This is a genomic window from Kitasatospora sp. NPDC085895, assembly GCF_040702125.1.
GTDB lineage: Bacteria > Actinomycetota > Actinomycetes > Streptomycetales > Streptomycetaceae > Kitasatospora > Kitasatospora arboriphila.
On record NZ_JBFBJY010000013.1, the window covers coordinates 57,672 to 115,128 of the forward strand.

Here is a 57,457-nt window from a genome sequence, read left to right on the forward strand (position 1 = left end):
ATGATCTGCGAGGGCTGGTGGAACTGGGACAACATGGCCATGATGCGCCAGCTCGGCCTCCTCCGGATGTGAGGCCGGCTGCCCGGGAGGAAGCACCCCCCGAGGGGCACCCCCAGGGGGCAGCACCCACACGCGCCCCTGGTGTCGCCGCTCCCCGTCAGTGCAGACGGCCCGTCAACTTGGGGCCGTGCTGGCGGTTGCTGATCGTCATCGTGCAGGTCGCGTCCCGCATGCCCTGCTTGTAGTACTGCAGGTACGGCCCCAGCGGGAAGCCGTAGTACGGCCCGCCGCCGCCCTGCCGCTGCTGCCGCTCGGCGAGCGGCGCCGCGCACAGCTCCCGCATCGCCCGCCCGATCTGCACGTCGCTGGTGAGCCCTTCGGGGAGCAGCACGTCGGCGATCGCCTCGCCGTCGTGCTGCTGCTCGCAGGGCCGCTCCTCGGCGCGCGTGATCACCTCGCTGAGCTGCGGGTGGTCGAAGCACGTCCCGGGGGTGAACCACGGGTACGGCAGGTTCTTCACGGGGCTCGGCGACGGGCCGGGCGGGGCGCTGCTCGGGGCCGGCGGGGGAGGGGCCACCCGGTGGCCGCCGTCCGGCCACAGCACGACGGCCAGCACGACCGCCAGCACCACTGCGGCGGCCACCGCCACGGCCGCCCGCCCGCGCCCCTGCTCCACCCCGACCCCCCTCGGCTCTCCGCCCATTCTGGCCCGCCGCCGGGCCGGCCGTCAGCGGATCACCGCTACTCGCCGCTGTGGTCCTCCATCGCCGCGAGGTACCGCTCCACGGTCTCGACCTTGGCGGTCAGCCCGCCGCTCACCCCGACCCGGTCGTCGATCTTGATCACGGTGCTGACCCGGTTGCTGTAGGCCTTCACCGCCTCGATCGCCGCCCGCACCACCGGCATCACCTCGTCCCACCCGCCCTCGACGCTGGTGAACATCGCGTCCGTCCGGTTGGGCAGCCCGCTGTCGCGGACCACCTTCACGGCCGCGGCCACCGCTTCGCCGACGTCCTCGCCCACGCCCAGCGGCGTGACGGAGAAGGCCACGATCATCCCGTCCTCGGTTCCCGGCCCGTGTCGGGCCCGTCGTCTGCTGCTCCGGCATCGGTCGCGGCCGGCCCGGCGGCGATGGGTACGCTGGGGGCGGCACGACCCGTACAAGGGGTCAACTTCTCATGCGAGTCGGAATCATCGGGCACGAACGCCTCTCGGACCTGACCGAGATGCTCGTCCGGGGCGAACTCTGGCAACTCGTCACCGCGCACGGCGCCTACGACCTGGTCGGCGTCGGCCGGCTGCGGCCCGGGCCGGACACCTGGTTCGCGCAGTCCGTCCTCGACCACGGCGGACGGATCGAGGTGGTGCTGTCCGCGGCGGAGGCCAGGGCGGGCGCCTTCACCGGGGCGGGCTGCCGCGACACCCGCCGCCGGCTGCTGAACGCGGCGAACGCCGTGCACCGGCTGGCCCCGGCCGAGTCCGGCGGGCCCGGCGAGGAGACCGGCCACGCCCTGGTCGGCATGGTGGACGAGCTGATCGCGGTCTGGGACGGCCACCCCGGCAGCGAGCCGGCCCGGGTGGTCGCGCAGGCCCGCCGGGCGGGCCTGGACGTCCGGGTGGTCTGGCCGGACGGCTGCGAGAGCCCCGGCACCGGCTGACCGCCCGCGGGCCGGCGCCCCGGAGGGACCGCCGGGCGACCACTCCTGACCACTCCCCGAACACCGATCACCGCGCCGGGCGGGAGCTGCGAGAATGGTCCGCATGTCCACCACTCCCGCAGCCCCCGGCAGCACCGCCCTGGACGCCGCCGTCGCCGCCCGGCTCAAGCGCACCGCCGACGGCCTGCTCCCCGCCATCGCGCAGCAGTACGACACCGGCGAGGTACTGATGCTGGGTTGGATGGACGACGAGGCGCTGCACCGCACCCTGACGACCGGCCGCTGCACCTACTGGAGCCGCAGCCGCAGCGAGTACTGGGTGAAGGGCGACACCTCCGGCCACGTCCAGCGGGTGGTCTCCGTCGCGCTGGACTGCGACGGCGACACCCTGCTGGTGAAGGTCGACCAGACCGGCGCGGCCTGCCACACGGGCGACCGCACCTGCTTCGACGCCGACGTCCTGCCCGTCGCCTAGCCCTTCCCGGCCCCGGGCGTTCCCGGCGCCCGCACGACCAGTCAGCAGCCCGCCCCTCCTCCTCCGAACGGTGCCCGCTCCCATGGATCTCGAGGTCTTCCGCAAGCTCGCCGCCGACACCCGGGTCATCCCCGTCACCCGCAGGCTCCTCGCGGACGGCCTCACCCCGATCGGGCTGTACCGCAGCCTCGCCGGCGAGCGGCCCGGCACCTTCCTGCTGGAGTCCGCCGAGCAGGGCCGGAGCTGGTCCCGGTACTCCTTCGTCGGCGTCCGCAGCGCCGCCACCCTCACCGCCGGCCCGGACGGCAACGCCCGCTGGCACGGCACCCCGCCGGTCGGCATCCCCACCGCCGGCGACCCGCTGGAGGTGCTGCGCGCCGCCCTCGCCGCCCTGCACACCCCGCGACACACCGACGACGGCCTGCCGCCGCTCACCGGCGGCATGGTCGGCTACCTGGGCTACGACGTCGTCCGCCGGCTGGAGAAGCTGCCGAACCTCACCCCGGACGACCTGGAGCTCCCCGAGCTCACCCTGCTGCTCGCCACCGACCTCGCCGTCCTCGACCACGTCGACGGCACCGTGCTGCTGATCGCGAACGCGGTCAACCACAACGACCTGGCGAGCGGCGTGGACGAGGCGTACGCCGACGCGGTCGCCCGCCTCGACGCCATGGAGGCCGACCTGCTGAAGCCGGTCGACCCGGGCCTGGCCACCTTCACCCCGACCGCCGCCGAGGCGCACTCGCCGTTCGGCGGCGCGCCGTACCGGGCGGCCGTCGAGACGATCAAGGAGCGGATCCGGGCCGGCGAGGCCTTCCAGGTGGTGCCCTCGCAGCGCTTCGAGGCGCCCTGCCCGGCCTCCGCGCTCGACGTGTACCGGGTGCTGCGCACCACCAACCCCAGCCCCTACATGTACCTCTTCCGCTTCCCCGGGCCGGACGGCACCGCCGAGGGAGGCTTCGACGTGGTCGGCTCCAGCCCGGAGGCACTGGTCAAGGTCAGCGGCGGCGAGGCGATGGTGCACCCGATCGCCGGCACCCGGCACCGCGGCGCCACCCCGCACGAGGACGCCGAGCTCGCCGCCGAGCTGCTCGCCGACCCCAAGGAGCGCGCCGAACACCTGATGCTGGTCGACCTCGGCCGCAACGACCTCGGCCGGGTCTGCGAGCCGGGCAGCGTCGAGGTCGTCGACTTCATGTCGGTCGAGCGCTACAGCCACGTCATGCACATCGTCTCCACCGTCACCGGCCGGGTCGCCGAGGGGCGGACGGCCTTCGACGTGCTCACCGCCTGCTTCCCCGCCGGCACCCTCTCCGGCGCCCCCAAGCCGCGCGCCATGCAGATCATCGAGGAGCTGGAGCCCACCCGCCGCGGTCTGTACGGCGGCTGCGTCGGCTACCTGGACTTCGCCGGCGACTCGGACACCGCGATCGCGATCCGCACCGCCGTGCTCCGCGACGGCACCGCCTACGTGCAGGCCGGCGCCGGCGTGGTCGCGGACTCCGACCCGCACTCCGAGGACACCGAGTGCCGCAACAAGGCGGCCGCCGTGCTGCGCGCCGTGGCCACCGCCAACACCCTGCGACCGCCGGTATCGTGAGGTGGTCGATCCCGCGGAGGGAGGCACCGCCATGACCGCCACCGCCACCGCCATGACCGTGCCCGCCGCGTCCGCGCCGGCCGGGCCGCGGACGGGGGGTCCGTCGTGAGCCCCCGCGGTGCGGCCCGCCGGGCGATCGTCCTCGACACCGCCCGGCAGGTCGAGGACCAGCTGGCGGGCCGCGGCCGCGCCGTCCCCGACGCGGCACTGGACCTCCCCGCCGCCCGCCCCGGCCGCGCCCCCGACCTGGTGGTGGTCGCCGACGGCGCGCGGCCCGACGGCCGCGGCCACTGGGCCTGGCCGGACCTCGAAGCGGTGCTGGAGGTCGTCCCGGCGGCGGGCCCGCACGGCGGCCTCGTCGAACGGCTGCGCCGGTACGCCGGGCACGGCGTCCCGGTGTACGTGGTGGTCGACCCGGCCGAGGGCGTCTGCACCGTGCACTCCGACCCGCAGGCCGCCGGCGCCTACCACCTGGCCGAGCGGGTGCCGTTCGGCGAGGACCTGCCCGTGCAGCTGCCCGGGCGGACACTGGTCGTCGCCACCGGCGGCTTCCCCCGCGAACCCGCGTAGGGCGTGCCCCCATGGCGCACCCGTAGGGGCGCGGGGAACTGCGCGATCCGGATGCGGGCCACCGTCCGGATCACGGCTTCCCGAGAACTGTCGTGACACCCGCCCCGGACTGCGCAGTCCCCCCGGCCTTCGGTCGGGAGGTACCCCGCGCCCCTTGTGGCGCAGGTGAGCCCCCGTACCGGGACCCGGGCGTCCGGCCCGTGCGGGCCGTCGGCGACACTGGTCGGGTGAGTTCTCCCGCACCGAAGACCGACCGCCGCTCGCTCGTCCTGATGCTGCTGCTGACCGCGGTCGGCGCCCTGCTCGTCCTGACCTCCGTCGGCCGGACCTGGGCCGAGGGCGTGGTCGCCGGGACGGCGGGCGGCCGGCTCGCGGTCAGCGCCACCGGCTCCCGGCTGACCGGTCTGCCCACCGGGCTCGCCCTGACCGGGCTGGCCGCGGCCGTCGCGGTCTTCGCCGTGCGCGGCGCCGCCCGGACGGCGGTCGGCGTGCTCGCCGTGCTGGCCGGTCTCGGCGTGGTCGCCGGTGCGGTGATCGGCGTCACCGACACCGCCGGGCTGGACGCCGAGGCCGCCGGGCGCCTCGCGCTGGCCGGCGCCCGGGCCGAGCAGATCAGCCGGACCCCCTGGCCCTGGGTGGCCGCCGCAGGCGGTGTGCTGCTGGCCGTCGCCGGGCTGCTGACCGTCCGCTCCGGCCGCGGCTGGCCGGCGATGGGCGCCCGCTACGAGGCCCCGACCGCGAAGGCGGCCGCCAGGCCGCGGCCCACCGACCGGTCCGCGGAGCTGTGGAAGGCCCTCGACCGTGGCGAAGATCCCACCGACTGACCCGGGGCCCGCCTTGGGGACGGGCGTGAGGGCCCGGCACAATGGAAGGGTCAACCCGTCGAGCGCCCCGAGGTGCCCGGCCGGGATCCGGAGAACAAGGAGCACCAGCAGATGTCGGCAGCAGCGCACGGCCACACTCCCGCCGCCTGGACCGGCGTGACCATCGCTTTCATCGGTTTCACGGTCAGCGGCGTCGCCATGATCATCCCCAACGTGCTGCTCGTCGTGGTCGGCCTGGTGATCGTGGTGGCCGCCGGCGTGGTCGGCAAGGCGATGTCGATGGCCGGCATGGGCAAGCAGCCCAGCACCAACTTCGCCCCCGCCGCCGCCCCGGCCGCCGAGGAGCGCACCCCCGTCAGCGCCGCCTGACACCTGCGCCACACCTGCGCCGCAGCGCCGCGCCCCCGGTCACCCGTCGTGACCGGGGGCGCGCGCACGTCCGGCACGCCACGGTCACCGCGCGGCCCTGCGCCGTACGCGGCGGCCGGGGGAGGAGAATCGGCGGCGTGAACGCTCCCGTCCTCCCCGTGCCGCTCGGCCGCCGGCTGTCCCGCCCGCTGGCTGCGCTGGTGGCCGTCGGGCTGCCCACCGCGTACGTCGCCGCCGTCGACCCCAATGCGCCGGGCCACTACCCGACCTGCCCGGTGCTGCAGGCCACCGGCTGGTTCTGCCCGGGCTGCGGCGGCCTGCGCTGCGTGCACGCGCTGACCCACGGCGACCTGAACGCGGCCGGCCACGACAACCTGCTGGTCATGGTGCTGGCCGTGGCCGCCGCGGTGTTCTGGCTCCGCTGGCTGTGGTCCGCCGTCACCGGCGGCGCACCGCCGAGGTTCGTCGTCACCCTTCCGCAGACGGTGCTGCTGGCCGTGGCACTGGTGGTCTTCACCGTGCTGCGCAACCTGCCCGCCGGCGCCGGCCTGGCACCGCCACTGGTCTGACCCGGCCGTCCCGTGGTGTCGGCGCCGTCCGGCCCGCCCGCCGTCAGGGGCCGCCCGCCCGCCGCCGTGCGGTCCGCTCCGCGAGACGCGCGCCGGGCGGATGCGCCCTGTGCCCCCGGCGCCCGATACCATCGAAGGGCCAACGGGGGCGCGTCTGCACACCATCCTCACCGGTTCGTGCGAAACGCCCCCGAGGTTTTGACCGCACAGCCAGGCCGGGCGGGTCCGGAGTCCTCCGCACCTCCCGGCACCCAGCCATAAGACGACATGGGGGCGCTCGCGTGAGTGTGCTCGACGAGATCATCGACGGGGTCCGTGAGGACCTCGCCGAGCGACAGGCCCAGGTGTCCCTGGACGAGCTCAAGGAGCTCGCCGCCAAGGCGCCGGTGGCCAAGGACGGCGTGGCCGCGCTGCGCGGCGACGGCGTCCGGGTGATCTGCGAGGTCAAGCGCTCCAGCCCCTCCAAGGGCGCACTGGCGGCCATCGCCGATCCCGCCGCCCTGGCGCTGGACTACGCGGCCGGCGGCGCGGCCGCGATCAGCGTGCTGACCGAGCAGCGCCGCTTCGGCGGCTCCCTCGCGGACCTCGACGCGGTCCGTGCCGCGGTCGACACCCCGGTGCTCCGCAAGGACTTCATCGTCACCGCGTACCAGCTGTGGGAGGCCCGCGCGCACGGCGCCGACCTCGCGCTGCTGATCGTCGCGGCCCTGGACCAGCCGGCCCTGGTCTCGCTCGTCGAGCGGGCCGAGTCGATCGGGCTCACCCCGCTGGTCGAGGTGCACGACGAGGAGGAGATCGCCCGTGCGGTGGACGCCGGCGCGAAGATCATCGGTGTGAACGCCCGCAACCTCAAGACCCTCGAGGTGGACCGCAACACCTTCGGCAACGTGGTCGACGCGATCCCGGCCGGGATCGTCAAGGTCGCCGAGTCCGGTGTCCGCGGCCCGCTCGACGTCATCCAGTACGCCAACCTCGGTGCCGACGCGGTGCTGGTCGGCGAGTCCCTGGTGACCGGCGGGGACCCGAAGGCCGCGGTGGCCGACCTGGTCGCCGCCGGCGCCCACCCGGCCCTCCGCCACAAGGGCTGACCGCTGCCGTGAAACTCGCCTCCCGCCTCGCCCCCGGCTGCCGCCCGCGCGGCTGCCGCGCGCCCGCACGCCGGGTGCTGGGGCGGCGGGTGCGCTACGTGATCGGCTGCGAGCCCGGCCAGGTGCCGGGCCGTCGATGGCGCAGGACGCACGGCCGCTGAGCGGCCGTCCCTCCTGTCATCCCATCGACCCAGAAGGACGCTTCACCATGTCCGAGAAGGACTACCTGCCGGGCGCCCACGTCCCGGACGCGCGCGGCTACTTCGGCGCCTACGGCGGCCGTTTCATCCCGGAGGCGCTGGTCGCCGCCGTCGAGCAGGTCGCCGAGGAGTACGAGAAGGCCAAGACCGACCCGGCCTTCGCCGCCGAGCTCGACGCGTTGCTCAAGGACTACACCGGCCGGCCCAGCCCGCTCACCGACGTCCGGCGGTTCTCCGCCGAGGCCGGCGGCGCGCGCATCCTGCTCAAGCGCGAGGACCTGAACCACACCGGCTCGCACAAGATCAACAACGTGCTGGGCCAGGCCCTGCTCACCCGGCGGATGGGCAAGACCCGGATCATCGCCGAGACCGGCGCCGGCCAGCACGGCGTGGCCACCGCCACCGCCTGCGCGCTGTTCGGCTTCGACTGCACCATCTACATGGGCGAGGTCGACACGCAGCGCCAGGCGCTGAACGTCGCCCGGATGCGGATGCTCGGCGCCGAGGTCGTCGCCGTGAAGTCCGGCAGCCGCACCCTCAAGGACGCCATCAACGAGGCGTTCCGCGACTGGGTCGCCAACGTCGACTCCACCCACTACCTGTTCGGCACCGTCGCCGGCCCGCACCCCTTCCCGATGATGGTCCGCGACTTCCACCGGGTGATCGGCGTCGAGGCCCGCGAGCAGGTCCTGGAGCGCACCGGCCGGCTGCCCGACGCGGTCGTCGCCTGCGTCGGCGGCGGCTCCAACGCGATGGGCATCTTCCACGAGTTCATCCCGGACTCCGGCGTCCGCCTGATCGGCTGCGAGGCGGCCGGCGAGGGCGCCGACACCCCGCGCCACGCCGCCACCCTCACCAAGGGCGACCCCGGCGTGCTGCACGGCTCGCGCACCTACGTCCTGCAGGACGAGGACGGCCAGACCATCGAGTCGCACTCCATCTCGGCCGGCCTGGACTACCCCGGCGTCGGGCCCGAGCACGCCTGGCTCAAGGACACCGGCCGCGCCGAGTACCGCCCGGTCACCGACGACGCCGCCATGCAGGCGCTGCGCCTGCTGTCCCGCACCGAGGGCATCATCCCGGCCATCGAGAGCGCCCACGCGCTGGCCGGCGCCCTGGAGCTCGGCCGCGAGCTCGGCCCGGAGGCGACGATCCTCGTCAGCCTCTCCGGCCGCGGCGACAAGGACATGCACACCGCAGCCGAGTACTTCGGCCTCTACGACCAGGCGACCACCGAGAGCGGCGAGGGCAACTGACCATGGCATCCAAGCTCAGCAGCGTCCTGGCCGCGGCCAAGGCGGAGAACCGCGCCGCCCTGATCGGCTACCTGCCGGCCGGCTTCCCGACCGTCGACGGCGGCATCGCCGCGGTCAACGCCCTGATCGAGGGCGGCTGCGACGTCGTCGAGATCGGCCTGCCGCACTCCGACCCGGTGCTGGACGGCCCGACCATCCAGACCGCCGACGACATCGCGCTGCGCGGCGGCGTCCGGATCAAGGACGTGCTGCACACCGTCGCCGAGGTCGCCGCCGCGCACCCCGAGGCCGCGGTGCTGGTCATGACCTACTGGAACCCGGTCGACCGCTACGGCGTCGCCCGGTTCGCCGCCGACCTGGCGGCGGCCGGCGGAGCGGGCTGCATCCTGCCCGACCTGCCGGTCGAGGAGTCCGAGGAGTGGCGCAAGGCGGCGGGCGAGCACGGTCTGGACACCGTGTTCGTGGTCGCCCCCAGCAGCAAGGACGCCCGCCTCGCCGAGGTCACCGCGGCCGGCTCCGGCTTCGTCTACGCCGCCGCGGTCATGGGCGTCACCGGCACCCGGGCCCGGGTCGGCAACCTCGCCGAGGACCTGGTCGCCCGCACCCGGGCCACCACCGACCTGCCGGTCTGCGTCGGCCTCGGCGTCTCCACCGCCGACCAGGCCGCCGAGGTCGCGGGCTTCGCCGACGGTGTGATCGTCGGATCGGCCTTCGTCCAGCGCATCCTGGACGCCGACGGCGACACCGCCGCGGCGCTGGACGCCGTGCGGGCGCTCGCCGCCGACCTCGCGGCCGGAGTCCGCCGCCGGTAGCCGCACCGCCCGTACCGTCCGACGGCCCGTCGCCTCGCCCGAGGCGGCGGGCCGCCGGCGTTCCCGGGCGCCTCCCGGAGCGCTCCCGTCGCGCGTTCGGTTCACCCGGACGAGTGGAGAGCTGGCCCTGTGCGCATCGCGCGCGGTTGACCCGCGTTGAGCGGAGGGACGGGTTGACGGTGCCGTCCGCACTCCGTGGTTCGTGCACCCTGCAACCGCCCAGACCGTCGAGAGGCCCGCTCGTGCCGTTCCTGCACCGCGCCGTCCTGATCCGTGCGGCGGCCGCCGCCCTCGCGCTGGGCGCGGCCCTCGCGGTGCAGACCTCGGCGGGGCAGGCGCTGGCCAGGCGCGGTGCCGAACAGGCCGACCGGGACGCCCGGGCCTGTACCGCCGCCGCGGCGGCCCTCGCCGAGCTCGACGGCCCGGCGGCGGGCCACCACGGCCGTCCGCCCGCCGGCCCCGACACGCCGGGCGGCCGCTGCGGCCGGACGGATCGTCAGACCCGTTAGAACAAGCCGGACATCAGCAGCGAAAATCTCACCCTTTCGGCTTAATTCGCTAATGCGGAGGAACCGCACCTCTTCCTCTACGGTTCATCCGTCAGGGGCCGCTCGCCGCGGCCCGCCGCACCGAGTCCGTACAGCGCCGCACCGAGTCCGTGCGGCGCCGCGCGGAGCCGCACATGCCCAGGGGGAGAGCCATGGCCAGTCCGCAGACGATCCGGCCGCACGCCGACGGAGGGCTCCGCCGGCTGCTCTCCGGCCCCGCCGCCGAATGGATCGGCCTGGCCGCCCGGCTCGGGCTCGCCGTGGTCTGGGGCTGGGCCGGGCTCGCCAAGGTCTCCGACCCGGCGGAGGCCGCCCAGGCCGTCCGCGCCTACGAGATCCTGCCCGAGTCCCTGGTCAAACCGGTCGGCTACGGCCTGCCGTTCCTGGAACTCGCGCTCGCCCTGCTGCTGCTGATCGGCCTCGGCACCCGGCTGGTCGCCGCGGTCTCCGCCCTGCTGCTGCTCACCTTCATCGCGGGCATCGCCTCGGCCTGGGCCCGCGGCATCTCCATCGACTGCGGCTGCTTCGGCGGCGGCGGCGCGGTCGACGCGTCCAAGACGGAGTACTTCCGGGAGATCCTCCGCGACACGGGCTTCCTGCTGCTCGCCCTCTGGCTGGTCTTCCGGCCGAGGACGAAGTTCTCCGTCGACTCCTGGCTCGCCGCCTGACACCGACCCCCGCGCCGCCCCCGCCCGGGCGCCCGCACCCCTGCACCCCCGACCCCGCGGACACCCCGCATCCCTTCGACGACCCGGACACGGCCTTGGAAACAGCACCCATGAGCGACAAGAACCGAGAAGGAAAGCGCACAGCCCGCGAGCGCATGCTGCAGCAGCGTGCCGCCGACGAGGCCCGTGGCCGCCGCAAGAAGCAGCTGATCGTCGCCGGCGTCGCGGTCGCGGTGATCGCCGCCGCGGTCGTCACCGGTGTGATCGTGCAGAACGAGCGCTCCACGCCGGAGACGCCGACCGCCGCCCCCACCGGCACCATCGGCGAGAAGAACCTCGTCATCCCCTCCGGCGCCGCCGACGCCCCCTCCGTGCTCACCGTCTACGAGGACCCGCGCTGCCCCGCCTGCGGCAGCTTCGAGCAGGCCTTCGTCCAGACCGTCAACGAGCTGGAGGACGCGGGCAAGCTCGCCGTGAACTACCACATCGTGTCGTTCATCGACCGCTCGCTCGGCGGCAAGGGCTCCAAGTACGGCGCCAACGCCCTCGCCTGCGCGCAGGACGCCGGCAAGTTCCGCGCCTACCACGACGTCCTCTACAAGAACCAGCCGCCGGAGACCGCCGACACCTACGGCGACAAGGCGGCCCTGATCGACCTCGCCCAGCAGGTCCCCGGCCTGGACACCCCGACCTTCCGGGCCTGCGTCAACGACAACAAGTACGGCGACTGGGTCTCCGCCGTCCAGCAGGACTTCGACAAGTCCGGCTTCAAGTCCACGCCGACCCTGACGCTGAACGGCACCCCGATCTACCCGAAGAAGGGCGATGAGCAGATCTCCCCGGAGAACCTCGTGAAGTGGGTCGACGAGGCCAACCAGGGCAAGAAGCTCGGCACCACCGGATCGCCCGCGGCCCAGGCCACGAGCGCCGCGGCCACCCCCTGACCGGCACCCCCGCAGCCCGGCCGCCCGGGCCGCCCCGCGACCGTTCGGAAGCTGTGACCCGCGCCGGTGCCGATCCGGCGGCCGGGACACGGTAGCGTCGACCCTGCCATGGATCTCGCATACATCCCGAGCCCGTCGCGGGGCGTCCTCCACCTGGGGCCGGTCCCGCTGCGCGCCTACGCGTTCTGCATCATCATCGGCGTCGTCGTCGCGGTCTGGCTCGGCAGCAAGCGCTGGGTCGCCCGGGGCGGTGCCAAGCACACCGTCGGCGACATCGCCGTCTGGGCCGTGCCCTTCGGCCTGGTCGGCGGCCGGCTGTACCACGTGATCACCGATCACCAGCTGTACTTCGGCGACGGCAAGAACCCGTGGAACGCCTTCAAGATCTGGGAGGGCGGCCTCGGCATCTGGGGCGCGATCGCGCTCGGCGCGGTCGGCGCGTGGATCGGCTGCCGCCGCCGCGGCGTGCCGCTGCCCGCCTACGCCGACGCCATCGCGCCCGGCATCGCCCTCGCCCAGGCCTTCGGCCGCTGGGGCAACTGGTTCAACCAGGAGCTGTACGGCAAGCCGACCACGCTGCCCTGGGGCCTGGAGATCCACAAGGTGGAGTCGGACGGCACCGTGATCGAGGGCGTCTTCCACCCCACCTTCCTGTACGAGTCGCTCTGGTGCGTCGGCGTGGCCCTGCTGGTGATCTGGGCCGACCGCCGCTTCACCCTCGGCCACGGCCGGGCCTTCGCCCTGTACGTCGCCGCGTACACCGTGGGCCGGTTCTGGATCGAGTACCTGCGCATCGACGAGGCGCACCACATCCTGGGCCTGCGCCTCAACGACTGGACCTCGATCGTGGTCTTCGTGGCCGCCGTGGCCTACCTGGTGGTGTCCGCGCGGCTGCGCCCCGGCCGGGAGGCGCCGGACTCCATCGACCCGGCGGCCCGCGCCGAGGCCGCCGAGGACGGTCCGTCCCGCTCCTCGGACAGCACCCGTGGCGCCGAGCGCACCGCCGCGCCGGCCGACGCCGCCCCGGAGCAGTCGGCCTGATCCCCGCCTGACCTGCCGGAACGCCCGCCCGACGGCCGCCCGCCACCCCGTGTGGAGGGCGGCCGCCGGCATGTTCGGACAGCCTTACTTTGCTGGAAAGTCGCAGGTCAACGGGCTACGTTCGAACCCGTAGAGCCCTGCGGGCAACCCTGCCCAGGCCCACGGCGACGGCGCCGTGCCCGGCTGTGCAGGGGGGACGTCCGACAGGGGGGCCTGACCCATGAGCACCGTGACACACCCGACCGCCACCGAGGAGCCGAAGCCGCGCATCCCGGAGGACGGGCACCACCGCGATGTGAACGGCGGCTGGCTGCGGCCCGCCGTCTTCGGCGCGATGGACGGCCTGGTCTCCAACCTCGCCCTGGTGAGCGGCGTGGTCGGCGGGGACGCCGGCCGCAGCGCCGTCCTCCTCACCGGTCTCGCCGGCCTCGCCGCCGGCGCCTTCTCGATGGCGGCGGGGGAGTACACCTCGGTCGCCTCCCAGCGCGAGCTGGTGGAGGCGGAGATCGAGGCCGAGCGGATCGAGCTGCGCCGCAACCCGCACGGCGAGCTCGCCGAACTCGCCCAGCTGTACGTGGCCAAGGGCGTGGAGCCGGAGCTGGCGCACGAGGTGGCCCGGCAGCTCTCCCGCGACCCCGAGAAGACCCTCGCCGTGCACGCCCGCGAGGAGCTGGGCGTCGACCCCGACGACCTGCCCTCGCCGCTGGTCGCGGCCGCCTCCTCGTTCGGCTGCTTCGCGCTGGGCGCGCTGCTGCCGCTGCTGCCGTACCTGCTGGGCGCGACGGCGCTCTGGCCGGCGCTGATCGCCTCCGCGCTGGGCCTGTTCCTGTGCGGCGCCGTGGTCGCCCGGGTGACCGCGCGCAGCTGGTGGTTCAGCGGCCTGCGGCAGCTGGCGCTGGGCGGCGCGGCCGCCGGGCTGACCTTCCTGCTGGGTCGGCTCATCGGCGGACAGCTCGGCTGACCTCGTGCGATGCCACAGCGCGCCGCATGGATATGCCGAACAGTGCGTGACGTTCCACACATGGGCCGGTGGTCCATGCCTGTTCTACGCTCTCCGCGGCGGCTTCCGGCCCTCGATTCCATCCCGGCGCTCGGTCGTACGGGATGGAATCGCAGGAGCAGTGTCCGCGCGTGCATGGCCAGGGCGTTTCGGCTCTGTTTCACCCGCGCGACCGTTGGGCACACTGGTGGAAACACGCGCACCGTTGCGCGTTGCACCGGGCCGGTCCTACTAACCGGTAACCGCCGCTGACCTGCGGGTTATGTCCGCCATATGGACGCCTTGTTCCACTTCGCAAGATCTCCGGCATCATGTAACCTGCACGAAAATTCGCAGAGGGCCAACGTCGTCCCTTAATGCACCAAGCCCCTCCGGCCCCCCGGCCGGACGGTGTGCTCCCAAGCCACAAGACGACGACGGGAGAGCCGATGCTGTCTGCATCCATGCACTCCGCCAACGAGCCCGCGCAGGCCAGCCGCCCGTACGCGCTCGTTCCGGATGCGCGACCTGCTGCTCAGGGCCTGTACGACCCGCGGAACGAGCACGACGCCTGCGGCGTCGGCTTCGTCGCCACGCTGACCGGCATCGCCGACCACACTGTCGTCGACCAGGCGCTGACCGTCCTGCGCAACCTGGAGCACCGCGGCGCCACCGGCGCCGAGCCGGACTCCGGTGACGGCGCGGGCATCCTGACCCAGGTCCCGGACGCCTTCCTGCGCAGCAAGGTCTCCTTCGAACTGCCGGCCGCCGGCTCCTACGCGGTGGGCATCGCCTTCCTCCCCGACGAGGACGCCGCCGACGCCGCCGCGGTCGCGGCCGTCGAGGCCGTCGCCGCCGAGGAGGGCCTGACCGTCCTCGGCTGGCGCGACGTCCCGGTCACCCCGGACCTGCTCGGCGCCACCGCCCGCTCGGTCATGCCGCGCTTCCGCCAGCTCTTCGTGTCGCACGGCGAGAAGGCCGGCATCGAGCTCGACCGGATCGCCTTCGTCGTCCGCAAGCGCTCCGAGCGCGAGGCCGGCGTCTACTTCCCGTCGCTGTCCGCCCGCACCATCGTCTACAAGGGCATGCTGACCACCGGCCAGCTGGAGCCCTTCTTCCCCGACCTGTCGGACCGGCTCTACGCCTCCGCCGTCGGCCTGGTGCACTCGCGGTTCTCGACCAACACCTTCCCGAGCTGGCCGCTCGCCCACCCGTACCGCTTCGTCGCGCACAACGGCGAGATCAACACGGTCAAGGGCAACCGGAACTGGATGACCGCCCGCGAGTCCCAGCTCGCCACCGACCTCATCCCCGCGAACGCCGACGGCCGCGGCCTGGAGCGGATCTTCCCGATCTGCACCCCGGACCACTCCGACTCGGCCTCCTTCGACGAGGTCCTGGAGCTGCTCCACCTCGGCGGCCGCTCGCTGCCGCACGCGGTGCTGATGATGATCCCGGAGGCGTGGGAGAACCACGCCACCATGGAGCCGGCCCGCCGCGCCTTCTACCAGTACCACTCCAACCTGATGGAGCCCTGGGACGGCCCGGCCTGCGTCACCTTCACCGACGGCACCCAGGTCGGCGCGGTCCTCGACCGCAACGGCCTGCGCCCCGCCCGCTACTGGATCACCGAGGACGGCCTCGTCGTCCTCTCCTCCGAGGTCGGCGTGCTCGACATCGAGCAGGAGCGGGTCGTCAAGAAGGGCCGCCTGCAGCCCGGCAAGATGTTCCTGGTCGACACGGCCGAGGGCCGCATCGTCGAGGACGAGGAGATCAAGTCCGCCCTCGCCGGCGAGCACCCCTACGAGGAGTGGGTCGCCGCCGGGCAGATCCAGCTCGCCAAGCTCCCCGAGCGCGAGCACATCGCCCACACCCACGCCTCGGTGACCCGCCGTCAGCAGACCTTCGGCTACACCGAGGAGGAGCTGCGCGTCATCCTGGCGCCGATGGCCAAGACCGGGGGCGAGGCGCTCGGCTCGATGGGCACCGACTCGCCGATCGCCGCGCTCTCCGAGAAGCCGCGCCTGCTGTTCGACTACTTCGTGCAGCTCTTCGCGCAGGTCACCAACCCGCCGCTGGACGCCATCCGCGAGGAGCTCGTCACCTCGCTGCTGAGCAACCTCGGCCCCGAGGGCAACCTGCTCGACGCGCAGCCCTCGCACTGCCGCTCCGTCGGCATCACCTTCCCGGTGATCGACAACGACGAGCTGGCCAAGCTGATCCACATCAACGCCGACGGCGACCAGCCCGGACTGAAGGCCGTCACGCTGTCCGGCCTGTACAAGGTGTCGACCGGCGGCGCCGGCCTCGCCACCCGCCTGGCCGAGATCGCCGCCGAGGCCGACGCCGCGATCGCCGACGGCGCCCGCATCGTCGTCCTCTCCGACCGCCACTCGGACGCCGAGCACGCGCCGATCCCGTCGCTGCTCCTCACCTCCGCGATCCACCACCACCTGATCCGCACCAAGCAGCGCACCCAGGTGTCACTGATCGTCGAGGCCGGCGACGTCCGCGAGGTGCACCACGTCGCGCTGCTGGTCGGCTACGGCGCCGGCGCGGTCAACCCGTACCTGGCGATGGAGTCCGTCGAGGACCTGGTCGCGCAGGGCGTCTTCATCCAGGGCGTCGAGCCCGAGAAGGCCATCAAGAACCTGATCAAGGCGCTCGGCAAGGGCGTGCTCAAGGTCATGTCGAAGATGGGCATCTCCACCGTGGCCTCGTACCGCGGCGCCCAGGTCTTCGAGGCGATCGGCCTCTCCCAGGAGCTGGTCGACGGCTACTTCGCCGGCACCACCACCAAGCTCGGCGGCATCGGCCTGGACGAGATCGCCAAGGAGACCGCCGCCCGCCACGCCAAGGCGTACCCGGCCTCCGGCATCCCGGCCGCGCACCGCGCGCTGGAGATCGGCGGCGAGTACCAGTGGCGCCGCGAGGGCGAGCCGCACCTGTTCGACCCGGACACGGTCTTCCGCCTGCAGCACTCCACCCGCAACAAGCGGTACGACATCTTCAAGCAGTACACCTCCCGGGTGAACGAGCAGTCCGAGCGCCTGATGACGCTGCGCGGCCTGTTCAAGCTGGACGCCAAGGACCGCACCCCGATCCCGATCGACGAGGTCGAGCCGGTCTCCGAGATCGTCAAGCGCTTCTCCACCGGCGCCATGTCGTACGGCTCCATCTCGCGCGAAGCGCACGAGACCCTCGCCATCGCGATGAACCGCCTCGGCGGCAAGTCCAACACCGGTGAGGGCGGCGAGGACCCGGACCGCCTGTACGACCCGGAGCGCCGCTCCGCGATCAAGCAGGTCGCCTCCGGCCGCTTCGGCGTCACCAGCGAGTACCTGGTCAACGCGGACGACATCCAGATCAAGATGGCCCAGGGCGCCAAGCCCGGCGAGGGCGGCCAGCTGCCCGGCCACAAGGTGTACCCGTGGGTCGCCAGCACCCGGCACTCCACCCCGGGCGTCGGCCTGATCTCCCCGCCGCCGCACCACGACATCTACTCCATCGAGGATCTGGCCCAGCTGATCCACGACCTCAAGAACGCCAACCCCGAGGCCCGCATCCACGTGAAGCTGGTCTCCGAGGTCGGCGTCGGCACCGTCGCCGCGGGCGTCTCCAAGGCGCACGCCGACGTGGTGCTGGTCTCCGGCCACGACGGCGGCACCGGCGCCTCGCCGCTGACCTCGCTCAAGCACGCGGGCGGCCCCTGGGAGCTCGGCCTCGCCGAGACCCAGCAGACCCTGCTGCTGAACGGCCTGCGCGACCGCATCGTCGTGCAGACCGACGGCCAGCTGAAGACCGGCCGCGACGTCGTCATCGCCGCCCTGCTGGGCGCCGAGGAGTTCGGCTTCGCGACCGCCCCGCTGGTGGTCTCCGGCTGCATCATGATGCGCGTCTGCCACCTGGACACCTGCCCGGTCGGCGTCGCCACCCAGAACCCCGTGCTGCGCGACCGCTTCTCCGGCAAGCCGGAGTTCGTGGTGAACTTCTTCGAGTTCATCGCGGAGGAGGTCCGCGAGATCCTCGCCGAGCTGGGCTTCCGCTCGATCGAGGAGGCCGTCGGCCACGCCGAGCACATCGACGCGGCGGACGCGATCGGCCACTGGAAGGCCGCCGGCCTCGACCTGGCGCCGCTGTTCCACGTGCCCGAGCTGCCGGAGGGCGCGGCCCTGCACAACACCACCGGGCAGGACCACTCGCTCGACAAGGCCCTCGACAACCAGCTCATCGAGCTGGCCGAGGACGCCCTGGAGCGCGGCGAGGCCGTCCGGATCCAGCTGCCCATCCGCAACGTCAACCGCACGGTCGGCACCATGCTCGGCCACCGGGTGACCAAGAAGTACCGCGGCGAGGGCCTGCCCGAGGGCACCATCGACGTGACCTTCACCGGCTCCGCCGGCCAGTCGTTCGGCGCCTTCGTGCCGAAGGGCGTGACCCTGCGCCTGGAGGGCGACGCCAACGACTACGTCGGCAAGGGCCTGTCCGGCGGCGTCATCGTCGTCCGCCCGGCCCGCGACGCCGCGGCCATCGGCGCCGACGCGCAGAACCACGTCATCGCCGGCAACACCATCGGGTACGGTGCCACCAGCGGCCGCATCCACCTGCGCGGCAAGGCCGGCGAGCGCTTCGCCGTCCGCAACTCCGGTGCCACCCTGGTCGTCGAGGGCGTGGGCGACCACGGCCTCGAGTACATGACCGGCGGCCGGGTCGTCGTCCTCGGCGAGACCGGGCGCAACCTGGCAGCGGGCATGTCCGGCGGCATCGCGTACGTCCTCGACCTGCGCCCGGCCAACGTCAACGGCGGCATGGTCGGCATCGAGGCCCCCGACGCCAAGGACCGCGACTGGCTGCGCGAGACCGTGCAGCAGCACTACGAGGAGACCGGCTCCACCGTGGCCGCCGAGCTCCTCGCCGACTGGGGCAGCGGCGTCTCCCGCTTCTCCAAGATCATGCCCACCGACTACAAGGCTGTGCTCGCCGCCAAGGATGCCGCTGAGCGCGACGGGCTCTCCGAGTCCGAGACCACTCGCAAGATGATGGAGGCGGCACATGGCTGACCCGAAGGGCTTCCTGACCACCCCGAAGCAGCTGGCCGAGCGCCGTCCCGTGGACGTCCGTCTGCGGGACTGGAACGAGGTCTACGTCGAGCGCAGCCTCCTGCCGATCATCACCAAGCAGGCCGGCCGCTGCATGGACTGCGGCATCCCGTTCTGCCACAACGGCTGCCCGCTCGGGAACCTCATCCCCGAGTGGAACGACCTGGCCTACCGGGACGACTGGACGGGCGCCATCGAGCGCCTGCACGCCACCAACAACTTCCCGGAGTTCACCGGCCGCCTCTGCCCGGCGCCCTGTGAGTCGGCGTGCGTCCTCGGCATCAACCAGGACGCGGTGACCATCAAGAACGTCGAGGTCACCATCATCGACAAGGCCTGGGACCGCGGCGGCGTCACCCCGCAGGTCCCGGAGCGCCTGTCCGGCAAGACCGTGGCCGTCGTCGGCTCCGGCCCGGCCGGCCTGGCCGCCGCCCAGCAGCTCACCCGGGCCGGCCACACCGTGGTCGTGTACGAGCGCGCCGACCGCATCGGCGGTCTGCTGCGCTACGGCATCCCCGAGTTCAAGATGGAGAAGCGGCACATCAACCGCCGCATCGAGCAGATGCGCGCGGAGGGCACCCGCTTCCGCACCGGCGTCCACGTCGGCGAGGACATCACCGGCCAGCAGCTGCGCGAGCGCTTCGACGCGGTCGTCGTCGCGGCCGGCGCCACCACCGCCCGCGACCTGCCCGTCCCGGGCCGGGAGTTGGCCGGCATCCACCAGGCCATGGAGTACCTGCCGCTCGCCAACAAGGTGCAGGAGGGCGACTACGTCGACTCCCCGATCAGCGCCAAGGGCAAGCACGTGGTCGTCATCGGCGGCGGCGACACCGGCGCGGACTGCGTCGGCACCGCCCACCGCCAGGGCGCGGCCTCGGTCACCCAGCTGGAGATCATGCCGCGCCCCGGCGAGGAGCGCCCCGGCCACCAGCCCTGGCCGACCATGCCGATGACCTACAAGGTCACCTCCGCGCACGAGGAGGGCGGCGAGCGGATCTACTCCGTCTCCACCACCCACTTCAGCGGTGACGAGGAGGGCAACGTCCAGCAGCTCCACCTCGTCGAGGTCGAGTTCAAGGACGGCAAGTTCGAGCAGGTGCCCGGCAGCGAGCGCGCCATCCCGGCCCAGCTCGTCACCCTGGCCATGGGCTTCACCGGCACCGACGTCAAGAACGGCCTGGTCGAGCAGCTCGGCGTCGAGCTGGACGCCCGCGGCAACGTCGCCCGTGACGGCAAGTTCGCCACCAACGTCGAGGGCGTGTACGTTTGCGGTGACGCGGGCCGCGGCCAGTCGCTCATCGTCTGGGCGATCGCCGAGGGCCGCTCCGCCGCAGCCGCGGTGGACAAGTACCTCGGCGGCAAGACCCCGCTGCCCGCCCCGATCCGCCCGACGGACCGCCCCCTGGTGGTCTGACACCCCGCACGACCGGAGACAACTCCGGCTGCAGTAACACCGCGACCCGCCAGAGCCGCCGGGACCCTGCGGTTGCAGCGCCTGCCCACTCCCCGACCAGTTGGGGGCAGGCGCTGCCTGCTGTTCCGGCCCGTCCGCCGCCCGTCGTCGGCATGCCGACGGCCCGCACCGGGCGTGCGCTCCACGACTTTCCTGGCAATCGGCTGGGAGCGGCGCGGCGCGCCCTTCCCGCTGTCCGACCCTGGTGGCAGACTGCGCCCGACGGGCAACTGCCCCACCGGACACGGAGGTCGGCGCGATGAGCATGCTCCACACGGGCGGCGGGGTGACCGCGCACCGGCTGCTGCTGGGCTCCCAGCTGCGGCGGCTGCGCGAGGCCCGCGGCGTGACCCGCGAGGAGGCCGGCTACTCGATCCGCGCGTCCGAGTCGAAGATCAGCCGGATGGAGCTCGGCCGGGTCGGCTTCAAGGAGCGCGACGTCGCCGACCTGCTCACCCTCTACGGCCTCGACCGGGGCGAGGAACGCGCCACCCTGCTCGGCCTCGTCGCCGAGGCCAACGCCGTCTCCTGGTGGCACGGTTACGAGGACGTCGTCCCGACCTGGTTCCAGACCTACCTCGGCCTGGAGGAGGCCGCGGCCTCGATCGCCAGCTACGAGATCCAGTTCGTCCCCGGGCTGCTGCAGACCGAGGAGTACGCCCGCGCCGTCGTCCTGCTCGGCCGACACCACGCCACCGCGCAGGAGGTCGACCGCCGGGTCGCTGTCCGGATGCGCCGCCAGCAACTGCTCGCCGGGGGCCGCACCCCCGCCCTGCACGCCGTCATCGACGAGGCCGCCCTGCGCCGCCCCTGCGGCGGACCGGAGGTGATGCGCGGCCAGCTCCGGCACCTCGTCGAGGCCGCCGCCCGCCCCGAGGTCACCCTGCAGGTGGTGCCGCTCGGCACCGACCTGCCCGGTGCCGAGGCCGGCGCGTTCTCCGTCCTCGGCTTCACCGAGTCCGAACTGCCCGACGTCGTCTACCTGGAGCAGTTCACCAGCGCCCTCTACCTGGACCGGCCGACCGAGGTCGCCGAGTACGCCGCGGCGCTGCGCCGGCTCAGCGAGGCCAGCCTCTCGCACGAGCGTTCACTGACCCTCATCCGCTCCGTTCTCCAGGACATCTGATCGTCGGTCAGTAGGATGAGGTTCCGTCAAATCCGGTTGCGAGGGCGGACCTCACCGAAAGGCAGCGGATGTCTCACTTCACGGAACTGTCGCAGCAGTACATCGACGGCCAGTGGCGCCCCGGCAGCGGCTCGTGGGACATCGTCGACATCAACCCCTACGACGGCGAGAAGCTCGCCGCCATCACCGTCGCCACCGCCGACGAGGTCGACCAGGCGTACCGGGCCGCCCAGCGCGCCCAGCGCACCTGGGCCGCCACCAACCCGTACACCCGCCGCCTCGTCTTCGAACGCGCCCTGCGCCTCATCGAGGACCGCGAGCAGGAGATCACCGACACGATCATCGCCGAGCTCGGCGGCACCCGCCTCAAGGCGGCCTTCGAGATCTCCCTCTCCAAGGACATGCTCCGCGAGTGCATGCAGCTCTCGCTGCGCGCCGAGGGCCGCATCCTGCCCTCCCCGGTCGACGGCAAGGAGAACCGGCTCTACCGCCTGCCGGTCGGCGTCGTCGGCGTCATCAGCCCGTTCAACTTCCCGCTGTTCCTCTCCCTCAAGGCCGTCGCCCCCGCCCTCGCCCTCGGCAACGGCGTCGTCCTCAAGCCCCACCAGGACGCCCCGATCACCGGCGGCACCCTGATCGCCAAGCTCTTCGAGGACGCCGGCCTGCCCGCCGGCCTGCTCAACGTCGTCCTCACCGACATCGCCGAGATCGGCGACGCCTTCATCGAGCACCCCGTCCCCAAGGTCATCGCCTTCACCGGCTCCGACGCCGTCGGCCGGCACGTCGCCACCGTCGCCGCCTCCCACTTCAAGCGCACCGTCCTCGAACTCGGCGGCAACAGCGCCCTCGTCGTCCTCGACGACGCCGACCTCGACTACGCCGTCGACGCCGCCGTCTTCAGCCGCTTCGCCCACCAGGGCCAGGTCTGCATGGCCGCCAACCGCGTCCTCGTCGACCGCTCCGTCCTCGACGAGTTCACCGCCAGGTTCGTCGCCAAGATCCGCACCCTCACCGTCGGCGACCCCCAGGACCCGGCCACCGACATCGGCCCGCTCATCAACTCCGCCCAGGCCGACGCCATCACCGCCCAGGTCGACGAGGCCGTCGCCGGCGGCGCCGAGGTCCTGCTCCGCGGCACCACCGTCGGCACCCTGATGGACCCGGTCGTCCTCACCGGCGTCCCGCACGACGCCCCCGTGCTGCGCCGCGAGATCTTCGGCCCGGTCGTCGTCGTGGTGCCCTTCGACGGCGACGACCAGGCCGTCGAGATCGCCAACGACACCCCGTTCGGCCTCAGCGGCGCCGTTCACACCGGCGACATCGAGCGCGGCGTCCGCTTCGCCCAGCGGATCGACACCGGCATGATCCACATCAACGACGGGACCATCGCCGACGAGCCGATCGTCCCCTTCGGCGGCGAGAAGAACTCCGGCGTCGGCCGCCTCAACGGCGACGCCACCGTCGAGGCCTTCACCACCGTCAAGTGGATCTCCATCCAGCACGGTCGCAGCCGCTTCCCGTTCTGACGATCCCGCCCGGCGCGCCACCGGCCGGGGCCCGTTGTCGGCCCCGGCCGGTAGCGTCCGCATTATGACGGACCATCAGCTCGACCTGTCCGACGGCCGCACCCTCCGCTCCTACGACACCGGACCCGCCGACGCCCCGCTCACCGTCGTCTGGCACCACGGCACCCCCAACCTCGGCACACCGCCCGCACCCCTGCTGCCCGCCGCCGCCCGCCTCGGCATCCGCTTCGTCTCCTACGACCGCCCCGGCTACGGCGGCTCCACCCCCCTCCCCGGCCGGGACATCGCCTCCGCGGCCGCCGACACCGCCGCCCTCGCCGACGCCCTCGGCATCGAACGCTTCGCCGTCCTCGGCCACTCCGGCGGCGGGCCGCACGCCCTCGCCTGCGCCGCCCTGCTGCCCGACCGCGTCCTCGCCGCCGCCTCCGTCGCCGGACTCGCCCCGTACGGCGCCGACGGCCTCGACTGGTACGCCGGAATGACCGACTCCGGGGTCGCCTCGCTGCGGGCCGCGGCCGCGGGCCGCGCCGTCAAGGAACGCCACCAGCAGGACCACGGCGCCGACCACGACTGCGAGTTCACCCCCGGTGACCTCGCCGCCCTGCACGGCGTCTGGTCCTGGTTCGACACCGTCGTCGGCCCCGCCGTCGCCGCCGGCCCCGCCGCACTGATCGACGACGACCTCGCCTACACCGCCCCCTGGGGCTTCGACCCCGGGCGGATCCGCACACCCGTCCTGCTGGTGCACGGCGAACGCGACCGCATCGTCCCCGCCGCCCACAGCCGCTGGCTCGCCGACCGCATCCCCACCGCCGACCTGCGGACCCGCCCCGACGACGGCCACGTCTCCGTCCTCACCACCGCCGAAGACACCCTCACCCGACTGGCCGCCCGGGCCACCCGCTGAGGGCTGCCCCCGAGCGGCCGTCCCTGAGCGGTCACCCCGGGTGGTTGCCCGCCGTGAGGAGGAATTCGTCCAGTTCGGTGCCGTACCAGCGGGTGGTGCGGCCCCCGGGGGTCATGCCGAGGCGGCGGCAGACCGCCGCCGAGGGGGCGTTGCCCGGGCGGACGACCGCCCGGATCTCCGGCAGGCCGTCCGCGAAGCCCTTCGCCACCGCGGCCCGCGCGGCCTCGGTGGCGAAGCCGTTCCCCCAGGAGTCCGGGTGGAAGTGCCACCCCACCTCCACCTCGCCGTCCCCGTCGGGGAGCGGCACCAGCAGCACCGAGCCCGCCACCATTCCGGTGTCGGCCCGTTCGACCGCCCACACACCGAACCGCGGGTCCGCCGACCGTCCCCGGAAACGTTCGACCAGCGCCAGCGCCTCCGCCTCGTCGGCGAGCACCCGCGGCTGCGCCCCCAGCCACCGGGCGACCTCCCACCGCCCGTACAGGTCCAGGGCACGCGCCGCGTCCCCGGCCTCCCACAGCCGCAGCACCAGCCGCTCGGTACGCCACACGAGGAGCCACCGCCCCTTCTCGCAGAGGATCCGATCCTGCCCCCGCCGGGCCCGCCGCTGCCAGGACCCGGGAACGGCCCGCTACCGGCCGCCGTCCGGACCGCGTGCCGGACCGCCGTCCACGGCCCCCGTCGGCACCTGCGGCGCGCCCGTGGCCAGGTCCAGGACCACCCTGCCGTCCAGCGGACCCGCCAGCCGGAACCGCTCCGGCGAGACGTGCAGCGCCGCGTCGCACGCCGTCCCGGGCCGCGCCGTCGACCGGACCCGGGCGATCAGCACCACCGCGGCGCCGGTCTCGTACGCCTCGGTGCGCTCCACCCGCTCGCAGCTGCCGTGCGCGACCCCGGCCGTCACCGTCCTGCCGTCCGCGGACACCGCCGCGAACGACGCCGGCCGCGCCCCCGGCACGTCCTCGGGCGGCCCCGACGGGGGCTGCTGCGACTCCACCGCCGGGTAGGTGAACGGATCGGCGTACCCCGCGATCCGGAACCGCCACACCGGGATCTCCGCCCGTCCGCGGCTGGTCGCCACCTCCCGCGTGCCCGGCTCCGCGCCCGTCACCGTCAGTGGCTGCCCGCAGGTGCCGTTGCACGCGGGCCTGCCCTCGGTCAGCGACCGGAACACCGCGTCCGCAGACCGCAGCGGCAGCGTGAGCTGCGAGCCGTCCGCCCACCGCACCTGCGTCAGCCCCGAGAAGGTCTGCGGCAGCCCGCCCGCCAGCACCAGCCGCCCCGACTGGTACGCGTCCTTGTCCGTGCCGCTGTGGAACGCGTCCGGCGGCAGCCACTCCGCGGGCACGCCCACCGGGTAGTAGCCGGACCGCCAGGCCTTCTCCTGCGCCGAACCCGGCCAGGCGGCCGCCACCTCGGCGGCCCGTTGCCGTGCGGGCGCGTCCGCCGTCGCGCCGCCCTCCTGCGGGCCGCCGCGCACCACCGTGCTGCCGCAGCCTGCCAGCGCGCACACCACCAGCAGAGCCGGTACTGCCGCCGCCACACCCCTGCGCATCCGAGTGACCCCCTGCCGGTACGAACCAACCGAACGGCAGTGGGACGCAGCGGCCCGCCGACGGGTTCCGCCGCCGCCCCCGGGGCGCGCGGACCGCCGCGCGGCGCGACACTGGTGAGCGGTCCCGCACCCGCGCGGCCCGAGGAGGTGCCCCATGACCGAGTACGAGCTGTCCTTCCCGCACCCCGGCCAGGACACCGACGACATCGTGGTGGTCCATCCCACCGGCACCCTCGGCCCCGGTGGGCACCCGGTGTACACCGACGACAGCGGCATCGTCCGCGCCGAGATCAGCGACCGCGACGAGGTCCGGATGCTCGCCACCGGCGGCCGCCAGGAACTCACCCCGCCGTCCACCGTCCACCGCCGCGCCTGACCCCGACCCGTACGGCCCCGCCCGGCGGGCCCGCCCCGGCCGGCCCGCCGGGCACCGCGGCCGCGCGCACGAAGGGGAGGCCGATGGACCCCGCAATCCCCGCCCTCGACGCCGGGCAGCGCCGCGCCCTCACGGCGATCCGCGAGCGCGAGGACGCCGTCTCCCGGGCCCGCGTGCCCCGCGCTCTGGACCGACGACGGCACCGGACCGGTTCCGGAGGCCACCGGACCGGCCGCGCCGCCGGACGTCGCCGTCGTCGACTTCAACGACCTCGCCGCCGCCGAACGGGTCCTGAGCCGCCGCGGCTGCGCGGCGGTGCTGATCGAGGGCGTGCCCACCAACTGCGGCACCGTCCTGTCCGGACCCGGCTTCCTGCCCGGGCTGCGCGGGGCCTGCACCCGCCACGGCACGCTGCTGGTGGCGGACGAGACCCACACCCAGTTCGACCACCACGGCGGCGCCGTCACCCACTACGGCATCGCCCCCGACATGGCCACCGGCGGCAAGGGCGTCAGCGGCGGCATTCCGATCGGCGCCCTCGGCATGACCCCCGACCTCGCCGACCTGGTCGCCGACCAGCTCGCCGACGAACTCGGCGACACCGTCGGGCTCGCCCTCGGCGGCACGCTGTTCGCCAACGCGCTCTCGCCGGCCTGCGCCGAGACCGTCCTCACCGAACTGATGACCCCGGCCGAGCACGAGCGGATCGCCCGACTCGGCGAACGCCTCGCCGACGGCATCGAGGCCGCCGCCCGCAGCCGCGGACTGCCCTGGCGCGCCCACCGGTTCGACGCCCGCTCCGGCTACTGCCTGCAACCGGAACCGCCCCGCAACGCCCGCGAGGCGCACGCCGGCCTCGACCCGCTGTTCACCGACGCGACGGGTCCACTTCGCCAACCGCGGCGTCCGGGACGCCATCGGATCCTCCGGCCCGCACGCCGGATTCGCCCACGACACCGCCGACGTCGACACCTACCTCGGCGTCCTCGACACCTTCCTCGACGAGATGTGCGCGGCCTGGGGCCGGCAGCGCACGGGGGCGCGGTCTCCCGCGCCCCCGTGGCCCGACCCGTCCCTAGAACAGCGGCACGCCCGCGCGGACCAGGCGCCAGGACACCGCACCGAAGTCCGCCGGGTCGATGACGCCCTTGGACTTCACCCAGGCGATCATGGTGTTGCGGATCTCGTCCGAGTTCGACCAGACCTGCTTCGCCGCCGCCACGTGCGGGAAGTTGCCGCCGCCGCCCGCACGGTAGTTGTTCACCGCCAGCACGAACTGCGCGGCCGGGTCGATCGGCGCACCGTTGAACGACAGGCCGACGATCCGCGAACCCACCGGCTGCGCCACGTCGATGTCGTACGAGACGCCGTACACCGAGTCGTAGTTGTAGTCCGGGGTGGAACCGGCGTTGGTCAGCGTGCCCGGGTCCACCGGCGCACCGGGCGCCAGCTGCGCGAAGTACCGCGCCGAGAACTCCAGGTAGTCCTTGATCTGCGCACCGGTCAGGATGCGCGCCTCCAGGGTGTTCTCGTAGATGTACAGCCCCGCCGCGTCGCGCAGCCGCACGTCGCCCGCCGGGATGACCGCGGTGCGGTTGAACGGCGCCGCCTGCGCCAGCACCGGCAGGTTCGCGTACTCGGTCGACGCCAGCGCCGCCTTCACCGTGTCGGCCTGCACCCGGCCGATCAGGTCGATGATCGGCACGTCCTTGAACGGCGCCTCGGCGATCGACAGCTCGGTCCTGCAGGTGCCGATGACCTGGTTGACGTACGCCACCACCTTCTTGTGCTGGCCCGCGATCAGCTTCACGATCGCCGGGTCCTCCGGCACGGTGTTGGAGTTCAGCACCCGCGAGCTGACCGAGGTGACCTGCCAGGAGCCGTGCGAGAACTCCACCTCGAAGTCGAAGCAGGTCAGCCGCTGGCCCCAGCACAGCGGCTCGGACAGCACCACGTTCCTGCCGGTCTGCTTGTTCACCACCAGCCGCTGCGGGATCTCCTTGTGCGCGTGGCCGACCAGAACCGCGTCGACGCCCGGCACCTCCTCGGCGAGCTGCGCCGACACGTTCTCCCCCCAGGGCAGCTGGTCGCCGTACGAGGTGGCGCCGTCCGCACCCGAGTGCGAGGAGACCACCACGACGTCCGCGCCGGCCGCGCGCATCCGCGGCACGTACTTCTTCGCCGCCTCGACGATCCCGGGGAAGACCATCTTGCCGGAGACGTTGGCCTTGTCCCAGATCGCGATGCCCGGGTTGGTCAGGCCGAGGATGCCGACCCGCAGCGGGCGGCCGTGCCCGAGGTGCATCTCCTTGATGACGTACGGCTCGAAGGCGGGCCGCTCGTTCTTGGCGTACAGCGCGTTGGCACCGAGCAGCGGGAAGTCCAGCTGCTCCTCGTAGGCACGCAGCAGCGGGATGCCGTAGTTGAACTCGTGGTTGCCGAGGGCGGCGGCGTCGTAGCCGATGGCGTTCATCGCGGCGGCCATCGGGTGGCGCGGCGGGCGCTCGGCGGTGATCGGCTCGATGCGGGCGTAGTAGTAGGCGAGCTGGGTGCCCTGGATGGTGTCGCCGGAGTCGATCAGCAGGGTGCGGTGGCAGCCCTTCTCCTCGCGGACCTGCTTCACCAGGGTGGAGATCTTGGCGAGGCCGACGTCGTTGTGCGCCTTGTCGTCGTACTCGGCGTCGGTGAAGTAGTCCCAGTTGAGCACCCGGCCGTGCAGGTCGGTGGTGCCCATCACGGTGAAGCTCTGCTTCTGCGGGGCCTTGCGGGCGTCCGCGCCCTGGGCCGCGGCGGCCGGGGCGGCCGCGACGACCGGCAGGCCGCCGGCCAGGGCGGCACCGGCCGCGGTGGCGGCCGAGCGCGAGACGAACTCACGGCGGTTCAGGGGCATGGAGGACTCCAGCGTGGGGCGGTGACGGACGGTCGGCCGCGGTGCTGCCGACCGGTGGTGACGCGCGTAGAGAAACGCGCGTAGAAGTCTGCCGCCAAAACGCCCGCCGCGACAGCCCCCCGACGTTGCGGACAGGTGAGATGTCGGTGACCTCGACATGGCCGCGACCGGTCCGCCACCGGACCGACACACCGTCAACCCGCCGCCGCCCGGCTCACCCGCCGGGCCGCCGGCCCCCGCCGCCCGTCGCGTTCCCGCAGGTCGGCGACGACCGCTTCGGACGCCAATTCGATCTCACAGCGCCAAAGCTCACGTTGTGTCAGTTTGTTAATCAAAACTTTCTGCAACAGCCGCAAGGCAGCCCGCCGGAACACCGTTGTTACGCCCCGGTAATCCCTACGCTCTACAGGCATGCGCCGAGCAAAAATCGTCTGCACACTCGGGCCCGCCGCCGACTCGTACGACCAGATCAAGGCCCTGGTCGAGGCCGGCATGGACATCGCCCGGTTCAACCTCAGCCACGGCTCCCAGCTCGAACACGAGGAGCGCTACCACCGGGTCCGCAAGGCCGCCGACGAGAGCGGCCGCAGCGTCGGCATCCTCGTCGATCTCCAAGGCCCGAAGATCCGGCTCGGCACCTTCGCCGACGGTCCCGTACTTCTTGAACGCGGCGACGAGTTCACCATCACCGTCGAGGACGTCCCCGGCACCCGCGACCTCTGCAGCACCACCTACGCCGGCCTCGCCGAGGACGTCCTCCCCGGCGAGCACGTCCTCGTCGACGACGGCCGGGTCTGCCTCCAGGTCACCGCCGTGGACGGCCCCCGCATCCGCACCACCGTGTTGGAGGGCGGCCTCGTCTCCGACCACAAGGGCCTCAACCTCCCCGGCATCTCCGTCTCCGTGCCCGCGCTGAGCGACAAGGACGTCGACGACCTGCGCTGGGCACTCCGCCTCGGGGCCGACGTCGTCGCCCTCTCCTTCGTCCGCAGCGGCCGCGACGTCGAGGACGTGCACCGCGTCATGGACGAGGAGGGCCGCCGGCTCCCCGTCATCGCCAAGATCGAGAAGCCGCAGGCCGTCACCGCCCTGGACGCCATCGTCGACGCCTTCGACGGCATCATGGTCGCCCGCGGCGACCTCGGCGTCGAAATGCCCCTGGAGCAGGTGCCCGTCGTCCAGAAGCGCGCCATCAAGCTCGCCAAGCGGAACGCCAAGCCGGTCATCGTCGCCACCCAGATGCTCGACTCGATGATCCACGCCTCCCGGCCCACCCGCGCCGAGGCCTCCGACGTCGCCAACGCCGTCCTCGACGGCACCGACGCCGTCATGCTCTCCGGCGAGACCTCCGTCGGGAAGTACCCCGTCGAGACCGTCCGCACCATGGGCCGCATCATCGAGGCCGCCGAGGAGGACGTCCTCGCCGCCGGCCTCCCCCCGCTCACCGACCGCAACAAGCCCCGCACCCAGGGCGGCGCCGTCGCCCGTGCCGCCGCCGAGATCGGCGACTTCCTGCACGCCAAGTACCTCATCGCCTTCACCCAGAGCGGCGACACCGCCCGCCGCCTCACCCGCTACCGCTCGCCCATCCCCGTCCTCGCCTTCACCTACGAACCCGCCGTCCGCAGCCAACTCGCCCTCACCTGGGGCGTGGAGACCTTCCTCGGCCCGTTCGTCCCCACCACCGACGAGATGGTCGCCCAGGTCGACGCCCAACTCATCGGCCTCGGCCGCTGCAAGAAGGGCGACATCGTCGTCATCACCGCCGGCTCGCCCCCCGGCCTCGCCGGATCCACCAACCTCGTCCGCGTCCACCACGTCGGCGAACTCGACAACTGAGGCGGCCCGTTCACCCGCGGCCCCCGCCCCGGCGGGGGCCGCACCGTCACACCGGCGCTGCGAACACCCCGACGGCGCACCGGAACCGTCCCCATCCGGTGACAGCCCGCCTCCCGCCCGCCCGCCGCGGGTACGTTCCCCCCGACCGGCCCGGCAGCAGGGCCGCCCGAAGGGGGAGCACCGACCATGAGCAGCAGCGCCAGACCCCGCACCGCGAGAACCCGCACGGCAAGAGCCGACGCCCTCGCCACCGCCACCGTCCTCCTCGCCGTCGGCCTCGCCACCGCGTGCACGCCCGACGGCACCGACAGCCCCGCTGCACCACCCGCCAAGGCCACCGCCACCGTGACCGGCACGACCGGTGCGACCGCCGCCGGTCACACCGCGGCCGGCGCCGCCGGCCCCACCACCGTCGGCCGCACCCTCTACTCGGGCGGCCTGCGCTTCGACGTCAAGACCGCCGCCACCACGCCCGCCACCGACACCACCGGCGGCAAGCTCGTCCTCACCACCACCGTCACCAACACCTTCCGCACCACGCCCGTCAACGACTGGCCCACCATCTCCGTCGACGTCAACGGCACCCCCCTCGCCGGTGACCACGGCACCGCCGTGCCGCCCACCCCCGGCGCGAGCAACACCCTCCCGATCACCTTCACCACCCCCGCCGGCTTCACCCTCGACGGAGCCTCCCTCGTGCTCGGCGACCCCGGCCAGAACCAGGCGGTCCTCCCGCTCGGCAACGGCGGCCGACCCGCCGCCGACCTCAAGCCCCTCGACCTCGCCCTCCCCGCCGCCCACACCGTCACCGGCGGCCGCCTCGCCCTCACCCTCAAGAGCGCCCAACTGCGCGCCGACACCGCCAACGCCCCGCTCAAGCTCGGTGAGCGCGCCCTCTACCTCACCTACGACATGACCGGCACCGTCGGCCCCGCCGGCATGGCCGTCAGCGGCGACAGCCTGCGCCTGCGCCTGCCCGGCGGCCAGGAGGTCGGCCCCAGCAGCGCCCCCATCGAGGCCATCTACCCGGACCGGCCCACCCGTCAGAACCAGGCCGCCTGGTTCGTCTTCAGCGGCGCCGCCGACGGCGACTACACCCTCACCGTCACCGACCCCGACCGCAACGGCACCCCCGCCACCGCGGTCTTCCACGTCACCGGCGTCACGGCCGCCGGCCCCGTCGGCTGACCCGCCCGCACCCGTGGGTCACCACTTCGGGCCGACGTGCGCGTCCACCAGCGCCACCGAGGCACGCCGCGCCACCGAGACGTTCACCTGACCCCGGGGGCGCGGCACCGAGGCCCGCCACTCGACGCCGACGGCGTCGAGGGTGTCGGTGAAGATGCGCCGGATGTCGGCGGAGGTATTGGTGAAGAACCACCGCGGGTACTCGTGGCGGCGGACGGTGCCGCCCACCGTGTGGGTGGCCCAGTTGGTGATTCGGCAGCCGTCGGAGTGCAGCAACCCGCGCAGCAGCTCCCACGGGTGGGCGTCCACCGCCGCCTGCTGCCAGGGCTCCAGGACTATCCGGCGCTCGTGCTTGCGGCCCGGGCCGTGCTGGGGGAAGTGGCAGACCAGGTGGGTGGAGTACACCTTGACGTCGTGGCAGCCCTCGCGCCGCACCCGGCACGGGGAGTTGTTCGGCAGGACCCGCCGCATCGCCCGCTCCACCGAGTCCATGACGCCCGGCCACCGGTCGTCGCAGGTGATGGTGAGGTGCGGCGCCCGCTGCCGCGGAGGGTGGAGGATGTGGCCGTCGCCGAGGTAGAGCCCGAGCAGGTGGCAGTAGGCGGCGGTGTCCAGCGGGTCGCCGTGGCAGTGCGGGCAGGTCGACCGCTTGCGGCCGGGCAGTTCGCCGCGGCGGGCGTTCTCCCGGTGCTTCCACCAGGCGACGGTGCCGGGCGGCACCCCGAGCCGGCGGGCCACCTCCGCGTTGGGCACGCCCGTGCGCAGCAGCCCGAGGGCCTGTTCCCTCACCGTGGGTTCGCTCATGCGTCCACGATGCGGCCGCGAGGTCCGGGTGCGGAGCGGACGGGGACGAACTCACCCGTGACGGTGAAAATGCCATATCGGCGGTAACGCCTGTGAATCGCAAGCGATCGAAGGTGCCGGGTGCGGGATTCGAACCCGCAAGCCCTCTCGGGCAGATGTGTTTGAGACATCCGTGTATGCCGTTCCACCAACCCGGCTCGGCTGGGCGTGAGCAGGATACCCTGTGCGCGTCTGATGCCGCAGCTAGGTAGGCTCGTGCATGCAGCACCCCGCCGGAACAAGGAGCCCCGTGAGCACCGCCGACGAGCAGCCCCAGCCGCTTGAGATCGAGTCGCCCCAGATCACCCGCATCGTCATCGCCGAGGACGAGGCGCTGATCCGCCTGGACCTCAAGGAGATGCTGGAGGAGGAGGGATACACCGTCGTCGGTGAGGCCGGGGACGGCGAGACGGCGGTGAAGCTGGTCGAGGAGCTGAAGCCGGACCTGGTGATCCTGGACGTGAAGATGCCCGTCCTGGACGGTCTGTCGGCGGCCGAGCGGATCCACGAGCAGCACCTCGCACCGGTGCTGATGCTGACGGCGTTCTCGCAGCGCGAGCTCGTCGACCGCGCCCGGGACGCCGGTGCGATGGCGTACATCGTGAAGCCGTTCAGCAAGAGCGACCTGGTGCCGGCGATCGAGATGGCGGTCTCGCGCTACACCGAGATGCGCACGCTGGAGGAGGAGATCGCCGACCTCTCGCAGCGGCTGGAGACCCGCAAGCTGGTGGACCGGGCGAAGAGCGTGCTGCAGACGAAGTTCGGGCTGACCGAGCCGGCCGCGTTCCGCTGGATCCAGAAGACCTCGATGGACCGCCGGATGACCATGGCCGCCGTGGCGCAGGCCGTGATCGAGGAGGGCGAGGCGCAGGACCGCAAGAAGGCCGACGCGGGCAAGGACGAGGGCTGACGGGGCTGACGCGGCCCCGCCCGGGACGCACCGGGAACGCCAGGAGGCCCGGCCGCCGATGTGGCCGGGCCTCCTGCTGCGTGTGCCGGGTCAGTCCTCGCCGAGGTAGGCCTTGCGGACGGACTCGTCGTGGAGCAGGTCCGCGCCGGTGCCGGTGAGCACGATGCGGCCGGTCTCCATCACGTAGCCCCGGTCGGAGAGCGAGAGCGCGGCCTGCGCGTTCTGCTCGACGAGCAGGATGGTGGTGCCGGAGGCCTTGAGCTCGACGATGGTCGCCATGATCTTCTGCATCATCAGCGGGGACAGGCCCATCGAGGGCTCGTCCAGCATGAGCAGCTTGGGACGGGACATCAGGGCGCGGCCCATGGCGAGCATCTGCTGCTCACCGCCGGACAGGGTGCCCGCGGCCTGCTTGCGGCGCTCGCCGAGGATCGGGAAGAGCGCGTAGGCGCGCTCGACGTCCTCGGTGATGCCGGCGGAGTCCTTGCGCAGGAAGGCGCCGAGGAGGAGGTTCTCCTCGATGCTCATGCGCGGGAAGATGTGCCGGCCCTCGGGGGAGTGGGCCAGGCCCAGCGACACGATCTTGTGGGCGGGGACGGTGGAGAGCGCCTGCCCGTCGAAGGTGATCTTCCCCTGGGTGGGCTTGAGCAGCCCGGACAGGGTGCGCAGGGTGGTGGTCTTGCCGGCGCCGTTGGTGCCGATGAGCGTGGTGACCTCGCCCTGCTTGACGGAGAAGCTGATCCCCTTGACGGCTTCGATCTTGCCGTAGGAGACGCGGAGGTCCTCGACCTCGAGAAGAGCTGTCACTGGTCTGCCTCCGTGCTTGCTGCCGTGTCGGTGGCGCCCTCGAGGGGCGCACCGAGGTAGGCGGTGATGACGCGCTCGTCGTTCTGGACGGTCTCCTTGTCGCCCTCGACGATCTTCTGGCCCTGGACGAGCACGGCGGTGCGGTCGCACAGGTTGAAGATGAACCGCATGTCGTGCTCGATGACGAGGATGGAGATGCCCTTGTCGCGGATCGCGAAGACGAGCTCCTCGGCGGCGCGGGTCTCCTGCGGGTTCATGCCGGCGGTGGGCTCGTCGAGCAGCAGCAGGCCCGGCTCGCTGGCCATGGCGCGGGCGATCTCGAGCTTGCGCTGCTCGCCGTAGGGGAGGTTGCGCGAGAGGTGGTCGGCCTTGTGGTCGAGGCCGATGAACTCCAGGAGTTCCATGGCCTTCTCGCGGCCCTCCGCCTCGGCCTTCTTGTAGCCGGGGCCGCGCAGCAGGGCGGAGAGCAGGCCCTCCTTGGTGCGGGTGTGGCGGCCGACGAGGACGTTCTCCAGGACGGTCATGTTGGCGAAGAGCCGGATGTTCTGGAAGGTCCGGGCGATGCCGGCGGAGGTGACGAGGTGGGGCTTGGGCGGCAGGACGGTGCCCTGGTACCGGACGGTGCCCTCGGTGGGGACGTACAGGCCGGTGAGGCAGTTGAAGAAGGTGGTCTTGCCGGCGCCGTTGGGGCCGATCAGGCCGACGATCTCGCCCTTGTTGACGGTGAGGTCGACGTTGTTGACGGCGGTGAGGCCGCCGAAGCGCATGACGACGCCGCTGGCTTCGAGCAGGGGGGTGGCGGCCGCGGTGCCCTCGGGGCGGGGGGCCGGGACGGTCTGGGTGGTCATGGTGTGTCTCACGCCCCTGCGGTGGTGAGGCCGGCGGTGCTGCCGGGGTCGGTGCTGGCGGGTGCGTCGTCGGTCTCCGCCGGGGCCGCGTCGTCGGTGTCCTTGTCGTGGAACTCGAGCTGGGCGCGGCGGTTGGCGATGAGGCCCTCGGGCCGCAGGCGCATCAGGAGGACGAGCGCGATGCCGAAGACGAGGAGCTGGTACTCCTTCAGGAAGACGAGCTTCTCCGGGATCAGGTAGAGCAGGGTGGCACCGAGCAGCGGGCCGGCGATGGTGCCCATGCCGCCGAGGACGACGGCCGCGACCAGGAAGGCGCTGTTGGGCGGGACGGCGCCGGCGAACTGGTAGGGGTCGGGGACGACGCTGTAGCTGACGTGGGCCATGACGGTGCCGGCGAGGCCGGCGAGCGCGGCGCCGAGGGCGAAGGCGAGCAGCTTGAGCTTGAAGCCGTTGATGCCCATGGCCTGTGCGGCGGTCTCGTCCTCGCGGATGGCGACCCAGGCGCGGCCGATGCGGGAGTCGTTGGCCCGGCTGAAGACCGTCACGACGAACGCGGTGACGAGCAGCATCAGCAGGAAGTAGTTGGCGAAGCGTCCGAGGGTGAAGGCACCGAAGGTGTGCGCCTGGCCGAAGTCGAACCCGAGGATGTCGAGGTCGGGGATGTTGCGGATGCCGTTCGGGCCGTTGGTGACCTTGGGGCCGGAGACGCCGTCGAGGCTGTTGACCGCGATGCGGAAGATCTCTCCGAAGCCGAGGGTCACGATGGCGAGGTAGTCGCCGCGCAGCCGCAGGGTCGGGGCGCCGATGACGACGCCGAAGACCAGGGCCGCGGCCATGCCGACCAGGGCGGCGCCCCAGAAGGGCAGGTGCAGGCCGACGGGGGAGCTGGTGGAGCCGGAGACCAGGGCGGCGGCGTAGGCGCCGACGCCGAGGAAGGCGACGTAGCCGAGGTCGAGGAGGCCGGCGAGGCCGACGACGACGTTCAGGCCGAGGGCGACGGTGGCGAAGACCAGGATGTTGACGCCGACCGAGGCGAAGTGGTCGTCGCTCTGGGTGAAGGGGAACGCGGCGGCCGCGGCGAAGGCGGCGGCGGTGGTGGTGCCGCGGTGGCGGGCGGTGAGCGCGGTCAGCCGGGAGACGAGGCCGGCGCGCATCAGGGCCCAGGTGCCGAGGGCGGTGAGGATCAGGAAGCCGATGAACAGCTCGCCGTACTCGGTGACGATGCCGTAGGTGAAGACGGTCAGGCCGAGGCCGGCGACCGCGATGATGATCAGCGTCTCGACCCAGCGGTTGAGCGGCTTCGCGGGGGCCAGGTCGGGGTTCGGGCCGACGAGGCGGGTGAAGGCGCCCAGGTAGTGCCGGGTGATGGCGAGCACGCCGCCGGAGGAGGGGAGTCCGACGGTGGTGCGGGTCTGCGGCAGGCCGAGGGCGCCGATCAGGGGGAGCAGGGAGGCCACGCCGGCGATCCAGCCGCCGGGCTCCAGGTTCGCGAGGCCGCCGAGCTCGGTGGCGATCGCGATCAGGGTGAACCAGGTGGTGGCCGCGGCGGCCGCGCCGAGGACGAGGACCGGTGCCTCGGGGCCGGCGGGGGTGAGCCAGCGGGTGCCCTTCACGCCGTACAGCGGCAGCGAGAAGAGGGCGATCAGCAGGCCGGCCGCGAGGGTGAGGATCTGCAGGCCGCCGGGGTAGCCGTCGACGGTGAGGTCGCCGGGGAACTCCGAGGTCCAGGTCCAGTGGATGAACGTGGAGGCGGCGGTGGCGAGGCCGCCGGCGAGGACGAGCGCCTTGGCGGCCGGGAGCGGCAGCGGGAGGGCGGGGCTCTTGGTGGTGGTCATGGTGGCTGCTCCGTTCCTCAGGCTCGGTCCGCGACGCGCTCACCGAGTAGGCCTTGTGGCCGCACGAGGAGGACGACGATCAGGAGGACGAAGGCCCAGACGTTGGCCCAGGAGCCGCCGCCGAGCTGGTGCATGCCGGGGATCTCCTGGATGTACGCGGTGGCGAGGGCCTCCGCGACACCGAGGACGAGGCCGCCGAGCATGGCGCCGTAGATGTTGCCGATGCCGCCGAGGACGGCCGCGGTGAAGGCCTTGAGGCCGGCGAGGAAGCCCATGGTGGGGGAGACCTGGCCGTAGCGCAGGCCCCAGCCGACGGCGGCGACCGCGGCGAAGGCGGCACCGAGTGCGAACGCGATCACGATGATGCGGTCGGTGTTGATGCCCATCAGCTTCGCGGTGTCGGGGTCCTGCGCGGTGGCCTGCATGCCGCGGCCGGTGCGGGTCTTGCCGACGAAGGCGGCGAGCGCGCCCATGCAGAGCGGGGCGGCGACGAACAGGAAGATGTCGGCGGGCTGCAGGGTGACGCTGCCGATGTGGTACGGGCCGCCGGGCAGCTGCGGGAAGCTGCGGCCGGACTTGGCGCCGGGGTAGAACTGCTCGACGACCTGCTGGAGCGCGAGGGAGAGGCCGATCGCGGTGATCAGCGGGGCGAGCTTCGGGGCGCCGCGCAGCGGGCGGTAGGCGAAGCGCTCGGCGGCCACGGCGACGATCACGGAGATCAGCACGCCGCCCAGGAGCATCAGGGGCAGGGCGAGCCAGAGGCTGGTGCCGGGGGGAAGGACCAAGTACGTGGTGAGGGCTCCGAACCCACCGGTCATGAAGATCTCGCCGTGGGCGAAGTTGATGAGCTGGACGATGCCGTAGACCATTGTGTAGCCGATCGCGATCAGCCCGTAGAGGGAGCCGAGGATCAGGCCGTTGGCCAGCTGCTGCGGCAGTTCGTGCACCGCTGGGCCTCCGAGTGGATTCGGGGTGGGGTTCGCTTGCGGGGTGGGACGAACCGTTGTGGGACGGCGGGGACGCTGGTTCTCAGCGCCCCCGCCGGTGGTTCGTTCTGTTGCGTGCTGCTCCGGGTGCGGCCGTGTGGGTCGGCCGTGGGTCAACCGGGGGTGGGTCAGCCGGCGTAGGTGCCGGACTTGGCGACCGTCCAGGCGCCGTCCTTGACGGTGTAGACGGTGAGCTGCTTGTTGACGGCGTCGCCGTACTCGTCGAAGCCGACCTTGCCGGTGACACCGTCGAAGCCGACCTTGCTCATCGCGGTGACGACCTTGGCGCGGGCGTCGGACGGCACCTTGCCGCCGTTGTCGGCGACGACGGCCTTGACGGCCTGGACGATCGACCAGGCGGCGTCGTAGGAGTAGCCGCCGTAGGCCGCGTACGGGTCGGAGTAGCCGGCCGCCTTGTAGTCGGCTACGAACTTCTTGGCGGAGTCGAGGGACTCGACCGGGGCGCCGACGGAGGTCGCGAAGTCGCCGTTGGCGTTCTTGTTGGCCTTGTTGATGTACTCGGGGTCGTACATGCCGTCGCCGCCGAAGACGGGGGCGGTGACGCCGGCCTTCTTGAGCTGGTCGGACAGCGGGCCGGACTGCGGGTACTCGCCGCCGTAGTAGATGACGTCGGCGCCGGCGGCCTTGGCCTTGGTGACCACGGCCGAGAAGTCGAGGTTGTTCTCGTCGATGTGGTCCTGGCCCTTGATGGTGCCGCCGAGCTTGGTGAACTCCTTCTGGAAGGCGCCGACCAGACCCACGCCGTAGGTCTTCTTGTCGTCGATCAGGTAGGCGGTCTTCTTGCCGAGGTCGGTGTAGGCGTACTGGGCGGCGAACGGGCCCTGGATGGCGTCCGTGGTCGCGGTGCGGAAGTACGTCTTGAAGGTGCGCTTCTTCTCGGTCTCGAACTTCTCGCCCTGGGTCAGGGCGGGGTTGGTGTTGGCCGGGGAGACCTCGACCAGGCTCGCCGACTCGAAGACCTGCTGCATCGACTGGGCGACACCGGAGTTCAGCGGGCCGACGACGCCGAGGACGCTCTTGTCGGCGACCAGGGCGGTGGCGTTCTGCTGGCCTTCCTGGGGCGACTTCTTGTCGTCCAGGGCCTTCACCTTGAAGGTGACGCCGGGAACTTCCTTGTTGTCGTTGGCGATCTTGGCGGCCAGCTCGACGGAGTGCTGGATGCCGAGGCCGAGGGCGGACAGCGGACCGGTCAGCGGGGCGTCGACGCCGATGGTGACGGTGGTGCCGCCGGCGTCGCCGCTGGCGCCCGACTTCTCACCGCGGGAACCGCAGGCCGAGACGGTGAGAGCTCCGACGACTGCGATGCTCACGACAAGCAGAGAACGGTTACGCACGAAGTTCCCCTTCTGGATCAGGTAGGCAGTGCGCCGGAGTGGCGGTGCCGGGTCGCGCGCTGGGGCCTGGCCCGATCGGTTGGCGCGGTGACTGGCCGTGACTCTAGAACGGCTTCGGCAGGCTCCGGCAGACCTGCGGACATGCTGTGATTCTCTTGTTATGCGGACCTCTTCGAAAATCTCGAATATTGGTCATCCGCGCCCCGTTCTGCGCGGGCTGCTAAGTGTCGTCTCGCCCACCGAAACGGTGTCGTACAGGAAAACGCCTGCTACCGGCGGTGTTCGACTATCGGACATGAGTGTTCGTCACTGCGTGTGCGGACACCTGCGTCCGGTAACCGGAAATCGGGCACGCCGAATGCAGCCTTTGGGACAGGTCGCGGGCGTACTGAGTGCCGAGGATCTGGCTCACGGTCTCGATTGCGCGCGTGTTACGCAGCGTTACATCGAGGAAAGGCATGCCGGCGTCCGGCGGTGCCCCCGCGCAGTCCGTGACCCGGTACTCCACGGTCAGCAGCACCGGCCGCTCCGGCGTGACGGTCACAGGGAGTCCGCCCGTCACCGTGACGGACAAACCGGGATAGCTCTGGCGAACCGCCACCACCTCGTACGGCCGGTCCGCCTCCGCCGACACCCGCAGGGCGAAGACCTGCCCCGGCCCGGCCGGCGGTGCCACCGGCCCGGCGTAGTGCAGGTGGGAGACGACCGAGGGCACCGGCGGCACCTCGGCCGCCGGCGCGGGCGTCGGGTCGCGCCCGGGGTGGCGCAGCGTCAGCACCACGACCACGGCGGCGAACATCGCGGCCAGCACGATCTTCTGACGTCTGCTCAGCAGGTGGTGCAAGGGCAGCGGCGGGGGCGGCGGTGCCTCCGTCCCCTCGGCCGGCTCGATCGGGCCGAGGTGTCCGTGACCGCCGGGTGCGGCTCCGCCGTGCCGTGCGCCGGACATGCTGGTGCCCCCTCGTCCGGGAGGGTCTGCCCCCGACCGGCCGTGCCCAAACGGAGCTAGAACACAACCGCCGCGCACCCGCCGGGGAACGGCGGGTGCGCGGCGGGACGGCGCGCGGCGGGGCCGGTGCTACAGGTCGCGCAGCATGCAGGTCAGTCGGCAGCTGGTGATCCGCTTGCCGGTGTCGTCGGTGACCGCGATCTCGTACGTCGCGGCGGTGCGGCCCTTGAAGACGGCCGTCGCCACGCCCGTCACCAGGCCGGAGGTCGCCGACCGGTGGTGGGTGGCGTTGAGGTCGACGCCCACCGCGTACCGGCCCGGCCCGGCGTGCAGCATCGCGCCGATCGACCCGATCGTCTCGGCGAGCGCGGCCGAGGCGCCGCCGTGCAGCAGCCCGTACGGCTGCTGGTTGCCCTCGACCGGCATCGTGCCCACCACCCGGTCCGGCGAGGCCTCGGTGATCCGGATGCCGAGCTTCTCGCCCAGGTGCCCGCCGGAGAAGGTCTCCGGGCTGACCCCGAGCTTCGCGAAGTGGTCGAGGACGTCCTGGGGCACGTTCAGTACTACGGGGGCCGCGTCGGTCATGGTGCTCCTGCCGGTGGGGGTCACGTCGTCGTGCTGTCTGTGATCGTACGACCGGCCCTCGGCCCCCGGGGCGGCCAGGGCCGACACCGCCGCGGCCCCGGTACGGTGGCGGACCGTGTCGGTGCCGCGCCCTAGGATCGAGGCGTGGCAGAGGAACCGGCAGGAACGGACGTTGACGTGGCTGTGCAGGGTGCTGGCAAGGCTGTGCCGGACGCAGGTGGGGGCGCGGCGGGCGGCGGGCGGCGCAGGCTGATGCTGCTCGACGGGCATTCGATGGCCTACCGGGCCTTCTACGCGCTGCCCGTGGAGAACTTCAACACCACCACCGGGCAGCCGACCAACGCCGTGTACGGCTTCGCCTCGATGCTGGCCAACACGGTGCGCGACGAGCGGCCCACCCACCTCGCGGTCGCCTTCGACCTCTCCCGGCAGACCTTCCGCTCCGCCGAGTTCCCCGACTACAAGGCCAACCGCTCGGCCACCCCGGACGAGTTCCGCAGCCAGGTCGGCCTGATCGGCGAGCTGCTCGACGCCATGCACGTCCCGCGGATCACCGCCGAGGGCTTCGAGGCCGACGACATCATCGCCACCCTGGCCACGGCCGCCGCCGCCGACGGCTTCGAGGTGCAGATCGTCACCGGCGACCGGGACTCCCTGCAGCTCGTCGGCGAGCACGTCACCGTGCTCTACCCGACCAAGGGCGTCTCCGAGCTCACCCGCTACACCCCCGAGAAGGTGGCCGAGAAGTACGGCGTCACCCCCGCCCAGTACCCCGACCTCGCGGCGCTGCGCGGTGACCCGTCCGACAACCTGCCCGGCATCCCCGGCGTCGGCGAGAAGACCGCGGCGAAGTGGGTCAACCAGTTCGGCTCCTTCGACGAGCTGGTCGCCCGCGCCGACGAGGTCAAGGGCAAGATCGGCGAGAAGCTCCGCGAGCACCTCGACTCGGTCAAGCGCAACCGCATCCTCACCGAGCTGGTGCGCGACGTCCACCTGCCGCTCGGCGTCGCCGACCTCGCCCGCCGGCCCTTCGACAAGCCGGCCGTCGGCCAGATCATGGAGTCGCTGGAGTTCCGCAACCCGAACTTCCGGGAACGGGTCTACGCCATGGACCCGGTCGGCGCCGCCGAGACGGAGACCCCCGAGACCGTCGCCGGCCCCGAGGTCGACGGCGACGTGCTGACCGGGCCGGGCGCCCTCACCGCCTGGCTCGCCGAGCACGGCAAGGGCCGCACCGCGATCGCCGCCGTCTACACCTGGGCGCTCGGCACCGGCCGCGTCCAGGAGGTCGCCCTCGCCGCCGGCGACGCCGCCGCCTGGTTCGACCCGGCCGCCCTCGACCAGGCCGACGACCAGGCCTTCACCGCCTGGCTCGCCGACCCGGACCACCCCAAGGCCCTGCACATCGCCAAGCACGTCATGCGGGCCTTCGCCGAGCAGGGCTGGCGGATCGGCGGCGTCACCGCCGACACCGCCCTCGCCGCCTACCTGGAGAAGCCCGGCCGGCGCACCTTCACCCTCGACGTCCTCGCCGAGGAGTACCTCGCCCGCTCGCTCGCCCCGGCCGCCGCGGCCGAGACCGGCCAGCTCTCCTTCGACGCCCCGGAGGAGGACTCCGGCGCCGCCGCCCGCGCCCTCATGGTCCAGGCCCGCGCGATCCTCGACCTCGCCGAGCTGTTCGACGGCCGGCTCGCCGAGGTCGGCGCCGCCGGGCTGTTCCACGACATGGAGCTGCCGATCGCCGAGCTGCTCGCCCGGATGGAGCGCTACGGCATCGCCGCCGACCGGGACTGGCTCACCGGCCTGGAGTCCCAGTTCGCCGCCGAGATCCAGCGCTGCGTCGACGAGGCGCACGCCGCCGCCGGGCACCCCTTCAACCTGGGCTCGCCCAAGCAGCTCCAGGAGATCCTCTTCGGCGAGCTCGGCCTGCCCAGGACCAAGAAGATCAAGACCGGCTACACCACCGACGCCGACGCGCTCACCTGGCTGGCCACCCAGACCGCCAACGAGCTCCCGGTGATCCTGCTGCGCCACCGCGACCAGGCCAAGCTGCGCACCACCGTCGAGGGCCTGCTCAAGACGGTCTCCCCGCAGGGCCGCATCCACACCACCTTCAACCAGATGGTCGCCGCCACCGGCCGGCTCTCCTCGCAGGACCCGAACCTGCAGAACATCCCCGTCCGCACCGAGGAGGGCCGCGCGATCCGCCGGGCCTTCGTCGTCGGCGAGGGCTACGAGTCGCTGCTCACCGCCGACTACTCGCAGATCGAGCTGCGCATCATGGCCCACCTCTCCGAGGACGAGGCCCTGGTCGAGGCCTTCCTCAGCGGCGAGGACCTGCACACCACCGTCGCCTCCCAGGTGTTCGAGGTCGCCCGGGACGCCGTCGACGCCGAGATGCGCCGCAAGATCAAGGCGATGTCCTACGGCCTCGCGTACGGCCTCTCCGCGTACGGCCTCTCCCAGCAGCTCGGCATCAAGCCCGCCGAGGCCCAGGGCCTGATGGACACCTACTTCCAGCGGTTCGGCGGCGTCCGCGACTACCTCTACAACGTCGTCGAGGAGGCCCGCGCGGTCGGCTACACCGAGACCCTGCTCGGCCGCCGCCGCTACCTGCCCGACCTCACCAGCGACAACCGGCAGCGCCGCGAGATGGCCGAGCGGATGGCCCTCAACGCGCCGATCCAGGGCTCCGCCGCCGACATCGTCAAGATCGCCATGCTGAACGTCGACCGGGCCCTCACCGAGGCCGGCCTCGGCTCCCGGATGCTCCTCCAGGTGCACGACGAAATCGTGCTGGAGGTCGCCCCGGGCGAGCGCGAGCAGGTCGAGGCGCTCGTCCGTGAGCAGATGGCCGGCGCCTACCCGCTGCGCGCCCCGCTCGACGTCTCGGTCGGCTCCGGTGCGAACTGGGAGGCCGCCGCGCACTGAGCCGGTGCCCGTGCCGCGGTCCTGCCGTCACCGGCGGGGCCGCGGCACCGTGCTGTCCGGGGTCGGGTCCGGCGCCGGTCGCGGGTCAGGTAGGGCTGCAATTTCTTGCTGCAAGTTTCCGAAATTCTTTGCTGACCGCCTTGACCTCCTCCGCTCCGGAGCGGGAGGGTCGTCCCAGCGGGCGAGCGCGCCGCTCCGCGGCCGATCCGACCCACCCGAGAGGCACCCCTCGCATGCCCGGACACGTCCCGCCCGTCACCGACGAGCGCCACGCGCTGCTCGCCTACCTCGACCAGCAGCGCCAGTGCCTGCGCGTCACCGCGCACGGCCTCACCGACGAGCAGGCCACGTCGGCACCGTCCGCCAGCGAACTCAGCATCGCCGGACTGATCAAGCACGCCGCCCGCTGCGAGCGCGGCTGGATGGACCTCGTGCTGCAGCGCCGCCGCGGCCCCGAGCGGGCGGCCGAGGAGGACGACTCCTCCGACTTCGTCCTCGGGCCCGGCGAGACGCTCGCGGGCGTGCTCGCCGACTACGCGGAGGCCGCCGCCGAGACGGACGCGATCGTCGCCGGCCTCCCCGACCTCGGCCGCCCGGTGCCCGTCCCCGAGGGCCTGCCGTGGTTCCCCGCCGACGTCGACGCCTGGTCGGTGCGGTGGGTCCTGCTGCACCTCATCGAGGAGACCGCCCGGCACGGCGGGCACGCCGACATCATCCGCGAGACCCTCGACGGGGCCACCCTCTTCCCGCTGCTGGCGGCGGCCGAGCAGTGGCCCGACCCGTGGTTCCGCCCGTGGGAGCCCGCCCCGGCCGCGGGCACCGCCTGAACGGCTCCCGGGTCGGTCTAGTGCCGCGTCAGGCAACCTTCGCCCCGTCGCGACGCCCGGCACGCACTCTCGCCGCACCGGACGGAAGTCCGAGTACGTCCAGTACGAGGACTTCCGGCCGGCACGCCGGCAGCACGCACCGGACGCCGCTCCTTGACGGGCAAAGGTTGCCTGACGCGGCACTAGGTCGGGCCGCCGGGACGGGGCGTCGGCCGGCGGGAGGAGCGGTCTCCTCCGTGGGAGGGAGGTCCGCGTTCGACTCACGCACGATGACGTCGACTCGCTTGCCTGCCCGGGGTGGTGCTCCGGGAGATGCGAGTGCTCCCGTCCAACGGCCCGATGTGCCTTCGGTCTTCCGCATGTCGTACCCGTGGTGGAGGATCGGCGTCATGACGGAGCAACGGACGAACGGGGCGTCGCCGGTCGACGCGGCCAGCACGTACCTGGCGCAGCTCGGTGAGCGGCTGAGGGCCGACGGCACCCAGGTCACCGCGGCCGACTGGTGCGATCACAGCGTGGTGGTGGGCAGCCGGGGGGACCGCAAGCTGCAATGGTTCGGCACCAAGACCGAGCTGTTCGTCCTCGCCGCGGTCGTCCCCGAGATCGACGGCACCGCGCTGGTCGAGTTCACGGGATGGGCGATGGACCGGGCCAAGCACATCCGCAGCGGTCTGCCCGGCGCCCGGAACGCGGCGACGGTGTTGCCGGCCCTGATCAGCCGCAAGGTCCAGCCGTCCGCGGCGCAGTGGGCCGCAGCGGACGCCCGGCTCCTGGGGACCACCCTGATCGGCCGGCCGATCGCGGTGGAGGTGCCGGCGTCCGGGGCCTCCCGGGTCGCCATGTACCGGGGCGGCACCGCGTGGGGCGGGCTGTTCACCCGGCACGTCCTGGAGAAGGCCGCGCTCTACTTCCCGTGAGCGTGACCTCCGTGAGCGTGCCTTCCGCGAGAGTGCCTCCTGGAGTGCGCTTGCCGGGCGTGAATCCGTGCCGGAACCGCCGACACCGCCGGTGGGGCCGCCTCGGGAGCCCCGGATGGCAAAGCCTTGGCAAAGCAGCGGGTCGATCGGCCCGCATCGCCGTCCCTTCAACCAGTAGCACGGCGAATGCCGGGACGGTCCGGCGGCGACCCTGGTCGGCGCCACCGGACCTCCCGCCCCCGCGGCTGCCGCGCCGGCCGGGCACCCCCAGCCCCGGCCGGCGCCTCACGTTTCCTCGGCCTTGCCCTTCTCGCCGGCCCGCCGCTGCGCCCGGCCGCGGCCCCGCAACCCGCGTCCCGACGCCCGGTCAGACGGTGGTGAAGAGGAAGTCGTCCTTGGCGTAGTAGTTCGGCTGGTGGACCAGCGGTGAGCCGACCTCGGCCGGGCCCGGCCAGATGTCACCGGGCCCGAGCAGGTGGTCGGGGTAGTCGCTCTTCGTGACGCACGGGGCGAAGTGGAGGCGGAAGGCGGTGTTGGTCCGGTTCGGGACGGACTTCCACAGCTGCTCCTCGCGGTCGGTGAGGCACGCCCGCAGGACGACGGTGATCACGTCGCCGCCCTGGGTGGTGCCGTCCAGGCAGCGGCCGTCTGCCGCGTTGCGTACCTGGAGCAGTCCGCCGCTGTTCAGCGGGAACTGCCAGCGCTGCGACGCGCTGCCGTCGCAGGTGGCGAGGTGGACGCCGGCTGCGTCACGGCCGTCCGGGCTGACGCACAGGCCGGAGCGCACGTTCACGAGGCGGAAGGCGGGGATCCGGGGGGTGGGTGACGGCGGCGGTGTGTCCTGTGCAGTGGGTGAACCCGATGCGGGGGAGGGGGAGTTTCCGTCCGCGGTCGGGGTGGCGGGTGTCGACGGTGGGAGTGCGGTGGGGGAGGGATCCGGCGGTGGCGTGGCCCGCAGCATGGTGGGCGACGGGGAGGGCGGAGCCGGGGTGGCCGCGGTGGGTTCGGTCCGGTGGGGGCCGATGTTCGCGGCGGCCATGGTCAGGATGCCGAGGCCGAGGGCCAGGAGGGCGAGCCTGATGGTCCTGTCGGAGGGGCGCCGCAGGGGGTTGGCGGCCGGGGCCGGGCGGCGCTGCACGGAGGGTGGCGTGGGCGGGACGGGTGGCGTGGGCGGGACGGGTGGCGTGGGCGGGAGGGGCGGCCCCGGCGTTGGGGTGGCCGGGACGGTGTCGGGGGGAGGGAGCGGCAGGACCGCGGTGTCGCCGGGTTCCGGCTCGCGGTCGCCCGTCCAGAGCAGCAGTCCTTCGAGGAGTGCGGGGCGCTGCCAGGTGTGGATGGCGGTGAGGTCCGCGCGGGCGCGCGTGCAGGCGGTGCACTTGGCCAGGTGGCGGTCGAGGGCGTCGTCGCCGATGCCGCGGCGGACGGTGTCGCCCAGCCTGGCGGCCAGCTGGCGGCAGTCCCGGCGGGGCGCGTGCGCCACGTAGTACCGCAGGTAGGCGCTGTAGAACCGCTGCACGGGATCCGGCTGCGGCAGTTCGGTACCGGGGGCGTCGACGGCCGGCGGCGGGGGAGCCGGTTCGGCCGCGTCCGTCAGGCCGTGCCACAGCTCGCCCTGAAGGGCGTCGGGCAGCTTCCGGAAGGCCTGGAGGAGTCCCGAGTTCGCCTCGGCCGCGGTGACGGCGTCCCGCGCGGACCCGCCGGCGGCGCCCTGCACGGACGGGGCGAGGGGCTCCGCGCGGGGAAGGGTGCGGAGCCAGGCCGCGAAGGCGGGTGAGAGCAGCGCGCTGCGCCCGTTGTCCGCCCAGGAGGCGGCAGTGCGCCGGGCGGCGGCCAGCAGCCGTGGCTGCCGGGTGCGGGCCGGACCACCGCCGCGGGGCGCGGGTTCGAGGGTGGCCGCGAAGACCTCCTCGACGAGTTCTCGTGCTGCTCGTTCGTCTCGGCACAGCCGGCGGGCGTAGGCGACGAGGGCGTCGTCGTCGCGGGAGGCCGGCGGGTGCGCGGGCGGCCGGTGCGCGGGTTCGACGTCCGGGTGCGGGTCGACGGAGGGGTCTGACAACGGCGTTCCTTGCGCTCGTTCCGGTTCCTGCAGGGAAAGACCGTCCCGCCCGCCGAACGTCCCACATCTTTGCCAAGTCTTTGCACATGCGTGGGTGGGTGCCTCGGGGGCCACGGGATGAGCGCGAACGACCCGGGAGGGCCCGAGCGGACACCCGCCGACACCCACGGGCTCGGCCGCGCGGCCGCCCCCGCGGACGGGGTGCCGGGCCGCCCTGCGCCGCCCCCGGGGCGGATCCGGCCTGCTCAGGGCATGACACACTGGCCCGCAATCCGGCCGGGGGCGGACGATCGGCGGGCCCGAAACCGACGACCCGTCCGCCGACCGGCCATCACCGACCGAACAGGAGCAGGGGTTTGACCGCATCCGCGACGGCCCGTCAGACGGCACTCGACCACCTCAACGACGCGGAACTGGCCGCACTGCTGCGCGACGGGGACCCGCTCACCGGACCGGCCGTCCAGGACGTGATGAGCGAGGTCTTCGCCCGCCACCACACCGCCGTCCTCGCCTACGCCCGCACCTGCTGCCGCGACACGGCGACCGCGCACGACCTGGCCGCCGAAGCCTTCGCCCGGACCTACCGCGCCGTCACCACGGGAAGCGGACCCCACCACGCCTGGCGCCCCTACCTCCTGACCTGCGTGCGCCACGTCGCCGTGGAGTGGGCCCGGGACCGCGCCCGCACCCTCCTCTCCGACGACTTCGACGCCTGGGCCGAGTCGCTGCCCTGCGGTCAGGACACCGACGACACGGTCCTCGCAGCCGAAGAGGGCTCACTCGTCCTGCAGGCCTACCGGTCGCTCCCCGAACGCTGGCAGGCCGTGCTCTGGCACGCCGTGGTCGAACACGAACCCGCCGCCGCCACCGCCAAGCGCCTGGGCATCACCGCCAGCGGCGTCGGCTCCCTCGTCGCCCGCGCGTGCGAGGGCCTGCGCGTGGCCTACCTGCGCGCCCACCTCGACGACACCGCCAGCGACGAATGCCGCCACTACGGCACCATGCTCGCCGCCTCCATCCGCAGGCCCGACAAGCGCACCACCCGCCACCTCGACCGCCACCTGCGGACCTGCACCGGCTGCGCCCGCGCCGAACGCGACCTGCGCGACATCAACGGCCGCCTCGGCGCGATGCTGCCCGTCGGCGTCCTCCTGTGGAACCCCGCCGGCCTCTGGCCGTCCGTCACGGGCCACGGCCTCCACCCGGCCGCGGCCAAGGTGGCCGCGGTGTCCCGGTCCGCCGCCGGCAAGTGGACGCTGACCGCCACCGCGGTCGCCGCCGCCGCAGCGGCCGTGGTCGTCCTGACACCCGGCTCCGGCGGCACACCCGTCCGCACCCCTCCGCCCGCGACCGGCGCCGCGCCCGCCGTCCCGGCGCCGACCCTCGCGGTGGCGCCGGTCGCGGCCGTCGGGGTCGCCGAGTCCTTCCGGCCCGAACCGGCCGCGGTCATCGGCACCCCCACCCGGACGGCCCGGCCGTCGGCGTTCGCGCCGCCCCCGGGCTCCCGCGCCTTCGTCAACCGGATGACCGGCCTGTGCGCCCAGGCCGACCCCGGCGGTGCCCTCACCCAGCGCCCCTGCAACCGGACCGCAGGCCAGACGTGGATCCTGATCCCCGCCGGATCGGGGACGCAGATCAAGAACGTCGGCACCGGTCGCTGCCTGGCAACCGGCGGCAGCACGACCGACGGGGCCCCGCTCGTCCAGCAGGAGTGCGGCGCCGACGGGCGCAAGGAGACGGTCTGGACGTTCTGCGGCGGCCTGGTCGTCAACGCCGCCAGCCGCCTCGTCCTCGGCCTCGAACACCGGCCCGAGGCGGACGACCCGGGCCCGGGAGACCGGCTGACGCAGAGCCAGGACCACGAGGACAGCCCGGCGTTCCGCTGGCAGCAGCGGACATTCGGCGCGTAGGCGCCGCGCAGCCCGGGTCGCGTGCCCGGTACCGGCACACGACCCGGGAAGCCCGCCGTCCCGCGGCTCCGCCGCGGGCGGTGGTCCGCCTCTCAGCCGGGGCCCGCCGTGCGGCCGAGCCCCTCCTCGGCGTGCTCGACCATCCACCGGTTCCCGATGCGGGTGCCGATCTCCAGAACGCGCCCGTAGTGCTCCCGCGCCTCCTCGCGTTCGGCCGCGCGCTCCTCGCACCTGGCCAGGTTGAACAGGCTCCAGCCCGCCAGCTCGTCCTCGCCGGACCCCGCGGCGACCCGAACGGCCGCTGCGTAGTGCTCCTTCTCCCGGAGGGGGTCCCCCGCCTCCGCCGCCAGCTCGGCCAGCTGATGGTGGGTCCAGCCCGCGGGCGCCGTGCAGTGATGACGGGCCTCCGCCACCGCCAGCGCCTGCTCGAAGTACTCCTCGGCCGCGGCCGGCTCGCCCTTCCTGCGCCGGTGGGTGCCGAAGTTGTGCAGGCTCCAGGCCCGCAGGAGCGCGTCGTCGGTCTCGTCGGCGATGCGTGCGGCGCGGGTGAAGAACCGCACGGCCATGTCCGGGTCGTCGGCACGCGAGCGGCAGGAGCCGAGACCGTCCCAGGCCCAGCCCTCCTGCCGTCGGGAACGCAGCTGGATCGCCAGGTCGAGCGCCGACCAGTAGGCGTCCTCGGCACGGTGCAGGTCGCCGTGGTCACGCTCGCGGGTCGCCCGGCGGAGCAGCTCGTCGATGTCGGTCGCCCCCGCGGCGGCCGCCTCCAGGTCCCGGACGACCTCCCTCAGGGAGGCGGCCGCGACGGCCGCCGCGGGGCGCTCGTCCGGGTCCGGCCGCAGGAGTTGACCGATCAGCGGTGCCAGGGCGCCGGCCCTGCGCACCGGCTCCGGAACGCCGCGGCCGATCGCCCAGACCACCTGCGGGAGCGAATCGCCCGGGAACGGGGACCGCCCCTCCACGGCGCAGTACAGCGTCACGCCGAACGACCACATGTCCGAGGCCGGGGACGACGACCCGGCGTGGAGCTGCTCCGGGGCCATGAACTGCGGTGTCCCGGGTGCCGTGCCGGTGGCCGTGAGCGTGATCCCGTCCGGTACCGCGGCGATCCCGAAGTCCGCGATCACCGCCCGGCCGTCCGCCAGCAGGATGTTGGCCGGCTTGACGTCCCGGTGGACCACCCCGTCCGCGTGCGCGGCGGCCAGCGCGGAGGCGACCTGCTCGCCGATCCGCGCCGCCTCCACGACGGAGAGCGGTCCCGACCCCAGGGCCTCCCGGAGGGAACGGCCCTCCACGTACTCCATCACGATCCACGGAAGGCCCTCGTGGTCGGAGAACTGGTCGAACACGGTGACGATGCCGGGATGACGGAGCTTCCCGGCCGCCTGAGCCTCGCGCTCCGCCCGCGCCAGCAGCACCCCGGCCGGCTCCACCGACGATCCCTCGGGAAGCACGAGCCGCTTGAGCACCACGCGGCGGCGCAGCCGCGCGTCGAACGCCAGCCAGGCCTCCCCCTGGCCGCCTTCCCCCAGCTTCCGTTCCAGCCGATAGCGGCTCGCGACTTCCTCGACCGTGTCCGGGTGCGTCATGGAGCCACGTAAGCACGCCGCGGGCCACCGGCGCAGCCGTCTCCCGATCCTCGGGGCCGGCGCACCGGCGGTCATGACGACACGGGACCGGACCGTCGGCCGGGGCGGACCGGACGACATGCCCCTGCCGCTGCATCACATCGTCGTCGACGCCCACGACCTGCCCGCCCTCGCCCGGTTCCGGGCCGAGGTGCCGGGTCGGCGGATCCTCTCCGAGCGGGAGCGGGAGGTCGTGATCGGGCCGGACGAGACCGCGCCCGTGGGAATGTGCTTCATGCCGGGGACCGACCGGAAGGCCGTCGAGAACCGTCTGCACCTCGACCTGACGACCCGCGCGGCGGACCGGGAGGCCGAGATCGAGCGCATCCTCGTACTCGGCGCCCGCACGGTGGACGTCGGCCGGAGCGGCGACGAGTCATGGACCGTGCTCGCCGATCCGGAGTGGAACGAGTTCTGCGTCGTCCGCCCGAAGGAGACCCTCATCGCCCAGAGCCTGGAGCGGGCCCCGCGGGGGCGGGTGCCCGTAGTCCGTCCCGATCCCCGCCTCCGTTCGCCGTGTCGGCGTGGGCCCGGCCCCTCCCGGCCGCGGCGAGGTGGTGCCGGCCGGTGGCAGTGGACCGTGGTGGATACTCTGCGGATGGACAGCACCTCGATCCGGAACTCCTACGACGCGGTCGCCGACGAGTACGCGCAGGGCCTCACCGCGGACCTGGCCTCGAAGCCGTTGGACCGTGCCATGCTGACGGCCTTCGCCGAGCAGGTCCCGAAGGGCGGGCCGGTGGCCGACGTCGGGTGCGGTCCCGCGCAGGTGGCGTGCTTCCTGGACGACCTCGGGGTGCCGGTCCTGGGCCTGGACGTGTCACCGGGCATGGTCGCTGCGGCGAGGCGGCGCCGTCCGGGCCTCGACGTGCGGGTCGGCTCGATGCTGGACCTTCCGCTGGCGGACGGAGAGCTCGCCGGCATCGCGGCGTTCTACTCGCTGATCCACCTGCAGCCCGACGAGCGGCCACGCGCCTACGCGGAGTTCGCCAGGGTGCTGCGCCCGGGAGGTCTCGTCCTCGTGGCCTTCCACGCGGGCGAGGAGGTCCGGCACCGGGACTCCTGGTTCGACCGCCCGGTCTCGCTCGACTTCTTCGCGCTGCGCCCGGAGGACGTCGCCGCAGGTCTCGCGGATGCCGGGCTCGCCCTTGCGGCCACGCTGATGCGGGGGCCGTACCCGGGGGAGGCCGACACCGAGCGTGCGTACCTCCTGGCCCGCAGGCTCTGACCCGCGCGGGGGAGGCTCCTGAGCCAGGTCCCGAGCGGTCGGCGGTGTGCCGCGTGGCACGTGCGTCGTGACGCAACGCCGAGGGGCCCGTACCGGGCATGTGCACGGTACGGGCCCCTCGCTGCCGGGTGGGTGCCCTGGCAGGAACGACTACAGCGGGCGAATGTTCTCCGCCTGCGGGCCCTTCTGGCCCTGCGTGACGTCGAACTCGACCTTCTGGCCCTCGAGCAGCTCACGGAAGCCGTTGGCGTTGATGTTCGAGTAGTGGGCGAAGACGTCCGGGCCGCCACCCTCCTGCTCGATGAAGCCGAAGCCCTTTTCCGAGTTGAACCACTTCACAGTGCCATTAGCCATTAAAGATCTCCTTCGAGGGGCTGTCCGGAGCTCGCACTACGCGGGTTCCGTGTCGCCGTGATGAGCACCCGCCCGGGCAAGAGCCGGGAAACAAAAATGCGCCTGCGAAATACATCAGCAGGCGCACACAAAGTTTCATGGGAACCACTACTGCAACGAAATCCACTGTAGCAGGCCGACCCCGCCGGCGGGTGGACATCGCACCCCGAGTTTTTCGGAGGCCCTTCCACCGGGTCGCCGCCGCAGGCCGTCCGGTCCGTCAACGCGCCAGGGGAGTGGGCCGGTTGGAGCGGGCGCGGTGCTCGTTCGAACCGCGGCTCTCCGAGAGAACGGCAACACTTCGGGTGCGGCGCGCCGTCGCCCCTTACTGCGGACGGCCCCGTGCGGACGGTGCATTCGGTGTCCGGCCGCAACCCGGGCGGCGTGCTGCACGGCGACGTCGGGCTTTTCGGCTCCACCCGCCGGGTGCCACGGAAAGGGCCGCGCGCTTGCAGCTGCCAAAGGGTTGCGAAGCGCTGCGGGAGAGTTCGCCGCCGGTGTCGGGGGAGGCACCGCGGGGACGTCGACCCCGCGCCGCCCGCGCCGCGGGCGCAGCCGCCCGGCGGGCCGGGCGGCCACGGTTTCTGTGCCGTGGAGGGCGGCGGGGGCCGGAGCTGTGTCTAGGCTGGGACCCATGCCGAACCCAGACGGGCTGCTCGTCGACATCGCCGCGTTGGTCGAGTCCGAGCACAGCAATCAAATGTCCCTGACCGTGGTCGTCCCCGGAGCGGTGATCACCGGCAGGCTCGCGCCGATGGCCCTGTGGCAGGAGCGCGTGGCGGAGGTCCTCCAGGCCTCGGACCACCTGAAGCCGTTCGCGGCGCTCTTCGCCCCGCCCCCCGACGGACCGACCGAACGGCCCACCCACCTCCACCTCCATCGGGCGAAGATCCTCCAGGGCAGCTTCGCGCTACCCCACACCGGCGGCATGTACCGCATCGCCATCGAGGACATCAGCAGCTGGACCATCGGTGACCTCGGCTACGTGAACACCTGACAGCCGCGCCGGGGCGCACGCCGGCCGCGCGGGGCCGGGCCACGGGCCCACCCCCGCACCGGCGCGTCCCCCGACGGTGCCCGTGATGCCCGGATGCATGGTGTACCGGGCGTTCGGAGCCGTCCTCCCACGTCGGTCGCGCATCCGCACGCCCTGCCCGACCCGCTGCGTGCGGCGGGACGATGGGCGGGCGGGAATCCGGCCGGGGGAGACCACCGGCCGCCGTCGCAGTGCGGGCGGCGGCCGGTGGTCGTCGGCCGGTGCCCGATCCGTGCACCGCCGGGGAAGGGGAGAGGGACATGGCCGTGGTGATGTCGATGGACTGGGCCGGAGTCACGCCGGAGCAGTACGACACGGTGCGGGACGCCGTCGACTGGGAGGAGGTCCCGGCGGCCGGGGGCCAGGTCCACGTGGCCTGGTTCGACGCGCAGGGCCTGCACGTGACCGACGTGTGGGACTCGCAGCAGGCCTTCGAGGCGTTCCTCTCCCAGCGGCTGGCGCCGGCCGTGGAGAAGGCCGGCATCACCGGCGCCCCCGAGGTCTCCTTCAGCCCGCTGCACCGCCGCTTCGTCGCCCCGGGAGTCAGCGGCGCCGAGTAGCCGCCCCCGCGGTGGTGGCCCGGACGACCGCTCCGGCCGCCACCGCCACCGCGAGCGCCACCGCCACCGCGAGCGCCCCGGCCACGCCGACGCGCTGTCGTCATGACGGTGGCTCACCGCGCGTGCCGGGCAGGCCCGCCCGAGTGCACGACCGGACCGCTGCCGCGGCCGTCCCCCGTCCTCGTGCACCGCCGGTCGGGCGCGGTGGGCGGCCCGGCCGGGCCGGCGGAAATCCGGTGGGAGGTACCGGCCCCGCCCGGCCAGAATGACCGCATGCCGCACCACGCTGAACGGTTGCTCGCCGACGTCGACCCGCTCCCGTACCCGGACCGCCAGCGGCTCGTCGCCCGCAGAGCCCGCGAACTCGCCGCCGACGGGCAACTCCCCGCGCTGCTGTCCGAGCTGGAGCACTCCGGCGTGTACGGCCGCCGGCTGGCCGCGCTCGCCGCGTCGGCCGGCTGCGCCACCGAGTACCTCACCGAGCGGCTGACCGACCCCGACCCGGTGGTCCGCGGGTACGCCCTGCGGACCGCCCGCACCCAGGACGTCCCGGACGAGGCGATCGAGGCGGCCTTCACCGGCGCCTCCTGCACCCTGCGCCGACAGCTCGCCCGGGTCGTCCGGCACGGCCGTCGGCACCGGCTCGCCGAACGGCTGGTGGGCCGCCTGCGCGCCGAGTGGGGCGACGCCGAGGCCGGCCGGCTGCTCTCCGCCTGCAGCCCCGAGTCCGTCGCCCGGACCCTGCCCGACCTCGCGCACGCCGTCCCGCTCGCACCCCTCGCCGCACGCTTCCCGGACGAGGTCCTGGACCACCTGGAGCGAGTCCTCGCCGAGCACCCCGGGACGCTGCGGCTCGGGCAGTCACCCGAACTCGCCGACGTCCTCGCCGCCACCGTGCGGGCCCGCCCCGAACGGGCCCTCGACCTGCTGGAACGGTTCAGCCCGGACCTCCCGCTGCGCCACGACCTCCTGCCACCGCTGGCCGCCGCCGACGCCGAACGCACCGTCCGGCTCCTCATCGACCCGCGGCGCGGCACGGCCCGGCCCTACACCGTGCCGCCCACGAGCGGCACCCTGCGCCGGCTGGTGCGCGCCGACCCGCCCTCGCTCCCCGCCCTCGGCCGTCACTGGCTGGCCGTGCCCCGCTGCTTCGCCGCCCTGCTGCGCGCCCTCCCGCCGGGCCGGCGTGACGCGTTCCTCGACGCCGTGTACGACGGCGCCGTCCCGCGGACGGCCGAACTCCCCCTCCTGCTGCCGCTGTTCCCGCACACCCGGCGCCACGCCGAGGCACGGCGGCAGGTCGCCGCGCTGCGCGTCCAGGGCCGGCCCTGGGCCGGGATCGCGTCCTTCCTGGCACACCTGCCCACCGAGGAGGCGCAGCCCGAGCTGCGCGCCGCCCTCTCCCGCCCGGACGCCGAGGACCGGGCCGCCGCCTGGACGGCCCTGCTCGCCAACGCGGCCGCCTCCGACGACCGGGACGCCGTCCAGGACGCGCTCGGACTGCTCCCGCGGCTGCGCAACGAGCAGGACCCGGTGCGCAGCGCCGCGCTGACCGCGCTCGCCCAGGTCCCCGCCCGGCTGCTGACCCCGGCGGCGGTGCCCCTGCTCGACACCGCCGTGCAGGACGCGGTCGACGCCCGGGACTGCTCCTACGCCACCCGCGCCGCCCTGCAGCGGCTGATCACCGAGGTGCTGCGCGAGCACGCCGTCGCCGGCGGGGCCGAGCTGGTCGACTGGGCGCTGCGGAGCCTGCGCACGGTCGCCGGACAGACCGGCGCGGTCGAACTCGGCGGGCTGGAGCACCGGCTGCGGCGGGGCCAGGAGCACGCCGTGTTCGCGACCCTCCGGCCGTGGCTGGACACCATGGCCGACACCGCCGAGTACTGGCTGCTGTTCTCCCTGGCCAGGGCGCTCGGCCGACGCGCCCGCGGCATCCCCGAGCTGCAGGAACTCCTCCTGCACGCCCTCCAGTTCGGCTCGGACGCCGCCTTCACGACGGCCGCCGCCCTGTGGCTGGACGACCCGTGGACCCGCGACGTCCGGGTCGCCGGGATCCTCGAACTCGAACCCTCCGCCGCCGTCCTGCCGCCGGTGCGGGACGTGCTGGTCGCACGGCGCACCGACCTGCTGGACCCGCTGCTCGCCCCCGTGCCGCTGTACGGTCGGTTCCTGAAGCGCCCGGCGCGGGCGACCCCGGCCCCGACCCACGCGGCGAGCCGCTGGACGCCGCGCCAGTGGCGGGCCGCCGCCCGGCTCGCCGCCGCGGTGGCGAACGACCCCACCCTGCCGCTGCACAGGCGCGGCGATGCCGTCCACGCCGCCGCCGCGATCCCCGAGTACGGCGAGGCCGTCGTCCGCGCCCAGCTGGACGCCGCCGAGGTCGTGGTCGCCGAGGCGGCACTCGCCGCCCTGGCCCGGACGGACCGGCCCGCCGACGCGCTGGGCGACCTGCTCGACCACGCGGGCGGCGACCGCGCCCGGGTCGCGGTGTACGCGGCCACCCGGGCCGCCCGGTACGCCCCGCCCGGCGAACTCGCCGAGCGGCTCGGCGAGCTGCTGTCCGGCGTGCAGGGCAGCAAGGTGACCAGCCGCAAGGAGGCCGTGCGGCTGGCCGCCGAACACCTGCCGACGCAGGCCGCCGCCGAGCTGCTGGTCGCCGCCTACCGCGTGGAGGGCCAGCACCGCGACGTGCGGGCCGCGGCGGTCGCGTTCGCCACCGACCTGCTGGACGCCGAACCGGTCTGGGAGCTGCTCGCCGACGCCGCCGGACAGGCCCCGCCGCCCGTGCGCCGCGCCGTCCTGCGGGCCCACCCGGCGCACCTCCCCGAGACCCACCGGGCGCGCTACGCCCGGCTGGTGGCCTCCGTCGCCGCCGCGCCCGACCCGGAGGTCGCGGCGCCCGCCCTCGCCGCACTGCCGCGGTGGGCCGTCTGGGCGCCGGAGACCGCGGACGTGGCCCGACGCGCCGTCACCGACCTGGCGAACCGAGGCGGCTGGCGGGAGGCCGCGGCGGCCGTCCACGCGCTCGCCGCCTCCGGGTTGCCGCACCCGATCGGCGGCGCCGCCCCCGGCAGCCTGCTGCACCGCACCGTCGCCGAACTCGCCGCCGCCACCCGGACGGACACCCCCGACGTCGGGGACGACCGCGACCTGCCGGCCCGCCGCCGGCTCGCCCACCTCGCCGACCTCCCCTCCGACGAACGCCACCGGCCGCTGCTCGCCGGCGTCGCCGACCTGCTCACGGCCGAACCCGAGCTGGCCGGCATCAGGACGGCCGCGCTCTGCCGGCTGGT

49 protein-coding genes, 1 tRNA gene and 1 pseudogene (2 of these 51 only partly in view) are annotated in these 57,457 nt (G+C 73.4%); 34 read left to right on the top strand and 17 right to left on the bottom strand.

What is annotated here, in order from left to right; genetic code table 11:
* Positions 1-72, top strand: partial view of an ester cyclase gene (locus AB0442_RS11185; protein ID WP_366162195.1) — the end only. The gene continues 621 nt to the left of window position 1, outside the view; the window shows 72 of its 693 coding nt (coding positions 622-693); the start codon falls outside the window, past its left edge; its stop codon occupies positions 70-72.
* An 85-nt stretch (positions 73-157) separates the two neighbouring features.
* Here AB0442_RS11185 and AB0442_RS11190 read toward each other — a convergent pair whose 3' ends face one another.
* Both AB0442_RS11190 and AB0442_RS11195 read right to left on the bottom strand, forming a co-directional pair.
* The gene (locus AB0442_RS11190) at positions 158-676 is read right to left on the bottom strand and encodes a hypothetical protein (protein ID WP_366162196.1); all 519 of its coding nucleotides are present in this window, start codon (positions 674-676) and stop codon (positions 158-160) included.
* A 65-nt stretch (positions 677-741) separates the two neighbouring features.
* Positions 742-1,056 (bottom strand): MTH1187 family thiamine-binding protein, encoded by a 315-nt coding sequence (locus AB0442_RS11195; RefSeq protein ID WP_366162197.1) that lies wholly within the window; start codon positions 1,054-1,056, stop codon positions 742-744.
* A gap of 122 nt (positions 1,057-1,178) precedes the next feature.
* Between AB0442_RS11195 and AB0442_RS11200 the strand changes: the two genes are divergently transcribed.
* From AB0442_RS11200 to AB0442_RS11295, 20 genes and pseudogenes are all read left to right on the top strand, one after another.
* Positions 1,179-1,658, top strand: coding sequence for a hypothetical protein (locus tag AB0442_RS11200; RefSeq protein ID WP_366162199.1), 480 nt, complete (start codon positions 1,179-1,181; stop codon positions 1,656-1,658).
* A gap of 103 nt (positions 1,659-1,761) precedes the next feature.
* Positions 1,762-2,133 carry a phosphoribosyl-AMP cyclohydrolase gene (gene hisI, locus AB0442_RS11205; protein ID WP_363544569.1) on the top strand — a complete coding sequence of 124 codons (372 nt, stop codon included), beginning with the start codon at positions 1,762-1,764 and terminating at the stop codon, positions 2,131-2,133.
* 82 nt (positions 2,134-2,215) lie between these two features.
* Positions 2,216-3,733, top strand: a complete 1,518-nt coding sequence (locus AB0442_RS11210; protein ID WP_363544567.1) for an anthranilate synthase component I — start codon at positions 2,216-2,218, stop codon at positions 3,731-3,733.
* 102 nt (positions 3,734-3,835) lie between these two features.
* A pseudogene (locus tag AB0442_RS11215) lies at positions 3,836-4,303 on the top strand (Uma2 family endonuclease); the annotation flags it as partial.
* Positions 4,304-4,530: 227 nt separating this feature from the next.
* Positions 4,531-5,127 (top strand): TIGR02234 family membrane protein, encoded by a 597-nt coding sequence (locus AB0442_RS11220; protein WP_363544565.1) that lies wholly within the window; start codon positions 4,531-4,533, stop codon positions 5,125-5,127.
* A gap of 111 nt (positions 5,128-5,238) precedes the next feature.
* Positions 5,239-5,496 carry an HGxxPAAW family protein gene (locus AB0442_RS11225; RefSeq protein WP_363544563.1) on the top strand — a complete coding sequence of 86 codons (258 nt, stop codon included), beginning with the start codon at positions 5,239-5,241 and terminating at the stop codon, positions 5,494-5,496.
* Positions 5,497-5,633: 137 nt separating this feature from the next.
* Positions 5,634-6,065 carry a DUF2752 domain-containing protein gene (locus AB0442_RS11230; RefSeq protein WP_366162201.1) on the top strand — a complete coding sequence of 144 codons (432 nt, stop codon included), beginning with the start codon at positions 5,634-5,636 and terminating at the stop codon, positions 6,063-6,065.
* Between the two features lie 281 nt (positions 6,066-6,346).
* Positions 6,347-7,153 (top strand): indole-3-glycerol phosphate synthase TrpC, encoded by an 807-nt coding sequence (trpC, locus tag AB0442_RS11235; RefSeq protein WP_366162202.1) that lies wholly within the window; start codon positions 6,347-6,349, stop codon positions 7,151-7,153.
* Positions 7,154-7,361: 208 nt separating this feature from the next.
* A complete protein-coding gene (gene trpB, locus AB0442_RS11240; protein ID WP_366162204.1) occupies positions 7,362-8,609 on the top strand; it encodes a tryptophan synthase subunit beta in 1,248 nt (415 codons plus the stop codon).
* 2 nt (positions 8,610-8,611) lie between these two features.
* Positions 8,612-9,421 carry a tryptophan synthase subunit alpha gene (gene trpA / locus AB0442_RS11245; protein ID WP_366162206.1) on the top strand — a complete coding sequence of 270 codons (810 nt, stop codon included), beginning with the start codon at positions 8,612-8,614 and terminating at the stop codon, positions 9,419-9,421.
* 242 nt (positions 9,422-9,663) lie between these two features.
* Positions 9,664-9,930 (top strand): hypothetical protein, encoded by a 267-nt coding sequence (locus AB0442_RS11250; RefSeq protein ID WP_366162207.1) that lies wholly within the window; start codon positions 9,664-9,666, stop codon positions 9,928-9,930.
* Between the two features lie 191 nt (positions 9,931-10,121).
* Positions 10,122-10,637 carry a MauE/DoxX family redox-associated membrane protein gene (locus AB0442_RS11255; RefSeq protein ID WP_366162209.1) on the top strand — a complete coding sequence of 172 codons (516 nt, stop codon included), beginning with the start codon at positions 10,122-10,124 and terminating at the stop codon, positions 10,635-10,637.
* A gap of 110 nt (positions 10,638-10,747) precedes the next feature.
* Positions 10,748-11,581: a thioredoxin domain-containing protein gene (locus tag AB0442_RS11260; RefSeq protein ID WP_366162210.1), complete on the top strand. Its 834-nt coding sequence runs from the start codon at positions 10,748-10,750 to the stop codon at positions 11,579-11,581.
* 108 nt (positions 11,582-11,689) lie between these two features.
* On the top strand, positions 11,690-12,622 hold the full coding sequence (gene lgt, locus AB0442_RS11265) for a prolipoprotein diacylglyceryl transferase (protein ID WP_366162212.1): 933 nt from the start codon (positions 11,690-11,692) through the stop codon (positions 12,620-12,622).
* A 220-nt stretch (positions 12,623-12,842) separates the two neighbouring features.
* On the top strand, positions 12,843-13,583 hold the full coding sequence (locus tag AB0442_RS11270) for a VIT1/CCC1 transporter family protein (RefSeq protein ID WP_366162213.1): 741 nt from the start codon (positions 12,843-12,845) through the stop codon (positions 13,581-13,583).
* A 482-nt stretch (positions 13,584-14,065) separates the two neighbouring features.
* The gene (gltB, locus tag AB0442_RS11275) at positions 14,066-18,661 is read left to right on the top strand and encodes a glutamate synthase large subunit (RefSeq protein ID WP_366162302.1); all 4,596 of its coding nucleotides are present in this window, start codon (positions 14,066-14,068) and stop codon (positions 18,659-18,661) included.
* A complete protein-coding gene (locus AB0442_RS11280; protein WP_366162215.1) occupies positions 18,654-20,114 on the top strand; it encodes a glutamate synthase subunit beta in 1,461 nt (486 codons plus the stop codon). Before gltB ends, AB0442_RS11280 begins: the two co-directional genes overlap by 8 nt.
* A 298-nt stretch (positions 20,115-20,412) precedes the next feature.
* Positions 20,413-21,279, top strand: a complete 867-nt coding sequence (locus tag AB0442_RS11285; RefSeq protein WP_366162216.1) for a helix-turn-helix transcriptional regulator — start codon at positions 20,413-20,415, stop codon at positions 21,277-21,279.
* A 68-nt stretch (positions 21,280-21,347) separates the two neighbouring features.
* Positions 21,348-22,805 (top strand): aldehyde dehydrogenase family protein, encoded by a 1,458-nt coding sequence (locus AB0442_RS11290; RefSeq protein ID WP_366162218.1) that lies wholly within the window; start codon positions 21,348-21,350, stop codon positions 22,803-22,805.
* Positions 22,806-22,869: 64 nt separating this feature from the next.
* Positions 22,870-23,712, top strand: a complete 843-nt coding sequence (locus AB0442_RS11295; RefSeq protein ID WP_366162219.1) for an alpha/beta hydrolase — start codon at positions 22,870-22,872, stop codon at positions 23,710-23,712.
* 31 nt (positions 23,713-23,743) lie between these two features.
* Here AB0442_RS11295 and AB0442_RS11300 read toward each other — a convergent pair whose 3' ends face one another.
* Both AB0442_RS11300 and AB0442_RS11305 read right to left on the bottom strand, forming a co-directional pair.
* A complete protein-coding gene (locus AB0442_RS11300; RefSeq protein ID WP_366162220.1) occupies positions 23,744-24,262 on the bottom strand; it encodes a GNAT family N-acetyltransferase in 519 nt (172 codons plus the stop codon).
* An 81-nt stretch (positions 24,263-24,343) separates the two neighbouring features.
* Complete coding sequence (locus AB0442_RS11305) at positions 24,344-25,267, bottom strand: hypothetical protein (RefSeq protein ID WP_366162222.1); 924 nt, start codon at positions 25,265-25,267, stop codon at positions 24,344-24,346.
* Between the two features lie 154 nt (positions 25,268-25,421).
* On the opposite strand from AB0442_RS11305, the gene AB0442_RS11310 reads away from it, so the two are divergent.
* Together AB0442_RS11310 and AB0442_RS11315 are read left to right on the top strand one after the other, a co-directional pair.
* Positions 25,422-25,643 carry a DUF6296 family protein gene (locus AB0442_RS11310; RefSeq protein WP_363544543.1) on the top strand — a complete coding sequence of 74 codons (222 nt, stop codon included), beginning with the start codon at positions 25,422-25,424 and terminating at the stop codon, positions 25,641-25,643.
* A 291-nt stretch (positions 25,644-25,934) separates the two neighbouring features.
* Positions 25,935-26,786: an aminotransferase class III-fold pyridoxal phosphate-dependent enzyme gene (locus AB0442_RS11315; RefSeq protein WP_366162304.1), complete on the top strand. Its 852-nt coding sequence runs from the start codon at positions 25,935-25,937 to the stop codon at positions 26,784-26,786.
* Here AB0442_RS11315 and AB0442_RS11320 read toward each other — a convergent pair.
* Entirely contained in the window at positions 26,719-28,533 is a 1,815-nt protein-coding gene (locus tag AB0442_RS11320; protein ID WP_366162223.1) for a 5'-nucleotidase C-terminal domain-containing protein, read from the bottom strand. The two genes, AB0442_RS11315 and AB0442_RS11320, sit on opposite strands and share 68 nt — an antisense overlap.
* 411 nt (positions 28,534-28,944) lie before the next feature.
* On the opposite strand from AB0442_RS11320, the gene pyk reads away from it, so the two are divergent.
* Together pyk and AB0442_RS11330 are read left to right on the top strand one after the other, a co-directional pair.
* Complete coding sequence (gene pyk, locus AB0442_RS11325; RefSeq protein ID WP_366162224.1) at positions 28,945-30,372, top strand: pyruvate kinase; 1,428 nt, start codon at positions 28,945-28,947, stop codon at positions 30,370-30,372.
* Positions 30,373-30,558: 186 nt separating this feature from the next.
* Entirely contained in the window at positions 30,559-31,560 is a 1,002-nt protein-coding gene (locus AB0442_RS11330) for a hypothetical protein (RefSeq protein ID WP_366162225.1), read from the top strand.
* Positions 31,561-31,578: 18 nt separating this feature from the next.
* Here AB0442_RS11330 and AB0442_RS11335 read toward each other — a convergent pair whose 3' ends face one another.
* Positions 31,579-32,364: a helix-turn-helix domain-containing protein gene (locus tag AB0442_RS11335; protein WP_366162227.1), complete on the bottom strand. Its 786-nt coding sequence runs from the start codon at positions 32,362-32,364 to the stop codon at positions 31,579-31,581.
* Between the two features lie 114 nt (positions 32,365-32,478).
* A tRNA-Leu gene (locus AB0442_RS11340) sits at positions 32,479-32,561 on the bottom strand.
* Positions 32,562-32,653: 92 nt separating this feature from the next.
* Here AB0442_RS11340 and AB0442_RS11345 point away from each other — a divergent pair.
* Positions 32,654-33,313 (top strand): response regulator, encoded by a 660-nt coding sequence (locus AB0442_RS11345; RefSeq protein WP_344624020.1) that lies wholly within the window; start codon positions 32,654-32,656, stop codon positions 33,311-33,313.
* 90 nt (positions 33,314-33,403) lie between these two features.
* On the opposite strand, the gene AB0442_RS11350 is transcribed toward AB0442_RS11345, so the two are convergent.
* The 7 genes from AB0442_RS11350 to AB0442_RS11380 all read right to left on the bottom strand — a co-directional run bounded on the left by AB0442_RS11350 (position 33,404) and on the right by AB0442_RS11380 (position 40,678).
* On the bottom strand, positions 33,404-34,120 hold the full coding sequence (locus AB0442_RS11350) for an ABC transporter ATP-binding protein (protein ID WP_263105900.1): 717 nt from the start codon (positions 34,118-34,120) through the stop codon (positions 33,404-33,406).
* Positions 34,117-34,968 (bottom strand): ABC transporter ATP-binding protein, encoded by an 852-nt coding sequence (locus AB0442_RS11355; protein WP_366162228.1) that lies wholly within the window; start codon positions 34,966-34,968, stop codon positions 34,117-34,119. Before AB0442_RS11355 ends, AB0442_RS11350 begins: the two co-directional genes overlap by 4 nt.
* 8 nt (positions 34,969-34,976) lie before the next feature.
* Positions 34,977-36,803: a branched-chain amino acid ABC transporter permease gene (locus tag AB0442_RS11360; RefSeq protein WP_363540396.1), complete on the bottom strand. Its 1,827-nt coding sequence runs from the start codon at positions 36,801-36,803 to the stop codon at positions 34,977-34,979.
* A 17-nt stretch (positions 36,804-36,820) separates the two neighbouring features.
* Positions 36,821-37,750 carry a branched-chain amino acid ABC transporter permease gene (locus AB0442_RS11365; RefSeq protein WP_030262518.1) on the bottom strand — a complete coding sequence of 310 codons (930 nt, stop codon included), beginning with the start codon at positions 37,748-37,750 and terminating at the stop codon, positions 36,821-36,823.
* Between the two features lie 167 nt (positions 37,751-37,917).
* On the bottom strand, positions 37,918-39,144 hold the full coding sequence (locus tag AB0442_RS11370; RefSeq protein WP_363540395.1) for a branched-chain amino acid ABC transporter substrate-binding protein: 1,227 nt from the start codon (positions 39,142-39,144) through the stop codon (positions 37,918-37,920).
* A 286-nt stretch (positions 39,145-39,430) separates the two neighbouring features.
* Positions 39,431-40,093, bottom strand: a complete 663-nt coding sequence (locus AB0442_RS11375) for a Tat pathway signal sequence domain protein (protein WP_366162231.1) — start codon at positions 40,091-40,093, stop codon at positions 39,431-39,433.
* Between the two features lie 129 nt (positions 40,094-40,222).
* Complete coding sequence (locus AB0442_RS11380) at positions 40,223-40,678, bottom strand: hotdog fold thioesterase (RefSeq protein WP_344624025.1); 456 nt, start codon at positions 40,676-40,678, stop codon at positions 40,223-40,225.
* Between the two features lie 252 nt (positions 40,679-40,930).
* On the opposite strand from AB0442_RS11380, the gene polA reads away from it, so the two are divergent.
* The 3 genes from polA to AB0442_RS11395 all read left to right on the top strand — a co-directional run bounded on the left by polA (position 40,931) and on the right by AB0442_RS11395 (position 45,353).
* Complete coding sequence (gene polA, locus AB0442_RS11385; RefSeq protein ID WP_366162306.1) at positions 40,931-43,609, top strand: DNA polymerase I; 2,679 nt, start codon at positions 40,931-40,933, stop codon at positions 43,607-43,609.
* A 233-nt stretch (positions 43,610-43,842) separates the two neighbouring features.
* Entirely contained in the window at positions 43,843-44,436 is a 594-nt protein-coding gene (locus AB0442_RS11390) for a DinB family protein (protein WP_366162233.1), read from the top strand.
* Positions 44,437-44,825: 389 nt separating this feature from the next.
* The gene (locus AB0442_RS11395; protein WP_366162235.1) at positions 44,826-45,353 is read left to right on the top strand and encodes a hypothetical protein; all 528 of its coding nucleotides are present in this window, start codon (positions 44,826-44,828) and stop codon (positions 45,351-45,353) included.
* A gap of 367 nt (positions 45,354-45,720) precedes the next feature.
* Here the strand turns inward: AB0442_RS11395 and AB0442_RS11400 are convergent, their stop codons facing one another.
* Positions 45,721-47,409, bottom strand: coding sequence for an RICIN domain-containing protein (locus AB0442_RS11400; RefSeq protein WP_366162237.1), 1,689 nt, complete (start codon positions 47,407-47,409; stop codon positions 45,721-45,723).
* A 356-nt stretch (positions 47,410-47,765) separates the two neighbouring features.
* On the opposite strand from AB0442_RS11400, the gene AB0442_RS11405 reads away from it, so the two are divergent.
* On the top strand, positions 47,766-49,319 hold the full coding sequence (locus AB0442_RS11405) for a sigma-70 family RNA polymerase sigma factor (protein ID WP_366162238.1): 1,554 nt from the start codon (positions 47,766-47,768) through the stop codon (positions 49,317-49,319).
* Positions 49,320-49,411: 92 nt separating this feature from the next.
* Here the strand turns inward: AB0442_RS11405 and AB0442_RS11410 are convergent, their stop codons facing one another.
* On the bottom strand, positions 49,412-50,908 hold the full coding sequence (locus tag AB0442_RS11410; protein ID WP_366162240.1) for a serine/threonine-protein kinase: 1,497 nt from the start codon (positions 50,906-50,908) through the stop codon (positions 49,412-49,414).
* Between the two features lie 73 nt (positions 50,909-50,981).
* Between AB0442_RS11410 and AB0442_RS11415 the strand changes: the two genes are divergently transcribed.
* Positions 50,982-52,175: a VOC family protein gene (locus AB0442_RS11415; protein ID WP_366162242.1), complete on the top strand. Its 1,194-nt coding sequence runs from the start codon at positions 50,982-50,984 to the stop codon at positions 52,173-52,175.
* Between the two features lie 150 nt (positions 52,176-52,325).
* Here AB0442_RS11415 and AB0442_RS11420 read toward each other — a convergent pair whose 3' ends face one another.
* Positions 52,326-52,529 (bottom strand): cold-shock protein, encoded by a 204-nt coding sequence (locus AB0442_RS11420; RefSeq protein ID WP_045694210.1) that lies wholly within the window; start codon positions 52,527-52,529, stop codon positions 52,326-52,328.
* Between the two features lie 673 nt (positions 52,530-53,202).
* Between AB0442_RS11420 and AB0442_RS11425 the strand changes: the two genes are divergently transcribed.
* The 3 genes from AB0442_RS11425 to AB0442_RS11435 form a co-directional block, all read left to right on the top strand.
* The gene (locus AB0442_RS11425; RefSeq protein ID WP_363549112.1) at positions 53,203-53,565 is read left to right on the top strand and encodes a hypothetical protein; all 363 of its coding nucleotides are present in this window, start codon (positions 53,203-53,205) and stop codon (positions 53,563-53,565) included.
* A 299-nt stretch (positions 53,566-53,864) separates the two neighbouring features.
* Positions 53,865-54,164, top strand: coding sequence for a hypothetical protein (locus AB0442_RS11430; protein ID WP_366162244.1), 300 nt, complete (start codon positions 53,865-53,867; stop codon positions 54,162-54,164).
* 273 nt (positions 54,165-54,437) lie between these two features.
* Positions 54,438-57,457 carry the 5' portion of a hypothetical protein gene (locus tag AB0442_RS11435; RefSeq protein WP_366162245.1) on the top strand. The gene runs 346 nt beyond the window's last position, so the window shows 3,020 of its 3,366 coding nt (coding positions 1-3,020); its start codon is at positions 54,438-54,440; its stop codon lies beyond the right edge, outside the window.

Coding starts and splice junctions, on each gene's coding strand:
- AB0442_RS11195 (WP_366162197.1), bottom strand. CDS start 1,056: ATGATCGTGGCCTTCTCCGTCACGCCGCTGGGCGTGGGCGAGGACGTC.
- AB0442_RS11200 (WP_366162199.1), top strand. CDS start 1,179: ATGCGAGTCGGAATCATCGGGCACGAACGCCTCTCGGACCTGACCGAG.
- hisI (WP_363544569.1), top strand. CDS start 1,762: ATGTCCACCACTCCCGCAGCCCCCGGCAGCACCGCCCTGGACGCCGCC.
- AB0442_RS11210 (WP_363544567.1), top strand. CDS start 2,216: ATGGATCTCGAGGTCTTCCGCAAGCTCGCCGCCGACACCCGGGTCATC.
- AB0442_RS11225 (WP_363544563.1), top strand. CDS start 5,239: ATGTCGGCAGCAGCGCACGGCCACACTCCCGCCGCCTGGACCGGCGTG.
- trpB (WP_366162204.1), top strand. CDS start 7,362: ATGTCCGAGAAGGACTACCTGCCGGGCGCCCACGTCCCGGACGCGCGC.
- trpA (WP_366162206.1), top strand. CDS start 8,612: ATGGCATCCAAGCTCAGCAGCGTCCTGGCCGCGGCCAAGGCGGAGAAC.
- AB0442_RS11255 (WP_366162209.1), top strand. CDS start 10,122: ATGGCCAGTCCGCAGACGATCCGGCCGCACGCCGACGGAGGGCTCCGC.
- AB0442_RS11260 (WP_366162210.1), top strand. CDS start 10,748: ATGAGCGACAAGAACCGAGAAGGAAAGCGCACAGCCCGCGAGCGCATG.
- lgt (WP_366162212.1), top strand. CDS start 11,690: ATGGATCTCGCATACATCCCGAGCCCGTCGCGGGGCGTCCTCCACCTG.
- AB0442_RS11270 (WP_366162213.1), top strand. CDS start 12,843: ATGAGCACCGTGACACACCCGACCGCCACCGAGGAGCCGAAGCCGCGC.
- gltB (WP_366162302.1), top strand. CDS start 14,066: ATGCACTCCGCCAACGAGCCCGCGCAGGCCAGCCGCCCGTACGCGCTC.
- AB0442_RS11280 (WP_366162215.1), top strand. CDS start 18,654: ATGGCTGACCCGAAGGGCTTCCTGACCACCCCGAAGCAGCTGGCCGAG.
- AB0442_RS11285 (WP_366162216.1), top strand. CDS start 20,413: ATGAGCATGCTCCACACGGGCGGCGGGGTGACCGCGCACCGGCTGCTG.
- AB0442_RS11290 (WP_366162218.1), top strand. CDS start 21,348: ATGTCTCACTTCACGGAACTGTCGCAGCAGTACATCGACGGCCAGTGG.
- AB0442_RS11295 (WP_366162219.1), top strand. CDS start 22,870: ATGACGGACCATCAGCTCGACCTGTCCGACGGCCGCACCCTCCGCTCC.
- AB0442_RS11305 (WP_366162222.1), bottom strand. CDS start 25,267: ATGCGCAGGGGTGTGGCGGCGGCAGTACCGGCTCTGCTGGTGGTGTGC.
- AB0442_RS11310 (WP_363544543.1), top strand. CDS start 25,422: ATGACCGAGTACGAGCTGTCCTTCCCGCACCCCGGCCAGGACACCGAC.
- AB0442_RS11320 (WP_366162223.1), bottom strand. CDS start 28,533: ATGCCCCTGAACCGCCGTGAGTTCGTCTCGCGCTCGGCCGCCACCGCG.
- pyk (WP_366162224.1), top strand. CDS start 28,945: ATGCGCCGAGCAAAAATCGTCTGCACACTCGGGCCCGCCGCCGACTCG.
- AB0442_RS11330 (WP_366162225.1), top strand. CDS start 30,559: ATGAGCAGCAGCGCCAGACCCCGCACCGCGAGAACCCGCACGGCAAGA.
- AB0442_RS11335 (WP_366162227.1), bottom strand. CDS start 32,364: ATGAGCGAACCCACGGTGAGGGAACAGGCCCTCGGGCTGCTGCGCACG.
- AB0442_RS11355 (WP_366162228.1), bottom strand. CDS start 34,968: ATGACCACCCAGACCGTCCCGGCCCCCCGCCCCGAGGGCACCGCGGCC.
- AB0442_RS11360 (WP_363540396.1), bottom strand. CDS start 36,803: ATGACCACCACCAAGAGCCCCGCCCTCCCGCTGCCGCTCCCGGCCGCC.
- AB0442_RS11375 (WP_366162231.1), bottom strand. CDS start 40,093: ATGTCCGGCGCACGGCACGGCGGAGCCGCACCCGGCGGTCACGGACAC.
- AB0442_RS11380 (WP_344624025.1), bottom strand. CDS start 40,678: ATGACCGACGCGGCCCCCGTAGTACTGAACGTGCCCCAGGACGTCCTC.
- polA (WP_366162306.1), top strand. CDS start 40,931: ATGCTGCTCGACGGGCATTCGATGGCCTACCGGGCCTTCTACGCGCTG.
- AB0442_RS11390 (WP_366162233.1), top strand. CDS start 43,843: ATGCCCGGACACGTCCCGCCCGTCACCGACGAGCGCCACGCGCTGCTC.
- AB0442_RS11395 (WP_366162235.1), top strand. CDS start 44,826: ATGACGGAGCAACGGACGAACGGGGCGTCGCCGGTCGACGCGGCCAGC.
- AB0442_RS11410 (WP_366162240.1), bottom strand. CDS start 50,908: ATGACGCACCCGGACACGGTCGAGGAAGTCGCGAGCCGCTATCGGCTG.
- AB0442_RS11415 (WP_366162242.1), top strand. CDS start 50,982: ATGACGACACGGGACCGGACCGTCGGCCGGGGCGGACCGGACGACATG.
- AB0442_RS11420 (WP_045694210.1), bottom strand. CDS start 52,529: ATGGCTAATGGCACTGTGAAGTGGTTCAACTCGGAAAAGGGCTTCGGC.
- AB0442_RS11425 (WP_363549112.1), top strand. CDS start 53,203: ATGCCGAACCCAGACGGGCTGCTCGTCGACATCGCCGCGTTGGTCGAG.
- AB0442_RS11430 (WP_366162244.1), top strand. CDS start 53,865: ATGGCCGTGGTGATGTCGATGGACTGGGCCGGAGTCACGCCGGAGCAG.